The sequence below is a fragment of the Pseudomonas rossensis genome (assembly GCF_039888995.1).
GTDB lineage: Bacteria > Pseudomonadota > Gammaproteobacteria > Pseudomonadales > Pseudomonadaceae > Aquipseudomonas > Aquipseudomonas rossensis.
The window spans coordinates 1-56,196 of the sequence record NZ_JBBWCB010000005.1; the positions used below are offsets into that span (position 1 = coordinate 1).

Here is a 56,196-nt window from a genome sequence, read left to right on the forward strand (position 1 = left end):
ACCCGACCCTCGACCACTGGGCCAAGGAACACGATGTCAAAGGCCACACGCCGGCCGAGATGGCGCCGTGGTTCGAGAAAATGGAACAACGCCTGGGCGTCGCCCCCTGGGTGATCCCGCCCAACGCCAACAACGACGTGATCCGCAAAGGCTGCGAAAAACTCGGCTACGCCTGGCATGTGATCCCGCGCAACGTACGTGGCTGTTGGAACCTGGGCTACTGCGGCATGGGTTGCCCGACCAACGCCAAGCAATCGATGCTGGTGACGACCATCCCGGCGACTTTAGAAAAAGGGGGCGAGCTGCTCTATCTGGCTCGCGCCGAAAAGCTCGTGATCAGCGGCGACAAGGTCACGGGGTTGCAATGCGTGGCGATGGACGAGCGCTGCGTCGCACCTACCGGACACACGATCACGGTCAAGGCCCGGCATTACGTGCTGGCCGGTGGCGGGATCAACAGCCCGGCGCTGCTTATGCGCTCTGAGGCGCCCGATCCGCACAAACGGCTGGGTAAACGGACTTTTCTACACCTGGTGAACATGTCGGCCGGGCTGTTCGACGAGGTGATCAACCCGTTTTATGGCGCACCACAGTCAATCTATTCCGACCATTTCCAATGGCAGGACGGCACCACCGGAAAAATGTCTTACAAACTCGAAGTGCCGCCGCTGCACCCGGCACTGGCCACGACCCTGCTCGGCGGTTTCGGCAAGGAAAACGCCCAACACATGGAAAACCTGCCCCACACCCACGCCATGTTGGCGTTGCTGCGGGACGGCTTTCACCCGGACAGCCCCGGCGGCAGCGTCGAGTTGCGCGGTGACGGCACGCCGGTGCTCGACTATCAGGTTTCACCCTATGCCTGGGATGGATTGCGTCGGGCGTTCCACAGCATGGCCGAGATCCAATTCGCGGGCGGTGCCAATGCGGTGATGCCAATGCACGCCGACGCTCGCTACGTGAAAACCCTCGCCGAAGCGCGCACGCTGATCGACAGCCTGAGCCTTGAGCTGTATCGCACACGCCTGGGCAGCGCCCATGTGATGGGCGGTTGTGCCATGGGTGAAGACCCGAAAAACGCCGTGACCGACAGCCTCGGCCGGCATCATCAGTTAGGCAACCTGTCGATTCATGACGGCTCGCTGTTCCCCACCAGCATTGGCGCAAACCCGCAATTGTCGGTCTACGGGCTGACGGCGCAGCTGGCAACTTCTTTGGCCGAACGTTTGAAAAACCCATGAAAATGGAGAATATTCCAATCGTCTATAGTGCTTTCTTACCCAAAAGGCGACTTGGCCGACCGGGAAGGCTGCGATACCATCCGACTCCCCAACGGACTCCCGCCAGGACGACGCGATGAACCGAGTGTTGTACCCAGGTACCTTCGACCCTATTACCAAGGGCCATGGCGATCTGGTCGAACGCGCCGCGCGCCTGTTCGATCATGTGATCATCGCCGTCGCCGCCAGCCCGAAGAAAAACCCGTTGTTTCCCCTGGAACAGCGTGTGGCGCTGGCCCGCGAGGTCACTAAACACCTGCCCAACGTTGAAGTCGTCGGCTTCTCGACGCTGCTGGCGCACTTTGCCAAAGAGAAGAACGCCAATGTGTTCCTGCGTGGTTTGCGTGCGGTATCGGACTTCGAATACGAATTCCAGCTGGCCAACATGAACCGTCAGCTGGCACCGGATGTGGAAAGTCTGTTTCTGACCCCGTCTGAGCGTTATTCGTACATTTCTTCGACGCTGGTCCGGGAAATCGCAGCCCTGGGCGGCGATATCACCAAGTTTGTCCACCCTGCGGTGGCGGACGCCCTGAACGAGCGCTTTAAAAAGTAGGAGCTGCCGTAGGTTCGGGCCGCGTTCGGACGATCTTTTCCCCTTGATCGCGTCCGCGTGCACTGCGGGCGCCAATGCGGCACAATTGTGCGCATTGGTTTATTGCGCCCGGGCCTTCCGCCCTGGCTGGAGTTAGCATGTCCCTGATCATCACCGACGATTGCATCAACTGCGACGTCTGCGAACCCGAGTGTCCGAACGCCGCCATCTCCCAGGGCGAAGAGATCTACGTGATCGACCCGAACCTGTGCACCCAGTGCGTCGGCCACTACGACGAACCTCAGTGCCAGCAAGTGTGCCCGGTGGATTGCATTCCGTTGGATGAGGCGCATCCGGAGACTGAAGAGCAGTTGATGGAGAAGTACCGGATCATTACCGGTAAGGCTTGAGTCATTCGGCGACTTTGAAGACGCCATCGCGAGCAAGCTCACTCCCACATTGAATCTGCGCAAATTTCATGTGGGAGCGAGCTTGCTCGCGATGAGATGTAACTGACCTCACTCCCGCTGCTCAAACCCCTCCCCGATACACCCCAGACACCGCACAAACGCCGCTTTCGCCGGGTCGACCACCAACGCCTGCCCCGCATCGCCGACGCCGCCGCCCAACGCGGTAAACGGCAACGACACCACAAACGCTCCGGCACCAATCACCGTCGCCACGACCAGCAAGGGTCGGGCAATCAGCAAATCGCCGATCATGGCGTACGCCGGGGGATTCTGGATGGTGTAACGCGGGTCGCCGCTGCCCGTGTTTGCTGCCAGCGCTGGCGCACCGACGCTCAGCAGCAAAACGACGACAACGGTTCGAAACAGGTTCATGGCACGGTCCTTGGGCTAGGCAGTCAGAACACTGACTATAGACCCTGGGCGTATCAGCTCTGACAACGCGGGCAAAAGACGCTGGCGCGCTGCCCGAGCTTCACTTCCCGCAACTCCGTGCCACAGACCTTGCAGGGCGCACCGCCACGGCCGTACACGAACAGTTCCTGCTGAAAATAACCCGGCTGACCGTCACCGCCGATAAAGTCGCGCAGTGTGGTGCCGCCGCGCTCGATAGCGGCTGCCAGGATGCGTTTGATCTCGATCGCCAGTTTCAGATAACGCGCCCGAGAGATGCTTTTGGCCTCACGACGCGGGTCGATACCCGCGGCGAACAACGCTTCGGTGGCGTAGATATTGCCCACGCCGACCACCACCGCGTTGTCCATGATGAACGGTTTGACCGCCATGGATCGCCCGCGGGATTGCTGGAACAAGCGCTCGCCGTCGAACAGGTCGGTCAACGGCTCCGGCCCCAGGCGAATCAACAATTCATGGTTGAGCGGATCGAGGCTCCAGAGCATCGCGCCAAACCGTCGCGGGTCGGTGTAACGCAAGGCCAGGCCGGATTCCAGTTCGATGTCCACATGCTCATGCTTGGCCACCGGCGTGCCGACTTCCACCAGACGCAGATTTCCCGACATCCCCAAATGGCTGATCAGCGTGCCGACTTCGGCATTGATCAGCAGGTACTTCGCGCGTCGCTCCACCAGCACGATGCGCTGGCCAGACAGCCGCACATCCAGGTCTTCGGGAATCGGCCAGCGCAAGCGCCGCTCACGCACGATCACCCGGCTGACGCGCTGGCCTTCCAGGTGCGGCGCAATCCCGCGGCGAGTGGTTTCGACTTCAGGCAGTTCCGGCATGGTGCTCTCGAATCAGGCTGTGCAACGCTCAGCGGTGAGCGCCAAGGTCGCGAATCGTTTGTTTAAGGGTCTCGAAGTCGTAGTCCGAGAGGCCGACATAATCGAGAACCAGCGGAGCGATGCTGTTCCACTCGTGGTCATCACGCTGGTTGCCCAGCACCCGGAAGGACGCACAAATGTGCTCGGCCATTTTCAGGATCGCCAGCAGGTTTTTCAGCTGACTGTTGCGCGACGACTCATCGCTGAAGATCGCTAACGCATTGTGGTGATTGGCGATGGCGGCGGTGACATGCTCGGGCAGGCGCCAGGATTTGGCGGTGTAATAACCCACCACCGCATGATTGGTATTGAACACCCGATTCTCAGTGTCCACCACCCGACATTCGGCGCTGGCACTGGCGTAGGCCTCTTCCAGAACGGTCATGTAGTTGGGGAAGCGCTGGAGCATCAGCGGCACGCCGCAGTCATGGAACAGACCCAGGGCGTACGCTTCATCGCCGGCCTGGGCGCCGATGCGCTTGGCCAGGGTCAGGCAGGTCATCGCCACGTCCTGAGCGGTATCCCAGAACCGATTCAAGGTGACGATGGTGTCGTCGTTCATCTCGCCCTTGATCGACTGCGCGTTGATCAGGTTGATGATCGAGCGGCTCCCCAGCAGATTCACCGCACGCTGAATCGAGGCGATTTTGTTGCTCAAGCCGTAATACGGCGAGTTGACGATTTTCAACAAGGCGCCAGAGAGGCCCGGGTCCTGGGAGATCAGCTTCGCGATCACCTCCAGATCCGGGTCGGGCATGTACTGTTCCATCTGCAAATCCACCATGATTTGCGGCTGGGCCGGCACGCTGATGCCTTGCAGGGACTGTTGAATCTGTTCGGAAGTCAGCTCTGGGGACATAAGTACACACTCTGGGACAGGCGGCGATTCTAACCCTTATAAAGTTGGATCCGACACCTTGGCCGGTCCATCGCCTGAAGTTTCATCAAATGACGGCACTTCCTCACCGCATGTCCATCCGCCAAACCGTGGCCGTGCGCAACACGCTATACTCCCGCTCTTTTTTCCGGAGCGACGTCATGTCCCTGCCTAGCCTGCGCCTCAAAGCCAACGCCGACCGTCGCCTGCGAAACGGCCACTTGTGGGTCTACAGCAACGAAATCGATGTAGCCGCCACCCCGTTGAACGGCTTCAAGGCCGGCGACCAGGCGATCCTCGAGGCAGCCAGCGGCAAGCCGCTGGGCGTCGTTGCCATGAGCCCGAACAACCTGATCTGCGCCCGCCTCTTGTCGCGCGACATCAAGTTGCCGCTGGACAAGTCGCTGCTGGTGCATCGCCTGAACGTCGCGCTGTCCCTGCGCGATCGCCTGTTCGACAAGCCGTTCTATCGCCTGGTCTACGGCGATTCCGACCTGCTGCCAGGTCTGGTAGTCGACCGTTTCGGCGACATCCTGGTGGTACAGATCGCTTCGGCAACCATGGAAGCCCATAAAGAAGACGTGATCGCAGCGCTGACCCAAGTGATCAAGCCTAGCGGCATTCTGTTCAAGAACGACTCCGCTGCCCGTGATGCTGAAGGCCTCAACCGCTACGTCGAAACCGTGTTCGGCCTGGTGCCGGAGTGGGTTGCCCTGGAAGAGAACGGTGTGAAATTCGAAGCACCCGTCATCCAGGGACAGAAAACCGGCTGGTTCTATGACCACCGCATGAACCGCGCGCGTCTGGCACCTTATGCCAAAGGCAAACGCGTGCTGGACCTGTACAGCTACATCGGCGGTTGGGGCGTGCAAGCTGCAGCTTTCGGCGCCAGTGAAGTGTTCTGCGTCGACGCTTCGGCCTTCGCCCTCGACGGCGTCGAGCGCAACGCCGCGCTGAACGGCTTCGCCGATAAAATGACCTGCATTGAAGGCGACGTGTTCGAAGCCCTGAAAGAGCTGAAAGCCAGCGAAGAGCGTTTCGACGTGATCGTTGCCGATCCTCCGGCGTTCATCAAACGCAAGAAAGACATGAAGAACGGTGAAGGTGCCTACCGTCGCCTGAACGAGCAAGCCATGCGCCTGCTCAGCAAGGACGGCATCCTGGTCAGCGCTTCGTGTTCGATGCACCTGCCCGAGGACGATCTGCAGAACATCCTGCTGACCAGCGCCCGTCACCTGGACCGCAACATCCAGATCCTGGAGCGTGGCGGTCAGGGCCCGGATCACCCGGTTCACCCGGCCATCGCCGAAACCCGCTACATCAAGAGCATCACCTGCCGTCTGCTGCCAAACAGCTGATTACGCTGGTTTGACGGGGAGCCAGCCGGCTCCCCGTTCTGTTATCTGTAATTGAATTCTCCAACTTCCTACTCCAGCGGTCTTAATGACTTGCAGGACGTTTCGCTTTGTCTTTTATTTTAGCGGACAGAACTTACAATATTCATCCAACCCTCAGATCGATCCGACAAGATTACTGGAACATTCCTACTCAATCTCCCCTTGATAAGAACTCATTACAAACTATGATTAAGTCGTCACAAAGGAGTGACACTCACTATCAATTACAAGGAGTTCAAAACATGAAAGCAATTACTCTGGAAACCAACAAAATCGCCAACCTGGCTTTTCTGGTTGCGCCAAAAGTCCGCTAAGTAAATGAAACGCTGGGGAGTGCCGGCTACCCAGCGTTTTCTATGGCAAAGACCAGAGTGAGTCGCCAATCATGCAGATAAATCCTTATATATTCATACTTCCTCGCACGCCCGACCTAATAGTCTGGGATTACAAGAACCACAAACAGTTCGAATTAAATCTTGAATATTCAACCCGTCTCGCACACCTTATCGACAAGCCTGAACAGTTTGATGACAACAGCATAATAGACACGCAACTCCTGAACGCGGGAATACTCACAACGTCAATACAAGACACCCTTGAATGGGGCTGGGATGAACTGTCGAAGATATTTCATATCGGCACCAAGAACATTCCTTGTGAATATGTCCCCCAAGATATTAATGAATGGTCGAGACACTATCTGGACCATTGCGCCGAAGTACTGGCCACTCCTGCCCCGGAGGTCAGACTCACAGAACGCCCGACAAGCGAGCGGATTGCCCTGCCCCAACCTTCCTGTCTGCCGCAAAGCGCACTTGCAAAGACGTTGATCGACCGAAAGACCTGTCGCTCCTTCACGGGTGAAGGGGTTTCTCTCGACGATGTGGGCACTCTTTTGTATTTGTCCGTTGGTTATCTGCGTGAGCGCGACAACGACATCGACGAAACCATCGTTGAAGGTCTTGGCGCCCGGCGCAGCAGTCCATCCGGTGGCGGGCTGAATGCCTGCGAAGGTTATCTTCATGTTCAGAACGTCAGCGGCCTGAATCCCGGGCTCTACGCCTACCACCCCGACGAACATGCGTTGAGCTTCGTCAATCCGGTGCCTGACTCACCCTTGGGCCAATTGTTGTGTGGGCAGCATTTCATCAACAACCTGCCAGTCGGCCTGTTCATCACCGCTCGCTTCGACAAACTGTGGTGGAAATATGAACACTCGCGGGCCTACCGAATGGCTTACGTCGAGGCAGGTCATATTTCCCAGACCTTTCAACTGGTGGCCACCGCACTTGGGTTAAGCACCTGGCTGACCGGTGCGTTGGCGGACGATCAGGTCGAAACGTTGCTGGGGATCGAGGACAGCGCCGAACAACCGTTGTTTTTTGTGGGCTGCGGCCAGAGTGACGGTCAAGTGATGTGCAAGGAATTGAAAGCACTGCTAAGCAGCCGAGACTTACAACAATGACCGAGCCTCGCACAGACGACCTGTCACTGCCCGACGCCTGGGCACAGCGCTTCACCCTCGACGACTGGAACACCCGAGCCTCGGTACGCAACAGCGAGCATACCTATCAATTGCCATCAGATCTGGAACGACAACTGGAAACACGACACTGGTTCCCGCCCGCCTTCCTGCCCTACCTGAATCACCCGGCCATCGAAGCAGCCGGCAGCGCGATCACCCATCGATTATCGGCCAACCATCTGGTGTACTTCCTCGACTACACCACCCGGCTCGAACATCGAATCGTCAACCGCTCCGTGGAAACCATCGTCCACGATGAGCTCGGCGCGTCCATCCCCCGACGGATGAAAACAGCCGCCCTCCAGCTGTACACCGATGAGGGTTATCACGCCCTGTTCTCCAATAGTCTCGCCGAGCAGATAGCCGACCTCTACGGCATGACCCAACGCCCGGTGATGCCGCGCCGCATTACCCGACTGAACGCCCTGATTTACCACAGCCCAGAGAGGCATAAGGCGCTGGCCTGGTTTCTCGTCGGTTTCGTATCCGAGACCATCATCGCCAGGGAACTGCTCGAGGTTTGTCGCAACGAGTTGGTGTCCAGCGTCCAGGAAATGCTCAGGGACCACCTCACCGACGAGGCCCGACACAGTCGTTATTTTTGCGAAGTGTTCCATTATCTGTGGCTGACCCTGAACAGAAGCCAACGCACGTTCGCCGCGAAGCTGCTGGTGGACATCATCCTGATGTTCTTTGAGGTCGATGAGCGATGGCTGAAGGAAAGCCTGAACAGCGTGGGCCTCAGGGAGAATTGCGTCGCAGAAATCCTCAGCGCCCTGACCGGCCCGCAAGCCTGCCTTCAGCGCGCCCGATCAGGTGCAGGCGCGACGCTACAGGCAATGGAAAAGGCAGGTTTTTTCGACCTGCCTTTTAACCAGCAGCTCTTCGCACAGGCAGGACTTGTCGATGGATGAAGGAAAATCTGCGGTCAGTGTCAAACACCGCCGAGCCACGGTCATTCTGTTGATGACCATGACGCTGCTCGGCGTCTTCCCCCTCGATGTGGTGCTCCCGTCCTTTCCCGCTCTTTCTGACTACTTTCAGACCTCATCGTCCGAGATTGCCCTGTCCGTCAGCGTGTTCGCCATTGGTCTGGCGCTGTCCGTGGTGCTGGTCGGACCGTTATCAGACTTGTGGGGGCGCAAGAAACTGCTGCTGGCAGGTATTGCAATCGCGGTAGTCGGTGCGACGGGTTGCCTGGCTTCCAGCGAGTACAACTGGTTTCTGTTCTTTCGCGTGATCCAGGCGGTTGGTTGCGGATCGTTCGTGCTGTCACAGGCACTGGTTCAGGATTTGTTCGTCGGCAAGGAACAGGAGCGAATCAGAATCTGGATGGTGACGGGCGGCGGGGTGTTCATATCGATTTCGCCCCTGCTGGGGGCCTGGTTGCAATCGCAGCTAGGCTGGCAGGGCAGCTTTTATGTGTTTATCACACTGGCCGTCATTGTCTGGCTCAAAGCCTGCTTTCTGCTCAAGGAAAACCCGCACCGTCATACGGCGTCGCACGGACGATTTTTCAGTGCCTATTGGCGGGTGTGCTCGGATCTACGCTTCATGGGTTATTGGCTAATTTCAGCTTTGGCCTTTGCCTGCCATTTTTCGTTCATCGTCATTTCACCGATTATTTTCATGGAGCGTCTGGCGTTTTCGTCGTACGAATTTGCCTGGGCGTTACTGCTGTATGGCGTGGCCTATGTGTTCGGCGGGATTGTCGCCAGCGCCCTGCATCGGCACCTGCAAGCCAACACGCAGATAGCTATCGGTCTGGGTCTGATCGCTTTATCAGGGTTGATCATGCTGTGGTTGGCGGATCAGTTCGGCCTCTCTGCTGCCGCGATACTGATACCCATGCTGATTTGTACAGCAGGCACCACCATTTCCAGACCTATCGCCAATTCCAAAGCCATGAGTCTCTACCCACAGAACGCCGGAACGTCTACCTCGGTCGGCGGCGTGCTGATTTTCATGTTCGGTGGCGTGATCAGCGTGGTGATCAATCTTGCGTACGACGACCTGACCACGGCGCTTGCCTTGTGTTTCCTGACCTTGAGTGCCGCGGGACTTGGCTTGAATGTACTGATCACACGGCGGCATCTGGCGCTGAAGGTGGGCTGACACCTGCCGATCGTCATCCCGTACCTTATGTCAGTACTGGATCAACACTTCCCGGCATTCCCTCCTGACGCCAGCCGTGTAGAATCGCGACATTCATCGCCAGTCATCCCCCGGCGGGTTTATGAGCTCAAGCTGAAGCGCGCGGCGATCCCGCAAAGTTATCGGCAACTTCCGGACACACGGCCATTTCTGAGTGTTCCAGACGTCAATAGAAGCTCACTTCCCTTTTGATACCTGATTAGCCGCCCGGAGTGCTTCATGCCTGATTACCGCTCGAAAACATCCACCCATGGCCGCAACATGGCCGGCGCCCGCGCACTGTGGCGCGCCACGGGGATGAAAGATGACGACTTCAAAAAGCCGATCATCGCCATTGCCAACTCCTTCACCCAGTTCGTACCGGGCCACGTCCATCTCAAGGACCTGGGCCAACTGGTCGCCCGCGAAATCGAACGCGCCGGCGGTGTCGCCAAAGAATTCAACACCATCGCCGTGGATGACGGCATCGCCATGGGTCACGACGGCATGCTGTATTCGCTGCCGAGCCGCGAAATCATCGCCGACTCCGTCGAGTACATGGTCAACGCCCACTGTGCCGATGCGATCGTCTGCATCTCCAACTGCGACAAGATCACCCCTGGCATGTTGATGGCGTCCCTGCGCCTGAACATCCCGGTGATCTTCGTGTCCGGCGGCCCGATGGAAGCCGGCAAGACCAAACTGGCCAGCCACGGCCTCGACCTCGTCGACGCCATGGTGATCGCCGCCGACTCCAGCGCTTCTGACGAGAAAGTCGCTGACTACGAGCGCAACGCCTGCCCGACCTGCGGTTCGTGCTCCGGCATGTTCACCGCCAACTCGATGAACTGCCTGGTCGAAGCCCTCGGTCTGGCATTGCCGGGCAACGGTTCGACCCTGGCCACCCACAGCGACCGCGAACAGCTGTTCCTGCAGGCCGGCCGCACCATCGTCGAGCTGTGCAAGCGTTACTACGGCGACAACGATGAGTCGGTATTGCCGCGCAACATCGCCAACTTCAAGGCGTTCGAAAACGCCATGACGCTGGACATCGCCATGGGCGGTTCCACCAACACCATCCTGCACTTGCTGGCCGCGGCCCAGGAAGCCGAGATCGACTTCGACCTGAAGGACATCGATCGTCTGTCCCGTCACGTGCCGCAACTGTGCAAAGTTGCGCCGAACATCCAGAAGTACCACATGGAAGACGTACACCGTGCCGGCGGGATCTTCAGCATCCTCGGCTCGCTGGCCCGTGGCGGCCTGCTGCACACCGACCTGCCGACCGTGCACAGCAAAACCCTGGCTGAAGGCATCGCCAAGTGGGACATCACCCAGACCAACGACGAAGCGGTGCATCACTTCTTCAAGGCCGGCCCTGGGGGAATCCCGACGCAAACCGCGTTCAGCCAGTCGACGCGATGGGAGACCCTGGACGACGACCGTGAAAACGGCTGCATCCGCAGTGTCGAACACGCCTACTCGAAAGAAGGCGGCTTGGCCGTTCTCTACGGCAACATCGCGCTGGACGGCTGCGTGGTGAAAACCGCCGGCGTCGACGAGTCGATCCACGTGTTCGAAGGCAACGCGAAGATCTTCGAAAGCCAGGACAGCGCCGTACGCGGCATCCTCGCGGATGAAGTGAAGGCCGGTGACATCGTGATCATTCGTTACGAAGGCCCGAAAGGCGGCCCGGGCATGCAGGAAATGCTGTACCCGACGTCCTACCTGAAATCCAAAGGCCTGGGCAAAGCCTGCGCCCTGCTCACCGATGGTCGCTTCTCCGGCGGCACTTCGGGCCTGTCCATCGGCCACGCTTCGCCAGAAGCGGCGGCGGGCGGCGCAATTGGTCTGGTGCAGGATGGCGACAAAGTGCTGATCGACATTCCAAACCGCTCGATCAACCTGTTGATCAGCGATGAGGAGATGGCTGGTCGTCGTGCCGAGCAGGATCAGAAAGGCTGGAAGCCTGTGGAAAAACGTCCACGCAAAGTGACCACCGCACTGAAAGCCTACGCCCTGCTGGCGACCAGCGCCGACAAGGGTGCTGTGCGTAACAAGGCAATGCTCGACGGGCTGTAAGCGTCAGTCGCAGTAACAAAAATGCCCCGCCAAGTGCGGGGCATTTTTTTGTCTGACCAAAATTCCCCAAACACAGGGGATCAATGTGGGAGCTGGCTTGCCTGCGATGCGGACGACTCGGTCTATCTGATGCACCGCGTAGATGCCATCGCAGGCAAGCCAGCTCCCACACTTGACCGCGTTCGCCAAGACGATCCAGTTGCGCTTACTGAATCTCTTCAGGCTTCACGATCACCCAGTTCTTGTCCGCCGTCACCGGCAACCCTTCCTTGGCCTGGGCCGCCGCGTGCTTGGCCATCATGCCGTTAATCTGGGTCATGTATTTGTCTTTGCGGTTGACCCACAAGTGGATGCCACCCTTGGCCACGTCGACGCCGTGGAACAGCATGAAACCATCGCTGGTAGGTGTATCGCCGCCGACCAGAACCGGTTTTTTCCACTCATCGATGTAGGTCAGGATTGCCGCGTGCTTGCCAGCCATCCAGGTCGCCGGGGTCCATAGGTACGGGGTCAGTTCAAGGCCGAGGTTGGCCTTCTCGTCATACTTGCCCGCGGTGATCTGCTTGCGCGCCGTGGTCAGTTCGCCGGTCTTCGGGTCCTTGAGCAACAAGCTCACGCCGATCACGTTCTGCGGTTTCACGTTGTAGCCGTACTTCGGATCGGCGGCGACCATCCGCACCAGTTCTTCGGAGGCGGCGGTCATCACGTAGACCTCGATGCCGTTCTCCATCAGCTTGTTGTAGAGCTCTTTCTGGCCGGTGAAGATTTTCGGCGGGTTGACGTCGAGGTTTTTGACCACATCGCCTTCGTAATACGTAGCGGGCACCGGTTTGCCGGACGCCATCAACTCGTCGACATAACCCTTGAGCTCTGTGAGCGTGAAGCCGGAGAACACTTGAGCGACCCATGGATAGCAGACCATGTCGTCAAGTTCGCAGAGGCGATAGTAATAACTGAACAGGCTTTCCTTGTGGTCGGCGGTGTCTTTGAACGGCATCAGTTTCAAAGAGGGGTCGAGCTTCTCGCGGGTGATCAGGCCCTTGTTTTCCATGAACGGCAACAACGACTCTTCGAGGTCGTAGCGGTAACTGGTGTTGTCCATGTCGAACACCGCGTAGTTACCTTTGTTGGCGTTGGCGGCAATCATTGCGTCCAGCGCCTTGGCCTGATCGGCTGGCCAATGCTTCAAATCCGTAGCGAATACCTGGCCGGCAAGGCTCAGGCCCAACCCCAATCCCAGTGCTGCGGCCAAAAACTTCGGTGCGAGCTTCATTAGCATTTCTCCCTGATTCAAAGATATCGACGCTAACAAATTAGTGTGACAGTCCCCGTCTGCCTGCGACCGCCCGCGTCCCTTTCGCGTCAGCTGCATCTCCGACAACGACACCCTCTTATTCCAAAAACGACAGTTAACAGACCTTTTTGATATTAAATCATTAGTTTTCAAGCTGTTAGGCTTGCCGGTTCGCGGCTGCCCCGGAAGGTAGCCGGCACAAGTCTTTATCGGAGTTCCAATGAATCTGCCGCTGATCCTCAATCTGCTGGTGTTCCTCGCCCTGCTCTTTGGCCTGGCGCAAACCCGTCACACCACGTGGAGCCTGGCGAAAAAAGTTCTGCTCGCGTTGGTGCTGGGCGTGGTCTTCGGTGTGGCCCTGCACACCGTTTACGGTGCCGGCAACCCGGTACTGAAAGCCTCGATCGGCTGGTTCGATCTGGTGGGTAACGGTTACGTGCAGTTGCTGCAAATGATCGTGATCCCGCTGGTGTTCGCCTCGATCCTCAGCGCCGTGGCCCGTCTGCACAACGCCTCGTCGCTGGGCAAGATCAGCTTCCTGACCATCGGCACACTACTGTTTACCACCGCCATCGCGGCGCTGATTGGTATCGGTTTGACCAACCTCTTCGGCCTGACCGCCGAAGGCCTGGTCGCTGGCACTCAGGAAATGGCCCGTCTGCAAACCATCCAGACCGACTACGCGGGCAAGGTCGCTGACCTGAATGTGCCGCAGCTGTTGCTGTCGTTCATTCCGCAAAACCCGTTCGCCGACCTCGCTCGCGCCAAGCCGACCTCGATCATCAGCGTGGTGATTTTTGCTGCGTTCCTTGGGGTCGCGGCGTTGCAACTGCTGAAAGATGACGTCGAGAAAGGTCAAAAAGTGATCAACGCCATCGACACCCTGCAAGCCTGGGTGATGCGTCTGGTGCGTCTGGTGATGAAGCTGACCCCGTACGGCGTATTGGCGCTGATGACCAAAGTGGTCGCCGGCTCCAACCTGCAGGACATCATCAAACTTGGCAGTTTCGTGGTGGTTTCCTACATCGGGCTGGGCCTGATGTTTGTGGTCCATGGCCTGCTGGTGTCGGCCGCCGGGATCAACCCGCTGCGCTTCTTCCGCAAAATCTGGCCGGTGCTGACATTTGCTTTCACCAGCCGCTCCAGCGCCGCGACCATTCCGCTGAGCATCGAAGCCCAGACCAGCCGTTTGGGTATTCCACAATCCATCGCCAGTTTCGCCGCGTCGTTCGGCGCGACCATTGGCCAGAATGGCTGTGCCGGTCTGTACCCGGCGATGTTGGCGGTGATGGTTGCGCCGACCGTGGGTATCAATCCGCTGGACCCGCTGTGGATCGCGACGCTGGTGGCGATTGTGACGCTGAGTTCGGCCGGTGTGGCTGGCGTGGGCGGTGGTGCGACGTTTGCCGCGTTGATCGTGTTGCCGGCGATGGGCTTGCCGGTGTCACTGGTGGCGTTGCTGATTTCGGTTGAGCCGCTGATCGACATGGGTCGTACGGCGTTGAACGTGAGTGGTTCGATTACGGCGGGGGCGATTACCAGCCAGATCATGCAGCAGACCGATAAAGAGCTGCTGGATGCGGATGAGCATGCTGAATTGGCTCACGCTTAATCCATTTGTAAAGATCAAAAGATCGCAGGCTTCGCCAGCTCCTACAGGGTTCTACGCCGACCTTATAGGAGCTGCCGCGATCTTTTAGGCCTTTTCCCACACCTCGAAGTTGTACGCCGGCTTGTCACCTTCCGCCGGATTCGACACATCGGACACCAATTTCCACTGCCCCAAATCAAACGCCGGAAACCAAGCATCCCCCTCCGGGCTCAACGCCACGCGCGTCAGATACAACCGATCCGCCTGAGCCATCCCCTGCGCATACAACTGCGCCCCGCCAATCAGCATCACCTCATCGACGCCCTGCTCGTTCGCCCATTCCTGCGCCCGAACCACCGCCGCCTCCAGCGACGGATAAACCTCCGCGCCCTCCAACGCCAGATCCACCTGACGGCTGACCACGATGTTCAACCGCCCCGGCAATGGACGCCCGAGGGAATCCCAGGTCTTGCGACCCATGATGATCGGCTTGCCGAGGGTGGTGGCCTTGAAGTATTTGAAGTCCCCCGGCAAGTGCCAGGGCATGCTGTTGTCGACGCCGATCACACGGTTTTCACCGAGGGCTGCGATCAGGCTGAGGGGGAGTGATTTAGTCATGCCGGCGAGGATACCAGAGCCTCCCGTACCCCGATAAGCGCCACAGCGGTTATGCTCACCGTTCAATTGAGCGACGGGATGCCGCGTGACTGAACTGACTCCACTGCAAAACCTCTGGCTGACCGAGACGGTGCGCCTGCGCGAAGAACACGCCGGCCCCCTGGAGGATCTGGAAGCCAACCGACTGGCCCGCAGCGCGGGCGGCGATCTGCCGACACGTATTCAACGTCGCGCCCTGTGGCTGGCCGAGCGCGATGGACTGACCAGTGCCCTCAAACATTGGCTGCAAGGTGCGCGGCTGGCACTGTTGGTGCTGGCTGTTCTCGCCGTTGCCAGCGGCGCCGGCCTGGCGATTGCCGCGCTGGGCGACGGACAAACCCCGGTCAATGTGTTCTGGGCCTTGGGCAGCTTGCTCGGACTGAACCTGATTCTGTTGCTGAGCTGGGCGTTGGGCCTGGCCTTCGCTGGCGAACACGGCGCCACCCTCGGCCGCTTATGGTTATGGCTCAGCGAAAAACTCGCTCGCGATGCCAAAGCCGCGCAACTGGCCCCGTCCCTGCTGCTATTGCTGCAACGACAGAAACTCAATCGCTGGGCAGTCGGCGTACTGGTCAACGGTTTGTGGTTGCTGGCAATGCTCAGCGCGCTGGTGATGCTGTTGATGCTGATGGCGACCCGGCGTTACGGCTTCGTCTGGGAAACCACGCTCCTCGGCGGCGACACCTTCGTCGCCATGACCCAGGCCCTCGGCGCCCTGCCGGCCATGCTTGGTTTCAACGTTCCGACCGTGGAAATGATCCGCGCCAGCGGCGATGCCGCACTCAACATCGAAAGCGCCCGTCAGGCCTGGGCAACATGGCTGGTCGGCGTGCTGGTTGTCTACGGTGTTTTACCGCGACTGTTGCTGGTGCTGTTCTGCCTGTGGCGCTGGAAAACCGGCCAAGCGACATTACATCTGGATTTGAACCTGCCCGGTTACGCCCAACTGCGCGAACGGCTGATGCCGACCAGTGAACGCCTGGGCATCAGCGACGCTGCGCCAGAGCAATTGCATCGTATTGAAAGCGGCGTCAGCGACCTGCAAAGCGATGGCGCGTTGTTGGTCGCCATCGAGCTGGACGATCAACGCCCCTGGCCGCCGCCACTGCCGAAAACCGTGAGCAACGCCGGCATCCTCGACAGTCGCGAATCCCGGCACAAACTCCTCGAACAGCTGAGCCGCTTCCCCCCGGCACGTTTGGCCATTGCCTGCGATCCGCGACGTTCGCCGGACCGCGGCAGTCTGGCACTGATCGCCGAACTGGCCCGCAGCGCCAGCGCCACCCGCGTCTGGCTGCTGCAAGCACCGCCGGGCGAAGCGCTGGACGCCGAAAGGCTGGGCGACTGGCACGTGGCACTGCAGCAACTGGACCTGCCGTTCGCCGATTGCGCGCCGTTGAACTGGCTGGAGAGCGGTCATGACTAACCCCTGGAAACCGCCCTTGAAACTCGCCGTGGTCGGCCACACCAATGTCGGCAAAACCTCGTTGCTGCGCACCCTGACCCGCGATGTCGGTTTCGGTGAGGTGTCTCATCGCCCCAGCACCACACGACACGTCGAAGGCGCGCGGTTGTCGGTGGACGGCGAGCCTTTGCTCGACCTCTACGACACCCCCGGCCTGGAAGACGCCATCGCCCTGCTCGACTACCTCGAACGTCTGGAACGACCGGGTGAACGCCTCGACGGTCCGGCGCGTCTGGCGCGCTTTCTTGAGGGCAGCGAAGCCCGGCAGCGCTTCGAACAGGAAGCCAAGGTGCTGCGGCAACTGCTGACCTGCGACGCCGGTCTCTACGTGATCGACGCCCGGGAACCGGTGCTGGCCAAATACCGCGACGAACTGGAAGTGTTGGCCAGCTGCGGCAAACCGCTGCTGCCGGTGCTGAACTTTGTCAGCAGCGCCAACCACCGCGAGCCGGATTGGCGCGAAGCGTTGGCACGCCTCGGCTTGCACGCGCTGGTGCGCTTCGACAGCGTTGCACCGCCGGAGGATGGCGAACGTCGACTGTATGAAAGCCTCGCGCTGCTGCTGGAAAACGCCCGCCCACAACTTGAACGCCTGATCGCCGATCAGCAAGCCCAACGCCAGGCCCGGCAACAGAGTGCGGCGCGGCTGATTGCCGAATTATTGATCGACTGCGCCGCGTGCCGGCGCAGCGTGGTCAGCGAAGCCGAGCTAGAACAGCAAGCCATCAACGAACTGCGCAAAGCGGTTCGACAACGGGAACAACGCTGCGTCGAAGCGCTGCTCAAGCTCTATGCCTTCCGCCCACAGGACGCGGCGGCCAGTGACCTGCCGCTGCTCGATGGCCGCTGGAGTGACGACCTGTTCAACCCGGAAACCCTGAAACAACTCGGCGTGCGAGTCGGTGGCGGTATCGCGGCCGGCGCGGCAGCCGGCGCCGGGGTCGACTTGTTGGTGGGTGGCCTGACCCTCGGCGCGGCGGCACTGGTCGGCGCGATTGCCGGTGGCGCGCTGCAAACCGCCCGCAGTTATGGCAGCCGCTTGCTGGGCAAAATCAAAGGCCAACGGGAGCTGACCGTCGATGACAGCGTGCTGCGGCTATTGGCATTGCGTCAGCGGCAACTGCTGCAAGCGCTCAATGCGCGTGGGCATGCCGCGATGGACAGCATTCAGGTCGCCACGCCCCAGGACAAATCCTGGCGCGAAGGCAAACTGCCCGAAGCGCTGAACAAGGCGCGGGCGCATCCGCAGTGGTCGTCGCTTAATCCTCATCCGAAGTTGAATCAGGCGCAAAGGCAGGAACAGATCGAAGTGCTGGCGCAGCAGCTTTAAAGGTCCGCAATCTGAGGTGTCGGCCCTGGCCCCATCGCGAGCAAGCTCGCTCCCACATTGGATCTATGATCGACGCAAATCCCCTGTGGGAGCGAGCTTGCTCGCGATGGCAGCCACTCGGTCGTGAAGCTCTACGCAGCCAGCAGGCGCAACGCCTTTTCTTTCAAGAGACCAAGGTCGATCACCGGCACTCCCATGTCCTTGGCCTGTTCATCCCACTGCCGCATCCGCAGGCTGACCGCACACAACGGATCCTTCTCGAAGGCTTCAGCCTCGGCTGCGGTCATCACCCCACCCTGATATTCCAGGGTCCGGCGGCTGGCTTCACTCAAGCGCTCGTAGTACCCAGGCTCTTTGAGCGTCAGGTAACGCTTGGCTTGAACGTGGTATTCCACAAGCCGCGCCATGCGCTCGCTGAAACCTGCGCGGCGTAAGTAATCCGCGCCCAACCGCTCGTGACTGACCACGCCGAAGCCGCCCATGCTCTCTGCGCTCTCGGCGCAGATATGCCCGACGTGGAAGAACGCCGCCAGCACCACTTCATCATCGAAACCTTCGGCCATCGCCCGTTCAGCGGCCTGTGACATGTGCTCGATCTGCGACACCGGCTCGCCGATGTAATCGCTGTCGCCAAAGCGCTCGTACAACGCGAACACCTCGGCAATCACTTGCGCATTGCGGTCCATCAACGCTCTCCCAACAGAGTTGCGACGTTACGTTCAGCCATCGCCGGCCCGACGCTCATGCCAACACCGGTGTGCATCAGTGCCACGCTCACACCCGGCATCGGACGCAGGAACGAGAACGGCCCCGGTCCACGAGAACCATAGACACCCTGCCAGCGTTCCACCACTTGCACCTTGCAGCCCAACGTCTGCTCGGCCAGTTCAATCATCCAGTTGTCCACTTGCTCGGCATTGAACGGCGACGGGTCGCTGCCGTAATGGTGGGAGTCGCCGATGATCAATTCACCATACGGCGTCGGACTGATCAGCAGGTGAATGCCGTTTTCATGCAGGTGCGGCGCGTCTCGCAGAATCTGCGCCTGCACCGCCGCTGCTTCCGGCAGATCGGCAAACGCACCGTAGTGCACGCAGCTCAAACCGGTGAGCAACGCGTGTTGCAGATTGAGGTTGATTTGCGGTCGAGCGCGGAGCATTTGCAGGCGGCAGATTTGCGGGTTGAGTTCGGCGATCGGCTCGGCCAGCAGCGTCTGATAATCGTGACCGGAACAGACGATGATCTGTTCGGCGCTGAAGGTTCCGGCGGTGCTGTGCAAGCGGCTGGGCTCGATGTCGCGCACGAGTGTGGAGAAGTGAAACGCGACGCCGAGTTCGCGGCGCAGGTAATCGATCAACGCTGGAATCGCTTCACGGGAATACAGTTGCTGATCGTCCATGCCGTGCAACGCGGCGCGGTGATGGCTGAATTGGCCGCCATACAAATCACGCAATGCAGCGCCGCGCAACAGGTCGACGCGGTAACCGTGTTCCACGGCGCGACCGGCGCAGAAGGCTTCCAGCAGGTGTTCTTCGGCTTCGGTGCGGGCAAACAGGTACGAGCCGTTGCGCTTGAGTTGCAGACCGGCGAGTTGCGCCCATTGACCCCAGATCTCGCGACTAGCCTTGGCCAGTTCAAGCATCAGCCCCGGTGGTTGGCCGGTGACCAGTGCTTGACCGAAGTTGCGCACCGAGGCGCCCAAAGGCGTTTCGCTACGCTCGAAAACGGTAACTTTCAGACCGCGCTTGGCGGCGGCGTAGGCGTGGGACAGGCCGAGGATACCGGCGCCGACGATCAGCATGTCGTTGTGTTGTGTCATGGAGTTTTGTCCTGAACTCAGGACCGCTATCGCGAGCAAGCTCGCTCCCACATTGGATTTGTGATCGACGCACATCCCCTGTGGGAGCGAGCTTGCTCGCGATGAGGCCCTATCAGCCTACGAAGACTTACTTGGCAGCCACTTTCTCGGACTTGCCGTCATAGCGCTTGCGCCATTCGGTCAGGATTTCGTCGCGATTCTTCGACGCCCAGGCAAAGTCGTTCTTGATCAAACGCTGCTCATAGTCCGCCGGCAATTCGGTCTGCGGCTTGGCAATACCTGGCTGCGCGAGCACCGCAAAGTTCTCTTTATAAAGCTCCATCGCTGCAGGGCTTGCCGAGAAGTCGGCCAGTTTCTTCGCCGCGTCTTCATGCGGTGTGCCCTTGATCACAGCCGTCGCTTCGATCTCCCAGCCCAGGCCTTCTTTCGGCAGGATGATGTCCAGCGGCGCGCCTTGGCGCTTCAGTTGAACGGCTGGGTATTCAAAGGAAATACCGATCGGGAATTCACCCGCAGCCGCCAGTTTGCACGGCTTGGAACCGGAGTGAACGTACTGGCCGATGTTCTGGTGCAGGTCGTCCATGTACTGCCAGCCCTGCTTCTCGCCGAAGGTTTGTAGCCAGGCGCTGACGTCGAGGAAACCGGTGCCCGACGAAGCCGGGTTGGGCATGACGATCTTGCCTTTGTACTCAGGCTTGGTCAGGTCCTGCCAGCTCACCGGTTTGGTCAAACCCTGTTTCTCTGCTTCGACGGTGTTGAAGCAAATGGTCGCGGCCCAGACGTCCATGCCGACCCAGGCCGGCGGGTTGGCGGCGTCGCGGTAGTTGCCGCCGATCTTGCCCAGGTCCTTCGGCGCGTAGCTTTGCAGCATGCCTTGCTGGTCGAGGATCGCCAGGCTTGAAGCCGCCAGGCCCCAGACCGCATCAGCCTGCGGGCGGGCTTTTTCGGCCAACAGTTTGGCGGTGATGATGCCGGTGGAGTCGCGCACCCACTTGATCTCGACATCCGGGTTGGCCTTTTCGAAGGCTTCTTTGTAGGTCTTCAGTTGTTCGGCTTCGAGGGCGGTGTACACCGTCAACTCGGTTTTCGCCGCGAAGGCGTTCAGGCTGAAAGCAGTGAGGACAGCAGCGGCCAGGGCCATAGGCTTGAACATGATCTTTTCCTGTTTGAGTTGAGGGGTTGAATCAATGACCAGGCGCGGTCTGCCGCCAGGCTTGGGAGCGACGCAGCAAACCGCGCGAAGCCCAGGCCAGCAGCAGGGACACGCCCGCCGAGGTGAACAGAATCAAAGTCGACATCGCCGCCGCGCCGCCGACGTTGCCGGCATCGTCCATGTTCAGCACCGCCACCGCCGCGAGGATGGTGTCGGGGCTGTAGAGGAAGATCGCTGCCGACACGGTGGTCATGGCCGAGACGAACAGGTAGCGCACGATGTCCAGCAGCGCCGGCAGGCAGATCGGCACGGTGACGCGCAGGTAGTGCCGATACAACGGCGCCTTGAGCGACAGCGCGGCGGCTTCGAACTCGGCATCGAGTTGGCGCAGCGCCGTGGTGGCGGTCATTTGTGCAGTGGTCAAATAGTGAGCAATGGTGCAGACAACCAGCAGGGTCATGGTCCCGTAGAGCACATGCAGCGGGTTGCCGGTGAGGTTGAAGAAGAAGACGTAACCCAGGCCCAGCACCAGACCCGGCACCGCCATCGGTACGAAACTGAGCATGCGCAGTGTCAGATTCAGCCCGCGCTGGCCCTTGGTTTTTTCCATCAGGTACGCGCCGGTAAAGATCAGCACGCTGCCGATCAACGCCGTGCACAAGGCCATCTTCACGCTGTTGCCATAGGCCAACCAGCCGCCGCCCGCCGTGTCGTTGAACTGGTAATGATTGAGCGACAGCGACAGGTTGTACGGCCAGAATTTCACCAGTGACGAATACACCGCCATGCCGAACACCAGCAGCAACACCGCGCAGATCAGCAGCACGATGGCCAGGTAGCAACCGTCCCGCAGTTTCGACGGCGCCGGTTGAAAGACCTGCGCCCGGCCGCTCATGGAATCGCCGTGACGCCGACGCAGCCAGGCGTCGACCCCAAAACTGAACAGCGCCGGCAGCAGCAGGACCATGCCGATCAACGCGCCGCGACCAAATTGTTGTTGGCCGACCACGGCTTTGTAGGCTTCCAGCGCCAGCACCTGATAATCGCCACCGACCACTACGGGCACGCCGAAGTCGGTGATGGTCAGGGTGAACACCAGACAGAACGCCGCGAACACTGCCTGACGGGTTGCCGGCCATGTGATGCTACGGAAAGCTTTCGCCGGACTGGCGCCCATGCTGGAGGCGGCATCGAACAGTCGCGCATCCGCCAGGGACAGCGCCGACAGCAGAATCATCAGCGCGTGTGGGAAGGTGTAGATGACCTCACCCAGAACAATGCCCCAGAAGCCGTAGATATTGTCCGAGAGCAAACCGCGCAACATGCCCTGGTTGCCGAACAGATAAACCAGCGCAATGCCCGGCAACATCGACGGCGCCATCAGCGGCAACAGCGACATGCCGCGCCAAATGCCTTTGCCCGGTATCAATGTGCGTTGCAGGGCGTAGGCAAACAGGTAGGCCAGCGGTACGACAATCGCTGCGACGCTGAGGGAAACCTTCAGGCTGTTGCCCAGCAACCAGTGGAAATTCGCGCTGGTGACCAGTTCTCGTGCAGCGACCAGGCCACCGCCCTGCCCGGCTTCAGAACTGAAACCGCGCCAGAAGATCGCCAGCAACGGCATCAACACCGCGACGCTGAGCAACACCAGCAAAAGAACTTTGCCGCCGACCACGAACACCCGGTCGCCGATCTCGGCACGGGAGGTCTGCCGAACCTGCTTGTGCGGTATCGGCAGCGCGATGTTCGCGCTCATCAGGCAAATACCTGCAGGCTGCGCGGTGGCAAGGCGACCATGATCTGCTGCGCGCCGAGGCGCGGCATGGCTTCTGGCGCCAGTTCCGCCAGCAGCGCATGACCCGGCAGTTGATCGAGTTCGAAGCTCATGCGGCAGCGGTTGCCGAGGAAGGTGATTTCGCGAACCTTGGCCGGGAACAGGTTTTCTTCATGCACGGGCGGGTTGACGTTGATCGCTTCCGGGCGACAGAACAAACGGCCAGATGCGGTTTTCGCGCTGCCTTCGGCCAGGCGCATGTTCATCCCGCCGACCTGGGCATGACTGTCGCTGCTACGGCGGAATGGCAGCCAGTTGCCCTGGCCGACGAACTCCGCCACAAACGGCGTCGCCGGACGGTCGTAGATTTCCTGCGGCGTGGCGTATTGCTCGACCTTACCGTTGTTCATCACGGCGATGCGGTCGGCCATCAGCATGGCTTCGTCCTGATTGTGGGTGACCATCAGGGTAGTGATGCCGAGGTTGCGCTGCAGTTGGCGCAGTTCGGTGCACAGATGCTCGCGGACTCGGGCGTCGAGGGCCGACATCGGTTCGTCCAGAAGCAGCAACGAAGGTGCCGGCGCCAGGGCCCGAGCCAGTGCGACACGTTGCTGTTGGCCGCCGGACAATTGGCCAGGGTACTTTTTCTCACTGCCGATCAGGCCGACCAACTCCAGCATCTGACCGACACGTTTGCGCACTTCATCGCGACCACTGCCGGCGAGGCCGTAGGCAATGTTCGCTTCGACGGTGAGATTGGGGAACAGCGCGTAGGACTGAAACAGAATGCCGTAGTCCCGCGCCTGGGGCGCCAGGTGGGAAACGTCGCGATCACCGAGGTACAACTCGCCGCCGTCCTGTTTTTCAAGACCGGCGATGCAGCGCAATAAGGTGGTTTTTCCGCAGCCCGACGGACCGAGCAGACACACCAACTCACCGGCCGCCACGTCGAGGGAAACGTTATCCAGCGCGGTGAAGGCACCGAAGCGCTTCTGCACGCCGCGGACTTTCATCGGGGCGCCGGGGTTGGTCAGGGCAGTTGCGATCGAGTGGTTCATGGACAGGCCTCATCAAGCAGATGGAGGCCATCCTAGATTTGTAATGCGTCCGTCATGTGGCAGTGAGGCAAAAATGGCTGATAGTGGTATTCAAGGATTTGGGTTGCTTGGACTGACGCCATCGTCGGATCGCCGCCCGGAGCAAGCTCGCTCCCACAGGGGAATGCATTTCAATGTGGGAGCGAGCTTGCTCGCGATGAGGCCCTAACAGGCGACGAAGATCTTAAGCCGGAGCCATTTCCTGCGCCAACCCCAGAAACGCCGCCGGCAGCCGCGCACCTTTTCGCTCTTTGAGGCAGTACAAATACTCGGGAATCTGCGGCGCATTCTCGATGGTCAGCACGCGCAGTTGCGGATCATGCGGCACTTCCTGCCGGGCAATGATGCTGATGCCGATATTGCGCAACACCGCCTCACGGATCGACTCACGGCTGCCAATCTCCAGCAGCGGCCCGAAACTCACCCCGGCGCTGGCCAGCAATTCCTCGGTCAGACGTCGAGTGGTCGAGCCCGATTCGCGCATCAGTAACGTATGCCCGGCCAACGCACTGAGCGGCACATGGTCGTGGACCGCCAGCGGATGATTGCGATGCACCGCCAGCACCAGCGGATCGCTGCCGAGCACCCGGCGAATCAGCCGCGCATCCTCCAGTAACTGCGAAGACGCAGCGATATCGACCCGGTAATCCTCCAGCGCTTCAAGTACCTGCTGGGAGTTGCCGATCTCCACTGACACTTCCACCTGCGGCAAGCGCTCGCGAAAGGTCTTCACCAGATCGAGGATGTAATACGGCGCGGTCGCGGCGATGCGCAACGTGCCTTGGACCTGACCGCTGTTACGCAGGAAAAACTCGATGTCGGCTTCCTGCTGCAACAGCGCCTTGACCATCGGCATCAACCGCGCACCTTCATCGCTGACGCTGAGGCGGCGGCCGCCACGGTAGAACAGTTCAACCGAGTACTGACTTTCCAGATTGCGAATCTGCGTGGTCACGGTGGGTTGGCTCAGGCCGAGTTTTTTCGCCGCCAGGGTAATGCTGCCCAGGCGGGCAACCATGTAAAACGCCTTCAGCTCGGCACTCAGCACACCCTTCCCTCATCGTCTATTTGCGCAACAGGCGCAAACCGTTGAACACCACCAACAGGCTCACGCCCATGTCGGCGAACACCGCCATCCACATGGTGGCGACCCCGGCGAAGGTTACCCCAAGAAAGATCGCTTTGATGAGCAATGCCAGGGCGATGTTCTGTTTGAGGATGCTTGAGGTTTGCCGTGACAGCCGGATGAAGGTCGGGATCTTGCGCAGATCATCGTCCATCAGGGCGACATCGGCGGTCTCGATGGCGGTATCGGTGCCCGCCGCCGCCATGGCAAAACCGATCTCGGCTCGCGCCAGCGCCGGAGCGTCGTTGATGCCGTCGCCGACCATGCCGACGTTATGGCCCTTCGCATAAAGGGCTTCGATGGCTTGCAGCTTGTCGGTCGGCAGCAGATCGCCCTTGGCCTCGTCGATGCCGACTTGCGCGGCAATCGCCTGAGCGGTGTGGACGTTATCGCCGGTCAGCATCAGGGTTTTGATGCCCAGGTCGTGCAGTTGCTGGATCGCCTCGCGGCTGGACTCTTTCACGGTGTCGGCCACGGCGAACAGCGCCAATGGGCCGGATTGGTCGAGCAGCAGCACCACGGACTTGCCCTGTTTCTCCAGCGCGAACAGCTTTTCCTCCAGTGCAGGCGAGCACAAGTTCAGTTCTTCCACTAAACGGTGATTACCCAAGTGGTAAACGTGACCGTTAATTTCGCCGCGTACACCGCGACCGGCCAGCGCCTCAAAGTTATCCACAGTCAGTGGTGCGAGTTGTTTATCTACAGCCGCGTTAGCAATGGCCAAGGACACTGGGTGATCGGAGCGACTGGCCAACGCCGCCGCAATCGCCGGGGCTGATTCGTCCGCGGTCGGATCAAGGGACAGGTAATCGGTCTGCACCGGTTTGCCGTGAGTGATGGTGCCGGTCTTGTCCAAGGCCAGGTAATCGAGCTTGTAACCGCCCTCCAGATAGACGCCGCCCTTCACCAGAATGCCTTTGCGCGCCGCCGCCGCGAGGCCGCTGACGATGGTCACTGGCGTAGAAATCACCAATGCACAGGGGCACGCAACCACCAGCAACACCAGCGCCCGGTAGATCCAGTCGAACCACAGCGCGCCCATAAACAGTGGCGGAATCACTGCCACCGCGAGCGCCAGGATGAACACCGCCGGCGTGTAGATTTTCGAGAAGCTGTCGACGAAACGCTGGGTCGGTGCCCGGGCGCCCTGAGCCTGTTCGACGGCGTGGATGATCCGCGCCAGGGTCGAGTTGTTGGCCTCCGCGGTTACCGAGTACTCCAAGGAGCCGGCCTGATTGATGGTGCCGGCGAAAACCTTGTCGCCGATGGTCTTCTCCACCGGCAGGCTTTCACCGGTGATCGGTGCCTGATCGATGGTTGAACTGCCCGACACCACTTCACCGTCCAGACCGATTCGCTCGCTGGGACGCACCCGCACTCGCGCCCCCAACTCGATGGTTTTGACATCCCGCTCGATCCAACTGCCGTCGGCCTGTTGCACCGTGGCCTGTTCCGGGGTCATCTGCATCAGGCCGCCGATGGCGTTGCGCGCCCGGTCCAGCGACTTGGCTTCGATCAACTCGGCGACGGTGAACAGGAACATCACCATCGCCGCTTCCGGCCACTGACCGATCAGGATCGCGCCAGTCACCGCGATGCTCATCAGCGCGTTGATGTTCAGGTTGAGGTTTTTAAGCGCGATCCAGCCCTTCTTATAGGTGCCGAGGCCGCCGCTGAGGATCGAGATCAGCGCGATGACCGCTACAACCCAGTTCGGTGCAGCGTTGGTGAAGTGGATCACTTCGGCGACCAGTGCGCCAACACCCGACAGCGCCAAGGGCCACCAGGGCTTTTTCTCGGGTGCCGGCGCTGGCGGTTCAGCGCCCTGCTCTATCGGCTCAGCCTGCATGCCGAGGGACTTGATGGCGTCGATGATCGGCGCAGTGCTCGGCAGGTCATGGGTGACGCCCAACACGCGGTTGATCAGGTTGAATTCCAGTTGCTGCACGCCCACGAGTTTACCGAGTTTGTTCTCGATCAGCGTCTGCTCGGTCGGGCAATCCATGGCGTCGATGCGGAAGCTGCTCAGTCGCGCGCCAGCCGTTGGGGTTTCGCTCAACTTGATCAGCGACGGCGCCGCCACTTTGGCGGAACAGCAGGAATCCCCGTGCCCGCCATGGTCATGCTTCTGTACAGGCTGCAGCTTGTGGCTGTGATCGTGATCGTGATCGTGATCGTGATCAGCCTCGGGTTTGTGCGTGTGAAGGGAATCGCTCATTGGGTCGCGTCCGGAAAGGTGCCTGTTGCCAAGTAAAGACCCTGTAGCCACTATAGGGTCAAGCACCCTTTTGGAGATTGCCGTCATGAAGATCGGAGAACTGGCCAAACTCACCGACTGCGCCGTGGAAACCATCCGCTACTACGAGCGCGAAAACCTGCTGCCGGAGCCGGCCCGCAGCGACGGCAACTACCGCGTCTACACCCAGGCCCATGCCGAGCGTCTGACTTTCATCCGCAACTGCCGCACGCTCGACATGACGCTGGAAGAAATCCGCAGCCTGCTGGCCCTGCGCGACAGTCCGCAGGATCAGTGCGAAAGCGTGAATGCGTTGATCGACGAGCACATTCATCACGTCAAAGCGCGGATCGATGGGTTGATGGCGTTGCAGACACAACTGCTCGACCTGCGCCAACGTTGCAGCGAAGGGCCGGATATTGATCAGTGCGGGATTTTGCAGCGGCTTGAAGTGAGCGGCGGGGTTGTGGCGACGGAGGTTGAGCATTCCCATGTCGGCCGCAGTCACGGCCACTAAAAACACCACAAAACCCTGTAGGAGCTGCCGAAGGCTTAGACCGCCATCGGTGCGGTCATTGGCGCGTGGTGTTCGTAACCCTCAAGCGAGAAATCGCTCGGCTCGATCAACTCCAGCCACTCCGGCTGATAAACACCGGTCTTGGCAAACTCCGGCACACGGTCGCTAATCACCAGTTTCGGCATCGGGAACGGCTCGCGCTTGAGCTGTTCATTCAGCATGTCCAAATGGTTTTCGTAGACGTGGGCATCACCGATGAAATAGGTGAACCAGCGCGGCGTATAGCCGGTCAGGCGACCGATCAGGCTCAGCAGCGCGGCGCCTTCGGTGAGGTTGAACGGCGTGCCCAGGCCCAGGTCGTTCGAACGGATGTAGAGGGTCAGGGAGATTTCCTTCGTCTCGACATTCGGGTGGAACTGGTACAGCAAGTGGCACGGCGGCAGGGCCATTTCATCAAGTTGGGCCACATTCCAGCCGTGGAACAGAATGCGGCGGCTGCCCGGATCCTTGATGATGGTGTCGACGCACTGGCGGATCTGGTCGATCGCCTTGTACAGCACCACATAGGCTTGGCCGTCTTCTTCGCCTACGGCGATTTGGCGGTAGCCCTGACTCAGGGTCTGTTCGATGGCGGCCTGGTTGCTGACCGGGATCTGCTTGTACGCCGGCCATTTGCGCCATTGCACGCCGTAGATTTCGCCGAGATCGTCTTCGCCCTGACGGAACGGGTTGGCCAGCCACTGGGCGTTTTCGTTGGCGTTCTGATCCCAGACCTTGCAGCCCAAGGCACGGAACTCAGCGGCGTTGTTCACCCCGCGCAGAAAACCACACATCTCGCCGATGGCTGATTTGAAGGCCATCTTGCGCGTGGTGATCGCCGGGAAACCTTCCTTCAGGTCATAACGCAGCATCGCGCCAGGGAAGCTGATGGTGTTCACGCCAGTGCGGTTGGCCTGTTTGGTGCCGTTCTTGATGACGTGGGCGACCAGTTCGAGATATTGCTTCATGAGTTACCTGTGTCCTTGAACCCGGGACCGTCGCCCCGGGGTTCGAATTTATACAGCCGCCGCTGGAGCCGCCGGTGCACGGTGATACGCCAGCCAGATCAGGAACAGACCGCCGACGATCATCGGTACGCACAGTACCTGACCCATGGTCAGCCAGTTCCAGGCCAGATAGCCCAGTTGCGCATCCGGCGCCCGGACGAATTCGACGATGAAACGGAAGATGCCATAGAACAGCGCGAACATGCCGGACACCGCCATGGTCGGCCGCGGCTTACGTGAGAACAACCAGAGAATGGCAAACAGCGCTACGCCTTCGAGCGCGAACTGATACAGCTGCGACGGGTGGCGCGCCAGTTGCGCCGGATCGGTCGGGAAGACCATCGCCCACGGCACATCGGTGGCCTTGCCCCACAATTCGGCGTTGATGAAGTTGCCGATACGTCCGGCGCCCAGACCGATCGGCACCATTGGTGCGACGAAATCCATCAGTTGGAAGAACGACTTGCCGTTCTTTTTACCGAACCACAACGCGGCCAACATCACGCCGATGAACCCGCCGTGGAACGACATGCCGCCCTTCCACACTTCAAAGATCAACAGCGGGTTGGCGAGGTAAGCACTCAGATCGTAGAACAGCACATAGCCCAAGCGGCCGCCGACAATGACCCCCATCGACATCCAGAACACCATGTCGGAGAGTTTCTCCTTACTCCAGGTCGGGTCGAAGCGGTTCAGCCGGCGCGATGCCAGCAGCCAGGCGCCGCCGATGCCGATCAGGTACATCAAGCCGTACCAGTGGATTTTCAGCGGACCGATGGCCAATGCCACCGGGTCGATCTGCGGGTAAGGCAGCATTGCGACTCCTCGTTAGAGTTGAAACCTTTAAAATTCCCGGGCGACGCTGTCACACCAGGATTAAGTCAGGATTGCGGTGCGTCAGAGCAAAAAGTTCAGACCCACGCAGAACAGCAAAGCGGCGAACAATCTTTTCAGCAACTTCGGCGACAGGCTGTGGGCCAGTCGTGCGCCGAGGCGGGCGAAGAACATGCTGGTCAGGGCGATCCCCAGCAACGCCGGCAAATAAACAAAACCGAGACTATGGGCCGGGAGCAATGGATCGTGCCAGCCCAGAATCATAAAAAATAGTGCACTGGACAAGGCAATCGGCAGACCGCAGGCGGATGAAGTCGCCACCGCTTGCTGCATCGGTACGCTGCGCCAAGTCAGGAACGGCACCGTCAGCGAGCCGCCGCCAATCCCGAAAATCGCCGAGGCCCAGCCAATCACACTGCCGGCCACGGTCAGACCGACTTTACCCGGCACCGTTCGACTGGCCTTGGGTTTGACGTCCAGCGCCAGTTGCGCAGCGATGACCAGGGCGAAGACGCCAATGATTTTCTGCAAGTTGGGCCCGGAGATCGCTTCAGCCGTCAGCGCGCCGAAACCGGCACCGATGAGAATACCAAGGGTCATCCAGGCAAAAATCGGCCAACGCACGGCACCGCGACGGTGATGTTCGCGAATCGCATTGACCGAGGTAAATATGATTGTCGCCAGGGACGTGCCGACCGCCAGGTGCGTGAGGATCGACGGATCGAACCCTTGCAGCTTGAAACTGTAAACCAGCACCGGAACGATAATGATCCCGCCGCCGACCCCGAACAGCCCGGCCAGCACACCTGCACAGGCGCCGAGCGCCAGATAGAGCAGAAATTCCATGCGCATCCCCAAATGAGAGCGGCATGGTAACGGATGCATGGCCTCAAGCTCCACTGGATGGCGATGGATACCCACACGATGACTGAGTAGAGTGGGCAGAAAACACACAAGGACTGCCTTATGTGCCTGATTGTTTTCGCTTGGCGACCGGGTCACGCCCAGCCGCTGATCGTGGCGGCCAACCGCGACGAATTCTATGCCCGGCCCAGCCTGCCGCTGGCGCAATGGCCCGAAGCACCGCACGTGCATGCCGGTCGCGATCTGGAGGCAGGGGGCACCTGGCTTGGTGTTGGCGCCCATGGACGCTTCGCTGCGTTGACCAATATTCGCGATCCGCATCAACCTCCATCGCGCAAATCACGAGGTGAGCTGGTGGCGGGTTTTCTTTTAGGCAACATGTCGATTGATGATTACTTAAGCGACGTTGTCGGACGTTCGCTGGAGTATGCCGGATTTAACCTGCTGGTCGGCAATGCCAACGAGTTGTGGCACTTCAATGCTCGAGAAACTGAGGCGGTGATGCTGCCGCCGGGGGTTTATGGGTTGTCGAACGCCGGACTGGATACGCCATGGCCGAAACTGCTCAAGGCGCGGGCAGGGCTGGAGGAAGTGCTGGACGATCCGCAACCCCAGGCGTTATTGGCGTTGCTGAATGATCCGCAGACGGCGCCATTTGCCGAACTGCCGGATACGGGGGTCGGGTTGGCCACCGAGACGTTGCTGTCGAGTGTGTTTATTGCCAGTCCGACTTATGGGACGCGAGCGAGTACGGCGTTGATTGTTCAGGCGGATGGGACGCGGTGGATGGTTGAGCGGAGTTTCGGGCCGTATGGGGGGCATTTGGGGGAAGTGGAGCTCAGGGTTTAGATCGGTGTCGTTTGGGCGGGCGCCTTCGCGAGCAGGCTCGCTCCCACAGGGGACTTGCATCGATCACAAATCAAATGTGGGAGCGAGCCTGCTCGCGATGAGGCCATCAGCCTTTTAGAGGGTTTTGGCCGAAGCCGGATTAATCATCCGCGCCAACCCAAGGTTCTTCAGCGCCAATTGCAGCGAGCTGTGGATAACTTGCGGGTTGTCGATGGTCATCAGCTGGGCGAGCAATTCCTTGGCCTTGCTCAGATTGATCTGACGCAGCATCCACTTCACTTTCGGCAAGTTGGTGGCGTTCATCGACAGGCTGTCGAAGCCCATCGCCATCAACAGCACCGCCGCCGCCGGATCACCGGCCATCTCACCGCAGATACTCACTGGCTTGCCTTCGGCATGAGCGTCACGCACCACGCTCTGAAGGGCTTGCAGCACCGCCGGGTGCAGGTAGTCGTAGAGGTCGGCTACCCGCGGGTTGTTTCGATCCACCGCCAACAGGTACTGGGTCAGGTCGTTGGAGCCGACCGACAGGAAGTCCACTTGCCGCGCCAGTTCCTTGGTCTGATAAACCGCCGCCGGAATCTCGATCATCACGCCGATCGGCGGCATAGGCACGTCGCAGCCTTCGTCGCGGACTTCGCCCCAGGCCCGGTGAATCAGGTGCAGGGCTTCTTCCAGTTCGTGAGTGCCGGAGATCATCGGCAGCAGGATCCGCAGGTTGTTCAAGCCTTCGCTGGCCTTGAGCATGGCGCGGGTCTGCACCAGGAAGATTTCCGGGTGGTCGAGCGTGACGCGAATGCCGCGCCAGCCGAGGAACGGGTTGTCTTCCTTGATCGGGAAGTACGACAGCGATTTGTCGCCACCGATGTCCAGGCTGCGCATCGTCACCGGTTGCGGGTGGAACGCGGCGAGCTGCTCGCGATAAATCGCCAGTTGCTCTTTTTCGCTCGGGAAGCGCTGATTGATCATGAACGGCACTTCGGTGCGGTACAGGCCGACGCCTTCAGCGCCACGCTTCTGCGCTCGCGCCACATCCGCCAGCAGGCCGGTGTTGACCCACAGCGGCATGCGGTGGCCATCGAGGGTCACGCACGGCAAATCTCGCAGTGCATCCAGCCCGAGGGCCAGTTGCTTCTCTTCCTCGACCACTTCGGCGAACTGCTTGCGCAGCACTTCGCTCGGGTTGGTGTAGACCTCGCCGTGGTAGCCGTCGACGATCATCTGGATGCCGTCGACCTTGGAATACGGCAGATCGACCAGGCCCATCACCGTCGGGATACCCATGGCGCGCGCCAGGATCGCCACGTGGGAGTTGCCGGAACCGAGTACCGATACCAGACCGACCAGCTTGCCTTCCGGCACCTCGCCGAGCATCGCCGGCGTCAGTTCTTCGCTGATCAGAATGGTGTTGTCGGGGTAGACCAGGGTCTGTTGACGCTCTTCCTGCAAGTAGGCGAGCAAGCGGCGACCAAGGTCTTTGACGTCGGAAGCACGCTCACGCAGGTAGGCGTCGTCCATCAATTCGAAACGGTTGACGTGTTCGGTGACCACCTGACGCAACGCGCCCTGGGCCCACTGACCGGTCTTGATCACGGTGGTGATTTCGCTGCCGAGCGAGGCATCGTCGAGCATCATCAGGTAGACATCGAACAGCGCGCGCTCTTCCGGGCGCAACTGGTTCGCCAGTTTGGCGGACAAGGCACGCATGTCGGCGCGTACGCCTTCGATGGCGGTCTTGAACAGCCCGAGTTCGGCGGCGATGTCGGTAATGGTCTTGTCCGGCACCACGTCCAGATCGGCCGGCGGCAGCATGACCACCGCGGTACCGACCGCCGCACCCGGCGAACCCGGTACGCCGATGAACTTGGCTTCCTGAATGCCCTTACCCTGACGACCCAGCCCCCGGATCGAACCGGTGGCTTCGGCGTGGGCGATAACGCCGGCAAGCTGCGCGCTCATGGTCACGAGGAAGGCTTCTTCACCTTCATCGAACTGGCGACGTTCCTTTTGCTGAATGACCAACACGCCGACGACGCGGCGGTGGTGAATGATCGGCGCCCCGAGGAATGAGGCGTAGCGTTCTTCACCGGTCTCGGCGAAGTAGCGGTAGCGCGGGTGATCCGCAGCGTTTTCGAGGTTCAGGGGTTCTTCACGCGTGCCGACCAGGCCAACCAGACCTTCGTTGGGTGCCATGCTGACTTTGCCGATCGAGCGCTTGTTCAAGCCCTCGGTGGCCATCAGCACGAAGCGGTTGGTCTCAGGGTCAAGCAGGTAGACCGAGCAGACCTGGCTGCCCATGGCCTCTTTGACGCGCAACACAATAATCCCCAACGCCGCCTTGAGATCCTTGGCGGAGTTAACTTCCTGGACGATCTTGCGCAGCGTATTGAGCATGGCTCGGGGTCGAACTCCGTCGTCAGTCGCGCGATAAAAGGCGCGGGGCAAGCTCTTTGAGAGCGCGTCGATACACTTCGCGCTTGAATGTCACCACCTGGCCCAACGGATACCAATAGCTGACCCAGCGCCAGCCATCGAATTCCGGTTTACCGGTCAAATCCATCCGCACCCGCTGCTCATTGGAGACCAGGCGCAGGAGAAACCATTTCTGTTTCTGGCCGATGCACAGCGGTTGGCTGTGCGTGCGGACCAGACGTTGCGGCAAACGATAGCGCAACCAGCCCCGGGTGCAGGCGAGAATTTCAACATCTTCGCGCTCAAGACCCACTTCTTCGTTCAACTCGCGGTACAAGGCGTCTTCCGGCGTCTCCTGGGGGTTGATCCCGCCCTGTGGAAACTGCCAGGCATCTTGATTGATACGGCGAGCCCATAGCACCTGTCCGGCATCATTCGTGAGAATGATCCCGACATTGGGGCGGAAACCATCGGGGTCGATCACGGCAACAACCTCGCAAACGCATGTCGCCGCATTGTTCCACAAAGGTTGTGATAGCAGCAACGAGCCGGCCTACCTTATGTGCACTCTTGTGAAAAGTCCGTATTCTGGACGCCTTTCTACAGACTTTTCAGCGAGTAACTGCAATGCGGCTGGCTTTATTCGACTTGGACAACACGCTCTTGGGCGGTGACAGTGACCACGCCTGGGGCGATTACCTGTGCGAACGCGGCTTCCTCGACGCCGTCGCCTACAAGGCACGCAACGACGAGTTCTATCAGGATTACCTGGCCGGCAAGCTGGATAACGATGCGTACCTGAACTTCTGTCTGGAAGTGCTCGGCCGCACCGAGATGGCCACGCTGGATCTATGGCATCTGGATTACATGCGCGATTGCATTGAGCCGATTGTGTTGCCCAAGGGTCTCGAACTACTGGCCAAGCACCGCGAGGCCGGCGACAAGTTGGTGATCATCACCGCGACTAACCGTTTTGTTACCGGGCCGATTGCCCAACGCTTGGGCGTCGAAACCCTGATCGCCACTGAATGCGAAATGATCGACGGCCGCTACACCGGGCGCAGCACCGACGTCCCGTGCTTCCGGGAAGGCAAGGTGACGCGGTTGAATCGTTGGCTGGAAGAAACCGGTTATTCATTGGAAGACAGCTATTTCTACAGCGACTCGATGAATGATTTTCCGCTGTTGGAGCAGGTGACGCATCCGATCGCCGTCGATCCGGACCCGAATCTGCGTGCTGAAGCCGAGAAGCGTGGCTGGCCGGTGATGTCGTTGCGCGACTGAAGATCAAAAGATCGCAGCCTTCGGCAGCTCCTACGGTTGTACGCAAAACCCTGTAGGAGCTGCCGAAGGCTGCGATCTTTTTGCGGTTAAACCGGCTTCGCGCCCATCAACCCCGCAATCGCGATAAAACAAACAAAGCTGAACAGTGCGAGGGCGAAGGTGAACTTGCCATTGCCTCCCGGAGCAGTGCGCAGCCGATTCAGCCGCACCAGCAACCACAACCAGCCCAACGCCGCGACGGTGTAAAGCACACTGGAAGCCAACAACCAGATCTGCCCCAGCGGCCAACCCACCAGATGCACCATCCACCAGCCGGTAAACGGCATACTCAGCAGCGCCAGCCCCATCACCAGCCAGATAAACACCCGCGGCCTCTGCAACGTGCGCACATGAGCCGTTGCGTCACCGTTACGGCGCGTGCGCCAGACCCAGATCGCCAGACCCAGCGCGCTGACCAGCAGCAACACCGTCGCCACCATATGAGCGACTTTCAGGGCGGTTAACGTTTCCATTGTTCGATTTCCTTATGGCCTGGCCATCAGCGTAGCCGCTCAGCCGAGAAACAGCTGATAGGCCGGGTTGTCGCTTTCGTCCCAATATGGGTAGCCGATTTCTTCCAGCGCAGCGGGCACCAGATGGCGTTCATCGTGAGGCACTTGCAGGCCCGCGACCACACGGCCATCCGCCGCGCCATGGTTGCGGTAGTGGAACATCGAGATGTTCCAGCGTCCGCCGAGCTTGTTGAGGAAGTTGAACAGCGCGCCCGGACGCTCCGGGAACTCAAAGCGCAGCACCACTTCATCGACCACATGAGCCGCACGCCCGCCGACCATGTGGCGGATGTGCAGCTTGGCAAGTTCGTTGTCGGTCAGATCGAGCACCGGAAAACCCTGCTCGGTCAGGCTGGCAAGCAGCGCACTGCGCGGGTCGGTTTCCGGATGCGTCTGCACGCCCACGAAGATGTGCGCTTCGCTGCCCGTGTTGTAGCGGTAGTTGAATTCGGTGATCTGGCGCTTGCCGATGGCTTCGCAGAACGCCTTGAAGCTGCCCGGCTTCTCGGGAATCGTCACGGCGATAATCGCTTCGCGGCCTTCGCCCAGTTCAGCGCGCTCAGCGACGTGGCGCAGGCGGTCAAAGTTGACGTTGGCGCCAGAATCGATGGCCACGAAGGTATGTCCGGTGACACCACGCTGCTCGACGTACTTCTTGATCCCGGCCACGCCCAGGGCGCCGGCAGGTTCGGTGATCGAGCGGGTATCGTCGTAGATGTCCTTGATCGCCGCGCAGATTTCATCGGTGCTGACGGTGATCACTTCATCAACATAATCTTTGCAGATGTCGAAGGTGTGCTGACCAATCTGCGCCACAGCGACGCCGTCGGCGAAGAGGCCCACGGTTGGCAGGATCACGCGCTCGCCAGCGGCCATGGCGAGTTGAAGGCAGTTGGAATCGTCCGGCTCGACGCCGATGATTTTGATTTCAGGCCGCAAGTACTTCACGTACGCCGCGATGCCGGCGATCAATCCGCCACCGCCCACCGGGACGAAGATCGCGTCGAGACGGCCAGGGTGCTGGCGCAGAATCTCCATCGCCACCGTGCCCTGCCCGGCAATGGTGTGGGGATCGTCGTAAGGGTGGATGTAGACGTAGCCTTTTTCGTCGACCAGTTTCAGCGAGTAGGCCAGGGCTTCCGGGAACGAATCCCCGTGCAGCACCACTTTGCCGCCGCGTGAACGCACGCCTTCGACTTTGATTTCCGGGGTGGTCTTGGGCATCACGATGGTGGCTTTCACGCCCAACACTTTCGCCGCCAGGGCCAGGCCTTGCGCGTGATTACCCGCCGAAGCGGTGACCACGCCGCGAGCGCGCTCTTCATCGGAAAGCTGCGTGAGCTTGTTGTAGGCACCGCGAATCTTGAACGAGAACACCGGCTGCAAGTCTTCGCGCTTGAGCAAAATACTGTTGCCCAGCCGTTCGGAGAGCTGGCGGGCAGTCTGCAATGGGGTTTCTACGGCAACGTCATAAACGCGCGAGGTGAGGATCTTTTTGACGTACTGTTCGAGCATCGGAAAGCATCACTGAGCGGGTTGGGCAGGGCCAACGAGTCTAACCCGGCTTTCGGGCGGGCGACCACACGAATCAAGAGGTTTTAGCCCGGCATGGGGCTATAATGCCGGCCTTTCCGTTCTCCCCTTGCCCGCTTCGGAGCCCGCATGACCCAGGATCAACTCAAACAGGCAGTGGCTCAGGCCGCCGTCGACTTCATCCTCCCGAAACTCGACGACAAGAGCATCGTCGGGGTCGGCACCGGCTCCACCGCCAACTGCTTCATCGATGCACTGGCCAAGCACAAAGGCGCGTTCGACGGCGCGGTCGCCAGTTCCGAAGCCACCGCTGCCCGCCTCAAGGGCCACGGCATCCCGGTGTATGAGCTGAACACTGTCAGCGACCTGGAGTTCTACGTCGACGGCGCCGATGAAAGCGACGAGCACCTGAACCTGATCAAGGGCGGCGGCGCAGCCCTGACCCGCGAGAAGATTGTGGCGGCTGTGGCCAAGACCTTCATCTGCATCGCCGACGCCAGCAAACTGGTGCCGGTGCTCGGTGCGTTCCCGCTGCCGGTGGAAGTGATCCCGATGGCCCGCAGCCACGTGGCCCGCGAGCTGGTGAAGCTCGGCGGCGACCCGGTCTACCGCGAAGGCGTGCTGACCGACAACGGCAACATCATCCTCGACGTGTTCAACATGCAGATCACCAACCCGGTGGAGCTGGAGACGCAGATCAACGCCATCGTCGGCGTGGTCACCAACGGTTTGTTCGCGGCACGTCCAGCGGATTTGCTGCTGCTGGGCACCAGCGAAGGCGTGAAAACCCTGCGCGCCCAGTAAATCCGGCACGCCGATAAACCTGTGGGAGCGAGCTTGCTCGCGATGAGGCCATCACATTCAACATTAATGTTGACTGATAGGCCGTCATCGCGGGCAAGCCCGCTCCCACAGGGTTTTGGGGTGTTGGTCAGGGTTGTGGCGGTTTTTTGAAGACGTAGAACAGGTTCGGCTCGCTCACCAGGTACATCGTACCGTCGTCATCCATGGCGATCCCTTCCGCTTGCGGCACTGTCTTCTGCAACCCCTGACGGCCCTTGCTCAGTGACATGGTGCTCAGCGGTCGCCCGTCCACATCGAGTTCCAGAATCAGCCGCGACTCATCCGACAACGCCAGCAAATGGCCGCTGCGCTCGTCGTATTGCAGGCTGGACAGGTCTCGCACGAACATCCCCGCATCGCGCTTGGGGTTGTTCACTACGTGCACCGCGTAGGATTTTTCCGGGTTGTAATGGGGAAAACCGTGCACTTCGTAGATCAGCATCGGGTCGCGTTCCTTGGCGACAAACAACCGCTTGCCCACCGAGTCGTAAGCCAGACCTTCGAAGCCCTTATTGCTGCTCATGTGCACGCCAAGGGTCATCTGCTCGGCATCCGCTGCGTCGAGGAACGTTGTGTCGCTCTCCAGATGAATCTTGATCAGCCGCTGCTGACGCTCGTCAGTGATCACGTAAGTGTCGGCGCTGATGAATTCCACGGCTTCAGGATCGCCAAACCCGACCAGCGAAATGCGTCGAACAATCTGGCCGTCCAGCGACAGTTCGATCAGCTCTGAGTTTTTGTTGGTGACGGTGAACAGGCTTTTGCGCACCGGATCGAAGGTCAACGCAGATACATCGTCGTCCAGCCCAACTATGACTCGCGCCTCGACCGCTACCTGGTACTGATCCAGAGCGATGGACTCACCGTTCATGGGCTGCCAAAGGGTGTGCAGGTTGAACCAGGCGCGCTCGAACAGGCGCAGGTACTGGCCGGCCGCAACCAGCGCGATCAACGCAATGACCGACAGGATCAGAATCAGGGGTTTGGGGCGGGCAAGTCGGCGCATTCGGGCAAGCTCGGAATCAGGACGGGCAGATGAAATACCACGGCAGTCTGAATTAAAGCTTAATGGCGTAGGAGCTGCCGAAGGTTCGGGCCGAACCTTCGGCAGGTCCTACCGTTGCTTTTCGAAACGGTAGAACAGGTTCGGCTCGCTCACCATGTACAGCGTCCCCGCCTCGTCCATGGTCACACCTTCGGCGCGAGGAATGGTCTTCTTCAAACCATTGAAGCCGCCCAGCAAGGTCATGAAGCTGACCTGCTCGCCCTTCTCATCCAGCTCCAGCAACAAGTGGGAGTCGGCGGACAACACCAGGGTATGACCCGTGCGCGGGTCGATGGCCAAGGCAGACAGGTTGCGGATGTCCAGTTCGTCATTGGCGAGTTTCTGCTTGTCACCGGTGAGTGTCTGGCCATCGTTGCTTTTCCAGATGAACAACGCCGGTGGACGCTCTTCACCCAACAACATTTGCTGATTGCGCGAATCCCAGACGATGGCTTCGAACGCCTTGTTCTGGTCCTTCGAAGGGCCGAGGTCGTATTTGGGGAAGTCGGCGATGTTCAGCTCGCGGGTATCGGCATCGACCTTGACGATGGAGAGCATGTGTTCGCGCTCATCGACGATGGCCAGCAGACCGTTGCCCATCACGGTCACCCCTTCCGGGTTGCTCCAGCCCACCAGCGGCATCTTGCGCAGCACGTCACCCTGCAATGTCAGTTCGACCAGGAACGGTTTATTGCCCATGACCGAAAACAGGGTTTTTGACTGAGGGTCGTAGGCCAGGTCCGACGCTTCGTCCTTCTCCATGCCCGGCAGCACCTTGGCATCGATCACTGCCCGGTAATCCGGCAGCCAGATGCTCTCCTGGCGTTCGGCGGGGCTTTCGAAACGCTCCAGCACCCAGAGCACGCCTCGGTCATCCCAATGCATCGCAAACGCGAGGCCATACGCGGCGGCGACCACCAGCAAAAGCCAGGAATACCAACGCATGACAAAACGCGAACGGCGGGCAGTTTTAAGCTTGGGCAGTGGTTGGGTGACCATCGAGGGATGCGTTCCAGAAATTCAGGCTATGGGTAATAGCACAATTGGGACCGGCTAAGACGCCGCAAGTCCCGGAATTATCCGGACGAGATGTGAAAAAAACGGGAAATGGCGCGAAAGCCCTGTGCGGGCAACCAAGATCAAAAGATCGCAGCCTGCGGCAGCTCCTACAGGGATTGGTGTAGCAGCTGCCGCAGGCTGCGATCTTTTGCTTTTTTAGCGGACGCTGCTGGTGAAGCTGCTGGCGCCTGGCAATTCAATCACCAGTTCGTCACCGACATTCAGCGGACCAACACCCACCGGCGTACCCGTCAGGATCACATCACCGGCCTGCAGCGAGAAGCAGCCGGCCATGTGCTGGATCATCGGCACGATCGGGTTGAGCATCGCGCTGCTGTTGCCGTCCTGGCGCACTTCGCCGTTGATGGTCAGGCGGATGCCGATGTCGGTCAGTTCAGCGAACGTGCTGCCGGACACGAATGGCGCAATCACCGCCGCACCGTCGAAGGACTTGGCGATTTCCCACGGCAGGCCCTTGGCTTTCAGCTCGGCCTGCTTGTCGCGCAGGGTCAGGTCCAGAGCCGGAGCGAAGCCGGAGATAGCATCGAGCACTTCTTCACGGCTCGGCTTGGTCGACAAAGGCTTGCCGATCAACACCGCGATTTCCGCTTCGTAATGCACCGAGCCACGCTCGGTCGGAATGCTGAAACCACCTTCCAGCGGCACTACGCAACTGCCCGGCTTAATGAACAGCAGCGGTTCTGTAGGCACCGGGTTGTCCAGTTCCTTGGCGTGTTCGGCGTAGTTACGGCCAATGCACACCACTTTCCCCAGCGGAAAGTGAATACGCGTGCCGTCGACATACTGGTGCTGATAGCTCATTACCGACTCCTGTTTCGTAGCTCTTAAATTCAAAAGTCAAACAGCGAAAATTTTGCCCGGGTTCATGATTCCGTTCGGATCGAACACCGCTTTGACAGCTTTCATGTACTCGATCTCAACCGGTGAGCGGCTGTAGGTCAAGTAATCACGCTTGGTCATGCCCACACCGTGTTCGGCGGAAATCGAGCCGTTGTACTTCTCGACGGTTTCGAACACCCACTTGTTGACGGTCGCGCACTTGGCGAAGAACTCGTCCTTGCTCAGGTTTTCCGGCTTGAGGATGTTCAAGTGCAAGTTGCCGTCGCCGATGTGGCCGAACCAGACGATTTCGAAATCCGGGTAGTGTTCGCCGACGATCGCGTCGATTTCCTTCAGGAACGCCGGGACTTTCGACACAGTGACCGAAATGTCGTTCTTGTACGGCGTCCAGTGGGAAATGGTTTCGGAGATGTATTCACGCAGCTTCCAGAGGTTCTGCAGCTGGGTTTCGCTCTGGCTCATCACGCCGTCCAGCACCCAGCCCTGCTCAACGCAGTGCTCGAAGGTTTCCAGGGCGTGGTTGGCCACTTCTTCGGTGGTCGCTTCGAATTCCAGCAATGCGTAGAACGGGCAATCTGTTTCGAATGGCGCTGGTACGTCGCCCCGGCCCATGACCTTGGCCAACGCTTTGTCGGAGAAAAATTCGAACGCGGTCAGGTCCAGTTTGCTCTGGAACGCGTGTAATACCGGCATGATCGAGTCGAAATCGGCAGTGCCGAGGACCATGGCAGTGAGGTTTTTCGGCGCACGGTCCAGACGCATGGTGGCTTCGACCACGAAACCGAGGGTGCCTTCAGCGCCGATGAACAGCTGACGCAAGTCGTAACCGGTGGCGTTCTTGATCAGGTCTTTGTTCAGTTCCAGCAAATCGCCTTTGCCGGTGACGACTTTCATGCCGGCCACCCAATTGCGGGTCATGCCGTAGCGAATGACCTTGATCCCGCCGGCATTGGTGCCGATATTGCCGCCAATCTGGCTCGAACCTGCCGAAGCGAAATCCACCGGGTAGTACAGGCCTTTTTCTTCGGCGACGTTCTGCAGGTGTTCGGTGACCACGCCCGGCTGGCAGACTGCGGTGCGGTCGGTCATGTTCACGTCGAGGATCTGGTTCATGTAGTCGAAGGACACAACGACTTCGCCATTGGCAGCCACAGCCGCGGCGGACAGCCCGGTGCGACCGCCGGACGGCACCAGCGCAATGTTGTGCTCATTGGCCCAGCGGACAATGGCCTGGACCTGCTCGGTGGTCTTGGGGAACACGATGGCGGTCGGGGCCGGGGCGAAATGCTTGGTCCAATCCTTACCGTAAGCATTCAGGGAGTCGGCATCGGTCAGCACCTTGCCAGGCTCAACCAGGGTCTTCAGCTCTTCAATCAGGGCAGGATTGGTCATCGACAGAACTCTCGAACAATTCATGGTCATCCTGAGAACGCTTCACGTCGCAGGAATGAGTGTTTAGCGGGGTGCATATGCTAGCATACCGACCCCGCAGGATAGTGCCCAACGGCTGTTCTGCGGCGACGGCCTTCTTGCCGTCCGGGTCAGCATCTGTTGACCATTTCCTGCCATTTTTCTCCGGGATACAGGTTTACGCAGATGAGCAAGACTTCTCTCGATAAGAGCAAGATCAAGTTCCTTCTTCTCGAAGGCGTCCACCAATCGGCTGTCGACGTCCTCAAGTCGGCGGGCTACACCAGCATCGAGTACCTCACAGGTTCTCTGCCGGAAGCCCAGCTGAAGGAAAAGATCGCTGATGCGCACTTCATCGGCATTCGCTCTCGCACTCAACTGACCGAAGAGATCTTCGATCAGGCGAAGAAACTGGTCGCTGTCGGCTGTTTCTGCATCGGCACCAACCAGGTTGACCTGAACGCGGCTCGCGAACGCGGCATCGCGGTGTTCAACGCACCGTACTCCAACACTCGCTCCGTAGCCGAGCTGGTGCTGGCCGAGGCGATCCTGTTGTTGCGCGGCATTCCTGAGAAAAACGCTTCCTGCCACCGTGGCGGCTGGATCAAGAGCGCGGCCAACTCCTTCGAAATCCGTGGCAAGAAGCTCGGCATCGTCGGTTACGGCTCGATCGGTACACAATTGTCGGTTCTGGCTGAAGGCCTGGGCATGCAGGTGTACTTCTACGACACCGTGACCAAGCTGCCATTGGGCAACGCGACTCAGGTCGGTAACCTGACCGAACTGCTGGGCATGTCCGACATCGTCACCCTGCACGTTCCGGAAACCGCTGCGACTCAGTGGATGATCGGCGAGAAAGAAATCCGCGCGATCAAGAAGGGCGGCATTCTGATCAACGCGGCTCGCGGCACTGTAGTTGAACTGCAAGCGCTGGCGGACGCGATCAAGGACAAGCACCTGATCGGCGCGGCCATCGACGTATTCCCGGTAGAGCCTCGCTCCAACGACGAAGAGTTCGAAAGCCCGCTGCGTGGCCTGGACAACGTGATCCTGACCCCGCACATCGGCGGTTCCACCGCTGAAGCGCAAGCCAACATCGGTCTGGAAGTGGCAGAGAAGCTGGTCAAGTACAGCGACAACGGTACGTCGGTGTCCTCGGTCAACTTCCCGGAAGTGGCCCTGCCGGCTCACCCTGGCAAGCACCGTCTGCTGCATATCCACGAGAACATTCCGGGTGTGATGAGCGAGATCAACAAGGTCTTCGCCGAAAACGGTATCAACATTTCCGGTCAGTTCCTGCAGACCAACGAGAAAGTCGGCTACGTCGTGATCGACGTCGACGCCGAGTACTCGGAAATGGCGCAAGAGAAGCTGCAGCACATCAACGGCACCATTCGTTGCCGCGTGTTGTTCTGATAGTGACTTGAGTGACAAAAAAGGGAGACCCTCTGGTCTCCCTTTTTCATGCCTGTTGAAAAGTTACTTCACATTCACGGTGATTTTCTTCGAAACGATCGGCGGATCGAACGGCATGTGGCCGCTATCGCCCAGTTCCAGCTGCAAGGTGTGTTTGCCCGGCGTCAGCTTTACTTCCGCCTGGGTCTGCGCCTTGCCGAAATGCAGGTGGTTGGCATCGTTGGGGATCGGCGCACCGGCGGCTGGCAGTTCATCGACATCGATCAGCAAGTGGTGATGGCCGGTGTTCTTGGTGACATCGCCCGCTGGCGCCAGCGCAATGTTCTCGACAGCGAACTTGACGACGACGGTTTGCGGAACCGTGGCTCCGTCCGCAGGAGAAACGATGGACACTTCTGCACCTTTGGGAGCCGGTGTAGCAGCCGTTGCCAGCATCGAAGCCCCCATCAACAGGCCAGCCAATGCTGCTCGTGACATAAAGGTTTTCATTCTCTTCTCCAGTTTTTTCGTAAAATCCGTGTGGCCATGACAACTTCACGGCCATTCGTTGTCGAAGGCTCTCGACAACCATAGCAAAGCGAGCCTGAACCAGAGCATCGCGATAATGAATTCAAAGGAGTGACCATGCGTTTTTTGCCTGGCCTGATCTGCCTGCTACCCCTTCTGAGCCCTTTGGCTCATGCCGAACTGATTGACGATGTAAACGACCGAGGCGAATTGCGTATTGCCCTCGAGGCTAATACACCGCCCTTCAATTTCAAGGAAGACGGCAAACTCACCGGGTTCGAAGTCGAACTGGGGCAACTGCTGGCCAACGAACTGGACGTACGGGCCGACTTCGTCGTTACCGACTCCAGCGATCTGTTGCAAGGCGTTGAAACCGGCAAGTACGACGTCGCCATCAACCACATAGCAGTGACCCCGGACCTCGAGGATCGTTTCGACTTCAGCGAACCTTACAGCTACACCGATGCGCAATTGATCGCGCAGAAGGAAGAGCAACCGCGCTCGATGCTGCTGGTGCAGTCGCTGACGGAAGAGAAGCCGAAGGCTGGCCCGGCAGTGAGCCTGGCGATTCCGTTTCAGAAAGGTAACCCGGCGTTTCATGCCAGCCTGGAAAACGCGCTGCAGCGGATCAAGGCGGATGGGCGATTGGAGGCGTTGTCGCAGAAGTGGTTGGGGACGGATACGAGTGTGGCGCCCAAACCATAAGGCACCGCCGCTCCCACAGGGGTTTTGTGTAAGTCGTTACTTGAGGTTGGTCAGGACCTGCGCCGCTTGCGGCAACTCCAGCTCACTGAAGACCTGAACGCCATGGCGCTTGAGCAATGCGACAGTTACGCCTTCACCACTGACCTTCACTCCACTGAACGTCCCGTCATACGTCAATAAATTCCCGCAAGACGGGCTGTTGGCCTTGAGCACGGCAATGCGGATGCCGTGCTTTTGCACCAGTTCCAATGCCTGATAAGCCCCCGAGAGAAACTCGGCGCTGACGTCCTCGCCCTCGGTGGTGATCACTGAGGCGTGGCCATCAAGCACTTCAGCACCCTGCCCGCCCGGAATTTCCGCCGCCGCCCTCGGCGTCGGCAAGCCACCGGCAACCTCCGGACACAACGGCACCACCCGACCTTCATCAAGCCACTGCTGAAGCTGATCGAACGGCCCACTCGCCCCGCCGTCATAACGTACGCGGTGGCCCAGAAGACAGCGGCTAACCAGAACTTTTTGCATGATCAGAACGGCTCGTTGCCACGCCGCCGGAACCAGCCGGTCAACGACAGGCGATCGCGGGTCGAGGGCAGGACTTCGTGGGGCACTTCACCCGACAGGAACACCACCAGACATCCCCCGGCAGGCACCACATCGTGCTCGACGCCTTCACCCAGGTACATACGCAACTGGCCGCCGTGCTCGGGCAGCCAGGCGTCATTGAGATAGACCACCGCCGACACCATGCGCCGGTCGTCGTCGCGGAAACGGTCGACATGCTTGAGGTAGAACGCGCCGGGTGGGTACAGCGCGAAATGGCTTTCGAAATCTTCCAGGCCCAGAAACAAACCGCGATTCATCGCCTCGCGCAGGCTGTCCATCAAATCCAGATAGCTGTCGCACGCCAACGCCTGGCCGGGCTCGATCCACTGGATATGGTCGCCGCGAATCCCCTCGCGAATCTCGGATGTCGACCCGCGACCCACGGCGGCCGGGGCCAATTCGCCCTCGGCAGCACGTTTACGGCACTCAGCCGCCAGTTCCCGGGTCAGACCCAGAGGAAGGAAAATATTCTGCTGCGACCAGCCATGTTCAGCCAGGTCGTCGACGATACGTAACAGCAGCGGGTGATCAGAGGGTATTCGCATGCCGCGCATAGTATTCCTGTGCCTGAAAATCCGACAGAGCCGCGCAGCGGGTTGATACGAATTCTCGACAAGGACGAATGCCACACGGAGAATAGTCGCCTGCTGACAGGAGTCCCTATGCGCCGTTTGCTTTTTTCATTGTTGATGTTCTGTGTATTGCCCGCTTGGGCAGACGGCCACGACCAGTTGTACAAGGTCGCCGGTTGGCCAGAACAACGCGCGCATTTCAACGACGCTCTCTCGGCCGCTCAGCAGCGGTACCAGAACAGTCTGCCGCCGGCAGTGTTCCAGGCGCTGGTGAATAACAGCAATCAGCGCTTTGCCCCCCAGGCCGTCGACCAGCGCGCCGAAGCGCAATTGCGCAAGACCCTCGCCGATCCGAAACCTGCGCTGACGTTCTTTCAGTCACCCTTGGGCAAGAAAATCGTGGCTGCCGAATTGCTCGCGACCCGTCGCGATCAGTTGGCAAAAAACGCCAAGGGTTTACCCAGGATCCAGGCCAGCGACAACCGCATGCTGATCATCGGCCATCTGGCCCAGGCCCTGCCCGCTCGCGAGGCTGGCGCGGAAGTCAGCCTGGCGATTGCCGGCGTCGCGGCCGACAGCCTCAGTTCGATGATCCCCGGCCTGCTCGGCGGTGGTCAGGCTCAAGGCATGTTGAATGGTCAGCGTCAGCGCTTGATGGACCAGATCGGCAACGACCTGAACAACACGCTGTTGTATGTCTATCGCGACCTGTCGGATGAAGAACTGGAAGAGTTCGCGACCTTCGCCGAGTCCGCCGAGGGCAAGGCTTATTACCAGGCAGCATTGGCGGCGATTCGCGCGGGGTTGGCGGTGGGGCAGGATACTTCAACGCTTCGCCAGTAATTTTTAGCGCCTGATAAATCGCTATCGCGAGCAAGCTCGCTCCCACAGTGACCGAGTTGTTCAGACGTACTCGGTCTAATGTGGGAGCGAGCTTGCTCCGGGCGGCGATCCGACGATGAGGCCATGACAGACGCTAAAGATTCCGACCCTTGATCCGCTTCGTCAAAAACCCGAAATACTCCCGCCGCAACGCCAGCGTCTCATTCGCCAGGTGATGCCGTGCCTCAGGCAACATCAACACCTGCGGCCGATCGAACTTGCCCCGCAACACTTCAAGGTTATGCTCCCAATCCACGGTCATGTCTGCCTGCCCCTGCACAATCAGCGGTCGCCGCATGCTGTACGGTGCGGCTTCGATGCGTTTGATCCAGCGCGCCAGCGCACCGACCCAGGCGGTCGGCAAACGGAGCGGCTGCAACGGGTCCGCTTGCAGGAAGGGCAGAAAATCCGGGTCGTTGGAGTTCTCGCTGAAGCGCCGGGCGATCGCTTTGACGAAAGGCTTGAGCAGGTAATAACTGAGTTGCGACCAGCCCCAGGCCCGCGGCCTTACCAACGGCGACAGCAGAATGACCTGGCCCTGGGCCGGACTGCTGGCGCCCTGATTGAGTACATGATCGATCACGATCGCGCCGCCAGTGCTTTGCCCGCACAGGTGCCACGGCTGCGGCAGATCGAGGGATTGTGCTTCGGTGAACAATCCTTGCAGCGTGTCCTGATACTCGGTGAAATCCTTGATGCTGGCCCGTTCGCCACTGGACAGCCCGTGTCCCGGCAGGTCGCAGGCAATCACCGCAAAATTCTGATCCAGCGCCCATTCGATCACATGCCGGTAAAGCCCGGTGTGATCGTAAAAACCGTGGAACAAAAACAGCGTCGCCTTCGCCCGCTCGGGCCACCAGACCTGGCTGACCACTTCATAACCATCGACCGCGAAACGTCCAAGGCCACTGCGCACGTTACGTCCCGCAAAATCCAGCCCGTAGAAGCGCTGGTAAGCCAGCGCTTCTACCGACAGCGGCTGCCAGTCGGCCAGCGGCCGCAGGCTGGCACGCAGATGATCGGAGTCGAAAGTGGCAGACATGAGCAATTCCAGAACGCGAAACGGACTTTATGGGCCTGCGATATTCATCTGTTGGGGCAAGCATGGCAAGCTAGCGCACCTTCGAGGACTGAAATCCATGCGCTCGCCCTACCGCGCCACACTGCTTGCCAGCCTGCTCGCCCTCGTGTGTGCCGGCGTGCTGTGGGCTGCCTACGACTGGTTTCAGGGCCGCTACCTGCGAGCGTTCAGCGAGCAAACCGCGGTGTTCTCCGGTGACCCGCTGCGCCTGCCCGATCATCTCGCCGGCCCCGGCGCCATCCGCCTCGTGCACTTCTGGGACCCGGCCTGCCCGTGCAACGTCGGTAACCAACAACACCTGAGCGAACTGGTTGAGCACTATGTACCGCAAGGCGTGGAGTTTTATGCGGTACAAAAGCCTGGCAGTCACGGTCAATTACCGAGCACCTTAAGCAGCCTGAAAAGCATCGCCGTCCTCCCGGGTTCCGAACAGATCCCCGCCAGCCCGGCCGTGGCGATCTGGGATCGCAGCGGCAAACTGGCGTATTTCGGCCCGTACAGCGAAGGCCTGACTTGTAATTCGAGTAACAGCTTTATCGAACCGATTCTGCAAGCGTTGAACGAAGGCCGCGCGGTGAATGCCACGCACACACTGGCCGTGGGTTGTTACTGCCCGTGGCCTGTCGACGCAGTGAAGTAAGGCTGACAGGAGACGCGAATCCCTCCTAAGTGCGATGGCCATGTCGGCAAGCCGTGTTAAACAGTGGCGCCAGGGAACTGCTGCCACTCATAACAACAAGGAATCACCATGAAACGTAGCCTGACCGTCCTCGCCCTGCTGGTTGCCGCGCTTGCCGCAGGTGCAGGCTGGTACGTTTTCAGCAAGCAGCCGACACGCCAGGGCATGGTCGAGCTACAACACCTGCAAGGTTCGGTCACCGTGCGCTACGACGAGCGCGGCATCCCGCACATCCGCGCCGAGAACGAAACCGACCTGTACCGCGCCCTCGGGTACGTGCACGCCCAGGATCGGCTGTTTCAGATGGAAGCCCTGCGCCGCCTCGCCCGCGGCGAGCTGGCCGAGGTCCTGGGCCCGAAACTGCTCGACACCGACAAGCTGATGCGCAGCTTGCGCATTCGCGAACGCGCCGACACCTACCTGGCGAACATGGACAAACAGTCGCCGGCCTTTATCGCCATGCAAGCCTATCTGGATGGCATCAACCAGTATCAGGACAGCCATCCAAAACCTGCGGAGTTTGATCTACTGGGCATTCCCAAACGCCCATTCACCGCCCAGGACACCATCAGCATCACCGGTTACATGGCCTACAGTTTTGCCGCAGCGTTTCGCACCGAACCGTTGCTGACCTACGTGCGCGATCAGTTGGGCGCCAACTACCTGAACGTCTTCGATCTCGACTGGCAGCCCAAGGGCGTGCTGGCGAAAAACCGCAGCGGTGCCATGCCGCCCCTCGCCAGTACCGACTGGAAAGACCTCAACGCCCTCGCCCGCCTCAGCGAACAGGCACTGGCCGACAACGGCTTGCCGCAGTTCGAGGGCAGCAACGCCTGGGCTGTCTCCGGCAGTCGGACCAAAAGCGGCAAACCGCTGTTGGCCGGCGACCCGCATATTCGTTTTTCCGCGCCGTCGGTGTGGTATGAAGCGCAGCTCTCGGCGCCGGGCTTCGAGCTCTACGGCCACTATCAGGCATTGATGCCGTTCGCCTCTCTCGGGATGAACCGCGACTTCGGCTGGAGCATCACCATGTTCCAGAACGACGACCTCGATCTGATCGCCGAGAAGGTCAACCCGGACAATCCCAATCAGGTCTGGTATCGCGGCAAGTGGGTGGACATGGTGACCAGCGAACAGCAGATCGCGGTCAAGGGCCAGGCACCGGTGACACTGGTGCTGCGCCAGTCGCCCCACGGCCCGATCGTCAACGATGCGCTGGGCAGCGGCGTCGGCACAACGCCGATCGCCATGTGGTGGGGTTTTCTCGAAAGCCAGAATCCGATCCTTGAGGGCTTCTATCAGCTCAACCGCGCCGACACCCTGGCCAAGGCGCGCAGTGCCTCCGCAAAGATTCAGGCGCCGGGCCTGAACATCGTCTGGGCCAACGCCACGGGCGACATCGGCTGGTGGGCAGCGGCGCAGTTGCCAAAACGTCCGGCGGGTGTGCGTCCGGGGTTCATCCTCGATGGCAGCACCGCTGACGCGGACAAGGAAGGTTTTTACCCGTTCAGCGCCAACCCACAGGAAGAGAACCCGGCACGCGGTTACATCGTCTCGGCCAACTTCCAGCCGGTGTCGCCGACCGGCATGGAAATTCCCGGTTACTACAACCTGGCCGATCGAGGTCAGCAGCTCAATCGCCAGCTCAGCGACAAAACCATCAAGTGGGATCTGGACGCCAGCCAAAAGGTGCAACTGGGCACCACCACCGCTTACGGCCCGCGCCTGTTGGCGCCGTTGTTGCCGGTATTGCGTGAAGGGGTGAGCGATCCCGCCGAGCTCAAACTGGTTGAGCAACTGGCCCAATGGAAAGGCGACTACCCGCTCGACTCCACCAGCGCCACGCTGTTCAACCAGTTCCTGTTCAACCTGGCTGACGCGACGATGCACGATGAGCTGGGCAATGATTTCTTCGAGACTTTGCTGTCGACCCGGGTGATTGATTCCGCACTGCCTCGCCTGACCGCGACTGCCGATTCACCGTGGTGGGACAACCGCAACACCCTCGGCAAGGAAACCCGCGCCGATACGGTCAAGGTTGCGTGGCAGGCGAGCATTGCTCACCTCAAGACCACCCTCGGCGCCGATTTCGCGCAATGGCAGTGGGGCAAGGCGCACACGCTGACCCATGGCCATCCGCTGGGGCAGCAAAAGCCGCTGGACCGGATCTTCAATGTCGGCCCGTTCGCGGCACCTGGCACTCACGAAGTACCGAACAACCTCTCGGCCAAAATCGGCCCGGCGCCGTGGCCAGTAACTTATGGTCCTTCGACCCGTCGCTTGATCGACTTCGCCGACCCGACCCACAGCCTGACCGTCAACCCGGTTGGCCAGAGTGGCGTACCGTTCGACAGCCACTATGACGACCAGGCTGAGGCGTTTATCGAAGGGATCTACTACCAGGCGCATCTCAATGAAGAAGAAGTCACGGCCAATACGCGGAGCACGTTGAAGCTGTTGCGGGCGCGGGCGGCGCAGTAGATCGAAATCTCATCGGCTGTTCTGCCGCCATCGCGAGCAAGCTCGCTCCCACATTTTGACCGCGTCCGTCTTAACAACTCGGTCAATTGTGGGAGCGAGCTTGCTCGCGATGAGGCCCTGACAAGCGACAAAAAGTTCAGTCAAACCATCGCCGCAAAGTTCAGCCTGAACTGCTGCGGCGTCACGCCCAGCCTGCGATTGAACACACTGCGCATGTGCTGGGCATCGCGAAATCCGCACTGATAAGCCACGGTCTTCAGCGGCGATTGGGTGCTTTCAAGCAGCACCCGCGCCGCATCCACCCTGGCCCGTTCGACGAATTCCGCCGGGGTGATTTTCGCCTCTTTGGCAAACACCCGTGAAAAGTTGCGGGCACTCATGTTGGCGGCGTTGGCCAGGTCGGCAATTGTCAGGTCGCCCGTCAGGTTGGCCAACACGTAGAGCTGCACCAACGCCACTGCCGAAGTGGGTTCGGCGTGTGGCGTGAGGAATGGGCTGAACTGTGACTGCCCGCCCGAGCGCTGAGTGAACACCACCAGTCGCTTTGCCACACTCAGCGCTACTTCCGGCCCGTGATCTCTGGCCAGCAGGTACAGCGACAGGTCAATCCCGGCCGTGACACCCGCCGAGGTGTAGAGCTCACCATCCTCCACGTAAAGGCGATCCGCCTCGACCTGAGTCGACGGGCACAACTGCGCCAGCGCCGCGGCGTCGCCCCAGTGGGTGGTGACCGTTCGCCCTTCCAGCAATCCGGCCCGGGCGAGCATGAACGCGCCGTTGCAGATCGAACCAAAACGTTGCGCCTGCGCGCAGGCATTGCGCAGCCAGGCATCGAATGCCGCACCGAAATCCATGAACGGCAACTGCGGCCCGCCGGCCACCAACAGCAAGTCATAGGCCTCCAGCGCTTCGCTGAAATGCCGATGGGCATTGAGTGACAAACCGTTGGAACACGCCATCACCCCGCGCTCGACGCCGATCACCTCCAGTCGATAATGATCTGGCGGTTCAAGGAAACGATTGGCTTCGCAAAACACATCCATGGGACCGGTGACGTCCAGGGACTGAACGCCTGAGAACACCACGATGGCAACGGTTTTCTGCATGACAGGAAATCACCTTGAATGTGGAAAAGATCGCAACCTTCGGCAGCTCCTACAGGTGTATGCCGATCCCATGTAGGAGCTGCCGAAGGCTGCGATCTTTTCTGGCTGATCACTATTAACCCTAGCCAATCCGGGCCCAACAAGCGAGGTTGGCGCGATATGCATGCTCATTGGCCGGGATCGCAGCCATGGATCGATTGTCCGGTTTCGGGTGCGCGGACAGACTGACCCCATCAGCGCCGCCACGGCGTTCCCCATGAGGACAGCACCATGAGCAGCACCATCGCCGGTATCAAAATCCCCGACAGCGCGTTGGCCAAGGCCACCACGGAATATATTCGCGACGTCGAATCAGACCTGCTGTATCACCACTCGCGTCGGGTGTTTCTGTTCGGTGCCTTGAGCGGTGAACGCAAGCAACTGGCCTACAACCCCGAACTGTTGTACGTCGGCGCGATGTTCCATGACTTGGGTCTGGTGGAGGGTCATCGCACTGACGACGAGCGCTTCGAAGTTGATAGCGCCAACGCTGCCAAAGCATTCCTCAAGCCTTACGGTTTGTCCGACGACGATATCGAGCAGGTCTGGTTGTCGATTGCCCTGCACACCACACCGGGCGTGCCGCAACACCTGCGGCCTAATGTGGCGCTGGTGACTGCTGGCGTTGAAATGGATGTGTTGGGCATCGATTACGCAGCGTTCCCCAGCGCGCAACGCGAAGCAGTGGTGCATGCCCACCCGCGTGGCGAAGGGTTCAAGGAGTGCATCCTGTGTGCGTTTGCCAATGGCTTCAAACACAAGCCGGACACCACTTTTGGCACCGTGAACGCGGATGTGCTGGTCGACAGCGAGCCGGGTTTCAAACCGATGAACTTCGTCGAGATCATCCGCAAGTCCCCTTGGGTTTCCTGACCCATAAAGTCAAAAGATCGCAGCCTTCGGCAGCTCCTACAGAGGAATGCGTATCCTTGTAGGAGCTGCCGCAGGCTGCGATCTTTTGCTGTTAAGCCGCTTCCGGCGCCTGCTGGGCGCGACGCACGTCCGGTTGTTTCCAGGAGTCGGCAGCACCTTCTTCGATCGCCTGCTGAATCGCACGTTTGCGACTTTCTTCGGCACGACGGCTGAAGAACCAGACCAGGAACGTCATCAGCGATACCGCCAGCAAAATCAGACTGGCCACGGCATTGATCTCGGGTTTCACGCCCAGACGCACTGCCGAGAACACTTCCATCGGCAGGGTCGTGGAACCCGGGCCCGATACGAAGCTCGCCAACACCAGGTCATCCAGGGACAGGGCGAAGGACATCATGCCGCCAGCCCCCAACGATGGCGCGATCATCGGGATGGTGATCAGGAAGAAAACCTTCCATGGCCGCGCGCCAAGGTCCATGGCCGCTTCTTCGATGGACAGGTCCAGCTCACGCAAGCGCGCCGAGACCACCACCGCCACATACGCCGCACAGAATGTGGTGTGGGCGATCCAGATGGTGATGATGCCGCGCTCCTGTGGCCAACCGATCATTTGCGCCATCGCCACGAACAGCAGCAACAGCGACAGACCGGTGATCACTTCGGGCATCACCAGCGGCGCGGTGACCAGGCCACCGAACAGCGTACGACCCTTGAAGTGGGTGATACGGGTCAGCACGAATGCCGCCAACGTACCCAGCGCCACCGCCGCCACCGCCGTGTAGCAGGCGATTTCCAGCGAGCGCACCACCGACCCCATCAGCTGAGTGTTGTCCATCAAACCGACGTACCACTTGATTGACCAGCCACCCCACACCGTTACCAGTTTTGAGGCGTTGAACGAGTAGATCACCAGGATCAGCATCGGCGCGTAGATGAACAGCAAACCCGCAACCAGCATGAAACTTGAGAAACGGAAGCGCTTCATTCTTTACCCTCCATTTCTTTGGCCTGACTGCGGTTGAACAGGATGATCGGCACAATCAGGATCAACAACATCACCACTGCCAGGGCAGATGCCACCGGCCAGTCACGGTTGTTGAAGAACTCTTGCCAGAGCACTTTACCGATCATCAGGGTTTCCGGACCGCCGAGCAGTTCCGGGATCACGAACTCGCCCACGACCGGAATGAACACCAGCATGCAGCCCGCGACGATGCCGTTCTTGGACAGCGGAATGGTGATCTTCCAGAAGCTGTTGAACGTGCTCGAACCCAGATCGGATGCGGCTTCCAGCAGGCTGTTGTCGTGCTTCACCAGGTTGGCGTAGAGCGGCAGGATCATGAACGGCAGGTACGAATACACCACGCCGATGTACACAGCGAGGTTGGTGTTGAGGATCTGCAGCGGTTCGTCGATCCAGCCCATGGTCATCAGGAAACCATTGAGCAGACCGTTGTTGCTGAGGATGCCCATCCACGCATAAACGCGGATCAGGATCGCAGTCCAGGTCGGCATCATGATCAGCAGCACCAGCACCGTTTGCATCTCTTTGCGGGCACTGGCGATGGCGTAGGCCATCGGGTAGCCGATCAGCAAACAGAGGACGGTGCTGATCAGCGCCATCTTCAACGAACCGAGGTAAGCGGCGATGTACAACTCGTCGCCGGCCAGCATCGCGTAGTTGCCGAGGTTGAGCAGCACCTGCACCTTTTGGTCGAGGTAGCTGTAGATCTCGGTGTACGGCGGAATGGCTACGTCGGCTTCGGCGAAGCTGATCTTCAGAACAATGAAGAACGGCAGCATGAAGAACATGAACAGCCAAATGAACGGAACCCCGATGACCAGCTGACGGCCACCGGGAATTATTCGATTGAGGCGGCGTTTGAATTTGCGCATGTTCATGAGCGAAGTACCACGCCGCTGTCGTCTTCCCAATACACGTAAACCTGGTCACCCCAGGTTGGGCGCTGGCCACGGCGTTCGGCGTTGGCGACGAAAGACTGGACGATCTTGCCGCTCGGCAGCTCGACGTAGAACACCGAGTGGCCACCGAGGTAGGCGATGTCGTGCACCTTGCCGCTGGACCAGTTGTATTCGCAGGTCGGCATGGTCGGCGTCACCAGCAGCTTTTCCGGACGGATCGCGTAGGTCACGGATTTGTCCTGCACGGAAGTGCTGATCCCGTGGCCCACGTAAATCTGGCGGTCCAGGTCCTTGCAGGTGATGGTCGCGTGGCCTTCGGCGTCGTCGATCACTTCACCGTCAAAGATGTTGACGTTGCCGATGAACTCGCAGACCAGACGGCTGGTCGGGGTTTCGTAGATGTCGATCGGGCTGCCGATCTGGGCGATCCAGCCCAAGTGCATGATCGCGATGCGCTCGGCCATGGTCATGGCCTCTTCCTGATCGTGGGTCACCATGACGCAGGTTACGCCGACCCGCTCGATGATCTCGACAAGCTCAAGCTGCATCTGTGAACGCAGCTTCTTGTCCAGAGCACCCATCGGTTCGTCGAGCAGCAACAGTTTCGGCCGCTTGGCCAACGAACGCGCCAGGGCCACACGCTGACGCTGACCACCGGACAACTGATGCGGCTTGCGCTTGGCGTATTGCGTCATCTGAACCAGCTTGAGCATGTCCGCGACACGGGCATCGACTTCAGCGGCGGGGATTTTGTCCTGCTTGAGGCCGAAGGCGATGTTCTGCGCCACGGTCATGTGCGGGAACAAGGCGTAGGACTGGAACATCATGTTGATCGGCCGCTCGTACGGCGGCATGTCGGTGATGTCTACGCCATCGAGGAAAATGCGCCCCTCCGTGGGCCGTTCGAAGCCTGCGAGCATGCGCAGCAACGTGGATTTGCCCGATCCCGAACCGCCGAGCAGGGCGAAAATCTCGCCTTTCTTGATTTCCAGGGACACATCGTCCACGGCAATCGTCTCGTCGAACTTCTTCGTGACCCGGTCGATTTTGACCAACACCTGTTTAGGTGATTGGTCGCCCTCGAGGGCTTTCTTATAGGCGCC

The 56,196-nt window shown here is 59.9% G+C and carries 52 protein-coding genes (1 of these 52 only partly in view); 21 read left to right on the forward strand and 31 right to left on the reverse strand.

Translation table 11 applies throughout. The features are described from left to right. The 3 genes from WLY71_RS02750 to WLY71_RS02760 form a co-directional block, all read left to right on the forward strand. The coding region (locus WLY71_RS02750; protein WP_347802407.1) for a GMC family oxidoreductase N-terminal domain-containing protein at positions 1-1,241 on the forward strand (1,241 nt) is incomplete at its 5' end. Between the two features lie 115 nt (positions 1,242-1,356). Continuing rightward, positions 1,357-1,836: a pantetheine-phosphate adenylyltransferase gene (gene coaD, locus WLY71_RS02755; protein WP_008150570.1), complete on the forward strand. Its 480-nt coding sequence runs from the start codon at positions 1,357-1,359 to the stop codon at positions 1,834-1,836. Positions 1,837-1,973: 137 nt separating this feature from the next. Continuing rightward, positions 1,974-2,225, forward strand: coding sequence for a YfhL family 4Fe-4S dicluster ferredoxin (locus tag WLY71_RS02760; protein WP_038358877.1), 252 nt, complete (start codon positions 1,974-1,976; stop codon positions 2,223-2,225). Between the two features lie 108 nt (positions 2,226-2,333). On the opposite strand, the gene WLY71_RS02765 is transcribed toward WLY71_RS02760, so the two are convergent. Genes WLY71_RS02765 through WLY71_RS02775 form a run of 3 tightly spaced genes read right to left on the reverse strand, consistent with a single transcriptional unit; the run spans position 2,334 to position 4,367 of the window. Then, positions 2,334-2,657 carry a multidrug transporter gene (locus WLY71_RS02765; protein WP_347802408.1) on the reverse strand — a complete coding sequence of 108 codons (324 nt, stop codon included), beginning with the start codon at positions 2,655-2,657 and terminating at the stop codon, positions 2,334-2,336. A gap of 53 nt (positions 2,658-2,710) precedes the next feature. After that, the gene (gene mutM, locus WLY71_RS02770; protein WP_347802409.1) at positions 2,711-3,523 is read right to left on the reverse strand and encodes a bifunctional DNA-formamidopyrimidine glycosylase/DNA-(apurinic or apyrimidinic site) lyase; all 813 of its coding nucleotides are present in this window, start codon (positions 3,521-3,523) and stop codon (positions 2,711-2,713) included. Between the two features lie 28 nt (positions 3,524-3,551). Further along, a complete protein-coding gene (locus WLY71_RS02775; RefSeq protein WP_161990868.1) occupies positions 3,552-4,367 on the reverse strand; it encodes an HDOD domain-containing protein in 816 nt (271 codons plus the stop codon). A gap of 233 nt (positions 4,368-4,600) precedes the next feature. On the opposite strand from WLY71_RS02775, the gene WLY71_RS02780 reads away from it, so the two are divergent. The 5 genes from WLY71_RS02780 to ilvD all read left to right on the forward strand — a co-directional run bounded on the left by WLY71_RS02780 (position 4,601) and on the right by ilvD (position 11,576). Beyond that, positions 4,601-5,797 (forward strand): class I SAM-dependent rRNA methyltransferase, encoded by a 1,197-nt coding sequence (locus WLY71_RS02780; RefSeq protein ID WP_347802410.1) that lies wholly within the window; start codon positions 4,601-4,603, stop codon positions 5,795-5,797. 424 nt (positions 5,798-6,221) lie between these two features. Further along, a complete protein-coding gene (locus tag WLY71_RS02785) occupies positions 6,222-7,301 on the forward strand; it encodes a SagB family peptide dehydrogenase (protein WP_347802411.1) in 1,080 nt (359 codons plus the stop codon). Beyond that, a complete protein-coding gene (locus tag WLY71_RS02790; RefSeq protein ID WP_347802412.1) occupies positions 7,298-8,275 on the forward strand; it encodes a diiron oxygenase in 978 nt (325 codons plus the stop codon). The genes WLY71_RS02785 and WLY71_RS02790 overlap by 4 nt, the downstream gene beginning before the upstream one ends. Next, positions 8,268-9,476, forward strand: a complete 1,209-nt coding sequence (locus WLY71_RS02795) for an MFS transporter (RefSeq protein ID WP_347802491.1) — start codon at positions 8,268-8,270, stop codon at positions 9,474-9,476. The genes WLY71_RS02790 and WLY71_RS02795 overlap by 8 nt, the downstream gene beginning before the upstream one ends. 258 nt (positions 9,477-9,734) lie before the next feature. Then, entirely contained in the window at positions 9,735-11,576 is a 1,842-nt protein-coding gene (ilvD, locus tag WLY71_RS02800) for a dihydroxy-acid dehydratase (RefSeq protein WP_347802413.1), read from the forward strand. Between the two features lie 205 nt (positions 11,577-11,781). On the opposite strand, the gene WLY71_RS02805 is transcribed toward ilvD, so the two are convergent. Then, positions 11,782-12,849, reverse strand: coding sequence for an HAD family hydrolase (locus tag WLY71_RS02805; protein WP_347802414.1), 1,068 nt, complete (start codon positions 12,847-12,849; stop codon positions 11,782-11,784). A gap of 241 nt (positions 12,850-13,090) precedes the next feature. On the opposite strand from WLY71_RS02805, the gene WLY71_RS02810 reads away from it, so the two are divergent. Beyond that, complete coding sequence (locus tag WLY71_RS02810; protein WP_347802415.1) at positions 13,091-14,482, forward strand: L-cystine transporter; 1,392 nt, start codon at positions 13,091-13,093, stop codon at positions 14,480-14,482. 84 nt (positions 14,483-14,566) lie between these two features. Here WLY71_RS02810 and WLY71_RS02815 read toward each other — a convergent pair whose 3' ends face one another. After that, entirely contained in the window at positions 14,567-15,079 is a 513-nt protein-coding gene (locus WLY71_RS02815; protein WP_347802416.1) for a dihydrofolate reductase, read from the reverse strand. An 85-nt stretch (positions 15,080-15,164) separates the two neighbouring features. Between WLY71_RS02815 and WLY71_RS02820 the strand changes: the two genes are divergently transcribed. Both WLY71_RS02820 and WLY71_RS02825 read left to right on the forward strand, forming a co-directional pair. Beyond that, complete coding sequence (locus WLY71_RS02820) at positions 15,165-16,544, forward strand: DUF2868 domain-containing protein (protein WP_347802417.1); 1,380 nt, start codon at positions 15,165-15,167, stop codon at positions 16,542-16,544. Further along, a complete protein-coding gene (locus WLY71_RS02825) occupies positions 16,537-17,913 on the forward strand; it encodes a GTPase/DUF3482 domain-containing protein (RefSeq protein WP_347802418.1) in 1,377 nt (458 codons plus the stop codon). Before WLY71_RS02820 ends, WLY71_RS02825 begins: the two co-directional genes overlap by 8 nt. Before the next feature lie 131 nt (positions 17,914-18,044). Here WLY71_RS02825 and WLY71_RS02830 read toward each other — a convergent pair whose 3' ends face one another. The 7 genes from WLY71_RS02830 to WLY71_RS02860 all read right to left on the reverse strand — a co-directional run bounded on the left by WLY71_RS02830 (position 18,045) and on the right by WLY71_RS02860 (position 27,100). Further along, entirely contained in the window at positions 18,045-18,599 is a 555-nt protein-coding gene (locus WLY71_RS02830) for a phosphonate degradation HD-domain oxygenase (RefSeq protein WP_347802419.1), read from the reverse strand. Then, the gene (locus tag WLY71_RS02835) at positions 18,599-19,732 is read right to left on the reverse strand and encodes a TIGR03364 family FAD-dependent oxidoreductase (RefSeq protein WP_347802420.1); all 1,134 of its coding nucleotides are present in this window, start codon (positions 19,730-19,732) and stop codon (positions 18,599-18,601) included. Before WLY71_RS02835 ends, WLY71_RS02830 begins: the two co-directional genes overlap by 1 nt. A gap of 127 nt (positions 19,733-19,859) precedes the next feature. Then, positions 19,860-20,885, reverse strand: a complete 1,026-nt coding sequence (locus tag WLY71_RS02840) for a putative 2-aminoethylphosphonate ABC transporter substrate-binding protein (protein ID WP_017341316.1) — start codon at positions 20,883-20,885, stop codon at positions 19,860-19,862. A gap of 31 nt (positions 20,886-20,916) precedes the next feature. Next, on the reverse strand, positions 20,917-22,641 hold the full coding sequence (locus WLY71_RS02845) for a putative 2-aminoethylphosphonate ABC transporter permease subunit (RefSeq protein ID WP_347802421.1): 1,725 nt from the start codon (positions 22,639-22,641) through the stop codon (positions 20,917-20,919). Next, positions 22,641-23,717, reverse strand: coding sequence for a putative 2-aminoethylphosphonate ABC transporter ATP-binding protein (locus WLY71_RS02850; RefSeq protein ID WP_347802422.1), 1,077 nt, complete (start codon positions 23,715-23,717; stop codon positions 22,641-22,643). Before WLY71_RS02850 ends, WLY71_RS02845 begins: the two co-directional genes overlap by 1 nt. Before the next feature lie 223 nt (positions 23,718-23,940). Continuing rightward, on the reverse strand, positions 23,941-24,804 hold the full coding sequence (locus WLY71_RS02855) for a LysR family transcriptional regulator (protein WP_347802423.1): 864 nt from the start codon (positions 24,802-24,804) through the stop codon (positions 23,941-23,943). A gap of 16 nt (positions 24,805-24,820) precedes the next feature. After that, positions 24,821-27,100, reverse strand: a complete 2,280-nt coding sequence (locus WLY71_RS02860; protein WP_347802424.1) for a heavy metal translocating P-type ATPase — start codon at positions 27,098-27,100, stop codon at positions 24,821-24,823. Between the two features lie 85 nt (positions 27,101-27,185). Between WLY71_RS02860 and cadR the strand changes: the two genes are divergently transcribed. Next, positions 27,186-27,635, forward strand: a complete 450-nt coding sequence (gene cadR, locus WLY71_RS02865; RefSeq protein ID WP_056738877.1) for a Cd(II)/Pb(II)-responsive transcriptional regulator — start codon at positions 27,186-27,188, stop codon at positions 27,633-27,635. A 35-nt stretch (positions 27,636-27,670) separates the two neighbouring features. On the opposite strand, the gene WLY71_RS02870 is transcribed toward cadR, so the two are convergent. The 3 genes from WLY71_RS02870 to WLY71_RS02880 all read right to left on the reverse strand — a co-directional run bounded on the left by WLY71_RS02870 (position 27,671) and on the right by WLY71_RS02880 (position 30,361). Then, a complete protein-coding gene (locus WLY71_RS02870) occupies positions 27,671-28,642 on the reverse strand; it encodes a thymidylate synthase (protein WP_347802425.1) in 972 nt (323 codons plus the stop codon). 48 nt (positions 28,643-28,690) lie between these two features. Next, on the reverse strand, positions 28,691-29,497 hold the full coding sequence (gene lgt, locus WLY71_RS02875) for a prolipoprotein diacylglyceryl transferase (RefSeq protein WP_347802426.1): 807 nt from the start codon (positions 29,495-29,497) through the stop codon (positions 28,691-28,693). 81 nt (positions 29,498-29,578) lie between these two features. Further along, a complete protein-coding gene (locus WLY71_RS02880; RefSeq protein WP_347802492.1) occupies positions 29,579-30,361 on the reverse strand; it encodes a sulfite exporter TauE/SafE family protein in 783 nt (260 codons plus the stop codon). Between the two features lie 120 nt (positions 30,362-30,481). Here WLY71_RS02880 and WLY71_RS02885 point away from each other — a divergent pair, with 120 nt between their 5' ends. After that, a complete protein-coding gene (locus tag WLY71_RS02885) occupies positions 30,482-31,228 on the forward strand; it encodes an NRDE family protein (RefSeq protein WP_347802427.1) in 747 nt (248 codons plus the stop codon). A 114-nt stretch (positions 31,229-31,342) separates the two neighbouring features. On the opposite strand, the gene ptsP is transcribed toward WLY71_RS02885, so the two are convergent. Next, positions 31,343-33,622, reverse strand: coding sequence for a phosphoenolpyruvate--protein phosphotransferase (ptsP, locus tag WLY71_RS02890; protein WP_347802428.1), 2,280 nt, complete (start codon positions 33,620-33,622; stop codon positions 31,343-31,345). A gap of 22 nt (positions 33,623-33,644) precedes the next feature. Beyond that, positions 33,645-34,124, reverse strand: a complete 480-nt coding sequence (locus WLY71_RS02895; protein WP_008150514.1) for an RNA pyrophosphohydrolase — start codon at positions 34,122-34,124, stop codon at positions 33,645-33,647. Positions 34,125-34,267: 143 nt separating this feature from the next. Between WLY71_RS02895 and WLY71_RS02900 the strand changes: the two genes are divergently transcribed. After that, a complete protein-coding gene (locus WLY71_RS02900; protein WP_347802429.1) occupies positions 34,268-34,924 on the forward strand; it encodes a histidinol-phosphatase in 657 nt (218 codons plus the stop codon). Positions 34,925-35,010: 86 nt separating this feature from the next. On the opposite strand, the gene WLY71_RS02905 is transcribed toward WLY71_RS02900, so the two are convergent. Beyond that, positions 35,011-35,436 carry a DUF2269 domain-containing protein gene (locus WLY71_RS02905; protein ID WP_347802430.1) on the reverse strand — a complete coding sequence of 142 codons (426 nt, stop codon included), beginning with the start codon at positions 35,434-35,436 and terminating at the stop codon, positions 35,011-35,013. 39 nt (positions 35,437-35,475) lie between these two features. Then, the gene (ilvA, locus tag WLY71_RS02910; RefSeq protein WP_347802431.1) at positions 35,476-36,990 is read right to left on the reverse strand and encodes a threonine ammonia-lyase, biosynthetic; all 1,515 of its coding nucleotides are present in this window, start codon (positions 36,988-36,990) and stop codon (positions 35,476-35,478) included. A 147-nt stretch (positions 36,991-37,137) separates the two neighbouring features. Between ilvA and rpiA the strand changes: the two genes are divergently transcribed. Continuing rightward, positions 37,138-37,812 (forward strand): ribose-5-phosphate isomerase RpiA, encoded by a 675-nt coding sequence (gene rpiA, locus WLY71_RS02915; protein WP_111448403.1) that lies wholly within the window; start codon positions 37,138-37,140, stop codon positions 37,810-37,812. 127 nt (positions 37,813-37,939) lie between these two features. On the opposite strand, the gene WLY71_RS02920 is transcribed toward rpiA, so the two are convergent. The 4 genes from WLY71_RS02920 to WLY71_RS02935 all read right to left on the reverse strand — a co-directional run bounded on the left by WLY71_RS02920 (position 37,940) and on the right by WLY71_RS02935 (position 42,208). After that, positions 37,940-38,857, reverse strand: coding sequence for an SdiA-regulated domain-containing protein (locus WLY71_RS02920; protein WP_347802432.1), 918 nt, complete (start codon positions 38,855-38,857; stop codon positions 37,940-37,942). 108 nt (positions 38,858-38,965) lie between these two features. Beyond that, positions 38,966-39,895, reverse strand: a complete 930-nt coding sequence (locus tag WLY71_RS02925; protein ID WP_347802433.1) for an SdiA-regulated domain-containing protein — start codon at positions 39,893-39,895, stop codon at positions 38,966-38,968. A 216-nt stretch (positions 39,896-40,111) separates the two neighbouring features. Then, on the reverse strand, positions 40,112-40,777 hold the full coding sequence (locus tag WLY71_RS02930) for a fumarylacetoacetate hydrolase family protein (RefSeq protein WP_347802434.1): 666 nt from the start codon (positions 40,775-40,777) through the stop codon (positions 40,112-40,114). Between the two features lie 36 nt (positions 40,778-40,813). Next, positions 40,814-42,208 carry an FAD-binding oxidoreductase gene (locus WLY71_RS02935; RefSeq protein WP_347802435.1) on the reverse strand — a complete coding sequence of 465 codons (1,395 nt, stop codon included), beginning with the start codon at positions 42,206-42,208 and terminating at the stop codon, positions 40,814-40,816. Between the two features lie 204 nt (positions 42,209-42,412). Here WLY71_RS02935 and serA point away from each other — a divergent pair, with 204 nt between their 5' ends. Further along, the gene (gene serA / locus WLY71_RS02940) at positions 42,413-43,642 is read left to right on the forward strand and encodes a phosphoglycerate dehydrogenase (RefSeq protein WP_140675198.1); all 1,230 of its coding nucleotides are present in this window, start codon (positions 42,413-42,415) and stop codon (positions 43,640-43,642) included. Positions 43,643-43,705: 63 nt separating this feature from the next. Here the strand turns inward: serA and WLY71_RS02945 are convergent, their stop codons facing one another. Beyond that, positions 43,706-44,131, reverse strand: coding sequence for a DUF4399 domain-containing protein (locus tag WLY71_RS02945; protein WP_347802436.1), 426 nt, complete (start codon positions 44,129-44,131; stop codon positions 43,706-43,708). A 135-nt stretch (positions 44,132-44,266) separates the two neighbouring features. Between WLY71_RS02945 and WLY71_RS02950 the strand changes: the two genes are divergently transcribed. Further along, a complete protein-coding gene (locus tag WLY71_RS02950; RefSeq protein ID WP_347802437.1) occupies positions 44,267-44,854 on the forward strand; it encodes a transporter substrate-binding domain-containing protein in 588 nt (195 codons plus the stop codon). Positions 44,855-44,890: 36 nt separating this feature from the next. Here WLY71_RS02950 and WLY71_RS02955 read toward each other — a convergent pair whose 3' ends face one another. Together WLY71_RS02955 and WLY71_RS02960 are read right to left on the reverse strand one after the other, a co-directional pair. Continuing rightward, a complete protein-coding gene (locus WLY71_RS02955; protein ID WP_347802438.1) occupies positions 44,891-45,376 on the reverse strand; it encodes a 2-thiouracil desulfurase family protein in 486 nt (161 codons plus the stop codon). Positions 45,377-45,378: 2 nt separating this feature from the next. After that, positions 45,379-46,011, reverse strand: coding sequence for a 2OG-Fe(II) oxygenase (locus WLY71_RS02960; protein ID WP_347802439.1), 633 nt, complete (start codon positions 46,009-46,011; stop codon positions 45,379-45,381). Positions 46,012-46,119: 108 nt separating this feature from the next. On the opposite strand from WLY71_RS02960, the gene WLY71_RS02965 reads away from it, so the two are divergent. After that, entirely contained in the window at positions 46,120-46,872 is a 753-nt protein-coding gene (locus WLY71_RS02965) for a DUF2059 domain-containing protein (protein ID WP_347802440.1), read from the forward strand. A 133-nt stretch (positions 46,873-47,005) separates the two neighbouring features. Here the strand turns inward: WLY71_RS02965 and bipL are convergent, their stop codons facing one another. Further along, positions 47,006-47,953 carry a phospholipase BipL gene (bipL, locus tag WLY71_RS02970; protein ID WP_347802441.1) on the reverse strand — a complete coding sequence of 316 codons (948 nt, stop codon included), beginning with the start codon at positions 47,951-47,953 and terminating at the stop codon, positions 47,006-47,008. A 97-nt stretch (positions 47,954-48,050) separates the two neighbouring features. Here bipL and WLY71_RS02975 point away from each other — a divergent pair, with 97 nt between their 5' ends. Both WLY71_RS02975 and WLY71_RS02980 read left to right on the forward strand, forming a co-directional pair. After that, the gene (locus WLY71_RS02975) at positions 48,051-48,632 is read left to right on the forward strand and encodes a DUF6436 domain-containing protein (RefSeq protein WP_347802442.1); all 582 of its coding nucleotides are present in this window, start codon (positions 48,051-48,053) and stop codon (positions 48,630-48,632) included. A 108-nt stretch (positions 48,633-48,740) separates the two neighbouring features. Continuing rightward, positions 48,741-51,152: a penicillin acylase family protein gene (locus tag WLY71_RS02980; RefSeq protein WP_347802443.1), complete on the forward strand. Its 2,412-nt coding sequence runs from the start codon at positions 48,741-48,743 to the stop codon at positions 51,150-51,152. 140 nt (positions 51,153-51,292) lie between these two features. Here the strand turns inward: WLY71_RS02980 and WLY71_RS02985 are convergent, their stop codons facing one another. Next, positions 51,293-52,258 carry a GlxA family transcriptional regulator gene (locus tag WLY71_RS02985; RefSeq protein ID WP_347802444.1) on the reverse strand — a complete coding sequence of 322 codons (966 nt, stop codon included), beginning with the start codon at positions 52,256-52,258 and terminating at the stop codon, positions 51,293-51,295. Between the two features lie 270 nt (positions 52,259-52,528). On the opposite strand from WLY71_RS02985, the gene WLY71_RS02990 reads away from it, so the two are divergent. After that, entirely contained in the window at positions 52,529-53,170 is a 642-nt protein-coding gene (locus WLY71_RS02990) for an HD domain-containing protein (RefSeq protein ID WP_347802445.1), read from the forward strand. Between the two features lie 91 nt (positions 53,171-53,261). Here the strand turns inward: WLY71_RS02990 and WLY71_RS02995 are convergent, their stop codons facing one another. The 3 genes in view from WLY71_RS02995 to WLY71_RS03005 are tightly spaced (each overlapping or abutting the next) and all read right to left on the reverse strand, a layout consistent with a single transcriptional unit that may run on beyond the window. Then, positions 53,262-54,155, reverse strand: a complete 894-nt coding sequence (locus WLY71_RS02995; RefSeq protein ID WP_347802446.1) for an ABC transporter permease subunit — start codon at positions 54,153-54,155, stop codon at positions 53,262-53,264. Beyond that, positions 54,152-55,072, reverse strand: coding sequence for an ABC transporter permease subunit (locus WLY71_RS03000; RefSeq protein WP_347802447.1), 921 nt, complete (start codon positions 55,070-55,072; stop codon positions 54,152-54,154). Before WLY71_RS03000 ends, WLY71_RS02995 begins: the two co-directional genes overlap by 4 nt. Beyond that, positions 55,069-56,196 carry the 3' portion of an ABC transporter ATP-binding protein gene (locus WLY71_RS03005; protein WP_008150457.1) on the reverse strand. Its footprint extends 15 nt past the window's final position, so 1,128 of the gene's 1,143 nt are visible here — the last part of the coding sequence; its start codon lies off the right edge, out of view; the stop codon is at positions 55,069-55,071. Before WLY71_RS03005 ends, WLY71_RS03000 begins: the two co-directional genes overlap by 4 nt.

What these genes read in the sequence shown, in the direction of transcription:
- coaD (WP_008150570.1), top strand. Translation starts at nt 1,357, where the DNA reads ATGAACCGAGTGTTGTACCCAGGTACCTTCGACCCTATTACCAAGGGC.
- WLY71_RS02760 (WP_038358877.1), top strand. Translation starts at nt 1,974, where the DNA reads ATGTCCCTGATCATCACCGACGATTGCATCAACTGCGACGTCTGCGAA.
- WLY71_RS02765 (WP_347802408.1), bottom strand. Translation starts at nt 2,657, where the DNA reads ATGAACCTGTTTCGAACCGTTGTCGTCGTTTTGCTGCTGAGCGTCGGT.
- mutM (WP_347802409.1), bottom strand. Translation starts at nt 3,523, where the DNA reads ATGCCGGAACTGCCTGAAGTCGAAACCACTCGCCGCGGGATTGCGCCG.
- WLY71_RS02780 (WP_347802410.1), top strand. Translation starts at nt 4,601, where the DNA reads ATGTCCCTGCCTAGCCTGCGCCTCAAAGCCAACGCCGACCGTCGCCTG.
- WLY71_RS02785 (WP_347802411.1), top strand. Translation starts at nt 6,222, where the DNA reads ATGCAGATAAATCCTTATATATTCATACTTCCTCGCACGCCCGACCTA.
- WLY71_RS02790 (WP_347802412.1), top strand. Translation starts at nt 7,298, where the DNA reads ATGACCGAGCCTCGCACAGACGACCTGTCACTGCCCGACGCCTGGGCA.
- WLY71_RS02795 (WP_347802491.1), top strand. Translation starts at nt 8,268, where the DNA reads ATGGATGAAGGAAAATCTGCGGTCAGTGTCAAACACCGCCGAGCCACG.
- ilvD (WP_347802413.1), top strand. Translation starts at nt 9,735, where the DNA reads ATGCCTGATTACCGCTCGAAAACATCCACCCATGGCCGCAACATGGCC.
- WLY71_RS02805 (WP_347802414.1), bottom strand. Translation starts at nt 12,849, where the DNA reads ATGAAGCTCGCACCGAAGTTTTTGGCCGCAGCACTGGGATTGGGGTTG.
- WLY71_RS02810 (WP_347802415.1), top strand. Translation starts at nt 13,091, where the DNA reads ATGAATCTGCCGCTGATCCTCAATCTGCTGGTGTTCCTCGCCCTGCTC.
- WLY71_RS02815 (WP_347802416.1), bottom strand. Translation starts at nt 15,079, where the DNA reads ATGACTAAATCACTCCCCCTCAGCCTGATCGCAGCCCTCGGTGAAAAC.
- WLY71_RS02825 (WP_347802418.1), top strand. Translation starts at nt 16,537, where the DNA reads ATGACTAACCCCTGGAAACCGCCCTTGAAACTCGCCGTGGTCGGCCAC.
- WLY71_RS02830 (WP_347802419.1), bottom strand. Translation starts at nt 18,599, where the DNA reads ATGGACCGCAATGCGCAAGTGATTGCCGAGGTGTTCGCGTTGTACGAG.
- WLY71_RS02835 (WP_347802420.1), bottom strand. Translation starts at nt 19,732, where the DNA reads ATGACACAACACAACGACATGCTGATCGTCGGCGCCGGTATCCTCGGC.
- WLY71_RS02840 (WP_017341316.1), bottom strand. Translation starts at nt 20,885, where the DNA reads ATGTTCAAGCCTATGGCCCTGGCCGCTGCTGTCCTCACTGCTTTCAGC.
- WLY71_RS02845 (WP_347802421.1), bottom strand. Translation starts at nt 22,641, where the DNA reads ATGAGCGCGAACATCGCGCTGCCGATACCGCACAAGCAGGTTCGGCAG.
- WLY71_RS02850 (WP_347802422.1), bottom strand. Translation starts at nt 23,717, where the DNA reads ATGAACCACTCGATCGCAACTGCCCTGACCAACCCCGGCGCCCCGATG.
- WLY71_RS02860 (WP_347802424.1), bottom strand. Translation starts at nt 27,100, where the DNA reads ATGAGCGATTCCCTTCACACGCACAAACCCGAGGCTGATCACGATCAC.
- cadR (WP_056738877.1), top strand. Translation starts at nt 27,186, where the DNA reads ATGAAGATCGGAGAACTGGCCAAACTCACCGACTGCGCCGTGGAAACC.
- WLY71_RS02870 (WP_347802425.1), bottom strand. Translation starts at nt 28,642, where the DNA reads ATGAAGCAATATCTCGAACTGGTCGCCCACGTCATCAAGAACGGCACC.
- lgt (WP_347802426.1), bottom strand. Translation starts at nt 29,497, where the DNA reads ATGCTGCCTTACCCGCAGATCGACCCGGTGGCATTGGCCATCGGTCCG.
- WLY71_RS02880 (WP_347802492.1), bottom strand. Translation starts at nt 30,361, where the DNA reads ATGGAATTTCTGCTCTATCTGGCGCTCGGCGCCTGTGCAGGTGTGCTG.
- WLY71_RS02885 (WP_347802427.1), top strand. Translation starts at nt 30,482, where the DNA reads ATGTGCCTGATTGTTTTCGCTTGGCGACCGGGTCACGCCCAGCCGCTG.
- ptsP (WP_347802428.1), bottom strand. Translation starts at nt 33,622, where the DNA reads ATGCTCAATACGCTGCGCAAGATCGTCCAGGAAGTTAACTCCGCCAAG.
- WLY71_RS02900 (WP_347802429.1), top strand. Translation starts at nt 34,268, where the DNA reads ATGCGGCTGGCTTTATTCGACTTGGACAACACGCTCTTGGGCGGTGAC.
- WLY71_RS02905 (WP_347802430.1), bottom strand. Translation starts at nt 35,436, where the DNA reads ATGGAAACGTTAACCGCCCTGAAAGTCGCTCATATGGTGGCGACGGTG.
- ilvA (WP_347802431.1), bottom strand. Translation starts at nt 36,990, where the DNA reads ATGCTCGAACAGTACGTCAAAAAGATCCTCACCTCGCGCGTTTATGAC.
- rpiA (WP_111448403.1), top strand. Translation starts at nt 37,138, where the DNA reads ATGACCCAGGATCAACTCAAACAGGCAGTGGCTCAGGCCGCCGTCGAC.
- WLY71_RS02920 (WP_347802432.1), bottom strand. Translation starts at nt 38,857, where the DNA reads ATGCGCCGACTTGCCCGCCCCAAACCCCTGATTCTGATCCTGTCGGTC.
- WLY71_RS02925 (WP_347802433.1), bottom strand. Translation starts at nt 39,895, where the DNA reads ATGGTCACCCAACCACTGCCCAAGCTTAAAACTGCCCGCCGTTCGCGT.
- WLY71_RS02930 (WP_347802434.1), bottom strand. Translation starts at nt 40,777, where the DNA reads ATGAGCTATCAGCACCAGTATGTCGACGGCACGCGTATTCACTTTCCG.
- WLY71_RS02935 (WP_347802435.1), bottom strand. Translation starts at nt 42,208, where the DNA reads ATGACCAATCCTGCCCTGATTGAAGAGCTGAAGACCCTGGTTGAGCCT.
- serA (WP_140675198.1), top strand. Translation starts at nt 42,413, where the DNA reads ATGAGCAAGACTTCTCTCGATAAGAGCAAGATCAAGTTCCTTCTTCTC.
- WLY71_RS02945 (WP_347802436.1), bottom strand. Translation starts at nt 44,131, where the DNA reads ATGAAAACCTTTATGTCACGAGCAGCATTGGCTGGCCTGTTGATGGGG.
- WLY71_RS02950 (WP_347802437.1), top strand. Translation starts at nt 44,267, where the DNA reads ATGCGTTTTTTGCCTGGCCTGATCTGCCTGCTACCCCTTCTGAGCCCT.
- WLY71_RS02955 (WP_347802438.1), bottom strand. Translation starts at nt 45,376, where the DNA reads ATGCAAAAAGTTCTGGTTAGCCGCTGTCTTCTGGGCCACCGCGTACGT.
- WLY71_RS02960 (WP_347802439.1), bottom strand. Translation starts at nt 46,011, where the DNA reads ATGCGCGGCATGCGAATACCCTCTGATCACCCGCTGCTGTTACGTATC.
- WLY71_RS02965 (WP_347802440.1), top strand. Translation starts at nt 46,120, where the DNA reads ATGCGCCGTTTGCTTTTTTCATTGTTGATGTTCTGTGTATTGCCCGCT.
- bipL (WP_347802441.1), bottom strand. Translation starts at nt 47,953, where the DNA reads ATGTCTGCCACTTTCGACTCCGATCATCTGCGTGCCAGCCTGCGGCCG.
- WLY71_RS02975 (WP_347802442.1), top strand. Translation starts at nt 48,051, where the DNA reads ATGCGCTCGCCCTACCGCGCCACACTGCTTGCCAGCCTGCTCGCCCTC.
- WLY71_RS02980 (WP_347802443.1), top strand. Translation starts at nt 48,741, where the DNA reads ATGAAACGTAGCCTGACCGTCCTCGCCCTGCTGGTTGCCGCGCTTGCC.
- WLY71_RS02985 (WP_347802444.1), bottom strand. Translation starts at nt 52,258, where the DNA reads ATGCAGAAAACCGTTGCCATCGTGGTGTTCTCAGGCGTTCAGTCCCTG.
- WLY71_RS02990 (WP_347802445.1), top strand. Translation starts at nt 52,529, where the DNA reads ATGAGCAGCACCATCGCCGGTATCAAAATCCCCGACAGCGCGTTGGCC.
- WLY71_RS02995 (WP_347802446.1), bottom strand. Translation starts at nt 54,155, where the DNA reads ATGAAGCGCTTCCGTTTCTCAAGTTTCATGCTGGTTGCGGGTTTGCTG.
- WLY71_RS03000 (WP_347802447.1), bottom strand. Translation starts at nt 55,072, where the DNA reads ATGAACATGCGCAAATTCAAACGCCGCCTCAATCGAATAATTCCCGGT.